The organism is bacterium (genome assembly GCA_024224155.1).
Lineage (GTDB): Bacteria > Acidobacteriota > Thermoanaerobaculia > Multivoradales > JAHEKO01 > CALZIK01.
In genome coordinates this window covers 1-57,098 of record JAAENP010000249.1, presented here as the reverse complement: position 1 = coordinate 57,098, position 57,098 = coordinate 1, and the positions used below count along the sequence as shown (strand labels likewise).

The following is a 57,098-nucleotide window of genomic DNA, read 5'->3' as shown; positions in this document are numbered from 1 at the left end:
GGCCCTGCGTCTGTCCCAGAACGGCCAGCGAGTCACACTCTTCGAGGCGGCCAAGAACCTCGGCGGACTGGCGAGCTGCTGGCCTCTGGGCGATGTGCTGTGGGACCGCCACTACCACGTGACCCTGAAGTCGGACGCCCACTTGCGAGGACTGTTGGGCGAGCTCGGCCTGGAAGAAGAACTCGAGTGGAAGCAAACGCGGACCGCATGCTATGCCGGCGGGCGTCTGTACTCCGTTTCCGACGCGGTCGAGTTTCTGCGGTTCCCGTACCTGGGCCTGGTCGACAAGCTCAGAGTAGCTGCCACCCTGGCCTACGCCTCCACGATCCGGGACGGCCGCCGCCTGGAAAAGGTCAAGGTCGCGGAGTGGCTTGTTCGCTGGTCGGGCCGACGCGCATTCGAGCGCTTTTGGCTGCCTCTGCTCCGATCCAAGCTCGGAGAGAGCTACCGGGAGACCTCGGCCGCATTCATATGGGCTACCATAGCTCGCCTCAATGCGGCCCGGCGAGCTGGACGCAAGCAAGAGGTCTTCGGCTACGTGCCCGGAGGTTATGCTCGGGTTCTCGATCGATTGGCGAGGGCATTGAAGGAAGCCGGCGTGGAGATCCGCAGCGGGCAGCGAGTAGAGAACGTCGACTACGAAGATGGCGGAATCGATTTGAAGCTCGACGACGGCTCGATCCAGAGGTTCGACCGCGTGGTCCTCACCGTTCCACCGCCCCTGGCCGTGTCCATGTGCCCAACGCTCACGCCAAATGAGCGAGCCAAATTGGAGGCTGTGCGCTACCTCGGGATCGTGTGCGCATCCGTGCTGTTGGATCGACCGCTTGCCGGCTACTATGTCACCAACATCCTCGACGATGGAATGCCATTTACCGGAGTAATCGAGATGTCCGCGCTGGTGGACCGCTCGCAGTTCGGCGGGAGGTCCCTCATCTATCTTCCGAGGTACCTCGCATCAGACGATCCGTTCTTTTCGCTCAGCGACGAAGAGGTCGAGGAGTCCTTTTTGTCCGCGCTCACGGGGATGCATCCTGGCTTCGACCGCGGGCAAGTGGCCGCATTTCGAGTTTCCAGGGTGCGTCATGTTCTTGCCCTTTCGACGCTCGACTACTCCGCCACACTGCCGACCATGAAGACATCGATCCCCCACCTCTATCTGGTGAACTCGGCTCAGATCGCCAACGGGACCCTGAACGTGAACGAGACGATCGAACTTGCCGAATCGGGACTCCGAACCCTTCTGGACGACAAGGCATGAGACCGACCGCCAGTCTTTCGCTCGATCTCGACGACCAATGGACCTATCTCCGGATCCACGGCGATCCCGGGTGGCGACAATGGCCCTCCTACCTGGAGTTCTTCGTCGCGCGCCTGCTCGACTTCCTCGCCGAAAGAGACCTGAAGATCACCATCTTCGTCGTCGGCAAGGACGCCGAGCGACCTCAGAATCATCGCTTGCTCTCTGCCCTCGCGGCGGCTGGGCACGAGATCGGCAATCATTCCCATCGCCACGAGCCTTGGCTGCATCTCTACTCGAGAGAAGAGATAGCAACCGAGATCGAACTCGCCCACAAGGCAATCGAGGAAGCCACGGGAGAGCGACCGCGAGGATTCCGTGGGCCCGGTTACAGCCTCTCGTACGAGACTCTCGGAGCATTGACCGCCCTTGGCTATCGTTACGATGCCAGCACCCTTCCGACATTTCTCGGACCACTGTCGCGAGCTTTCTACTTCCGCTCCACCAGGCTCAGCGCTGAGCAGCGGCACCGTCGCGCACGCCTGTTCGGCAAGCTGAACGATGGCCTTCGACCGCTCCGGCCATACCGCTGGCGCCTCGGCGAAGGAGGAGCCCTCATCGAGGTCCCGGTTACGACTATGCCTCTGTTTCGCACGCCGATCCACTTCACCTACCTGCACTATCTTCAAGCCGTCGCACCACGGTTGGGTGTTTACTACTTCGAGCTGGCGCTCTGGCTCTGCAGGTTGAGGGCCGTTCCCCCATCGATCGTCCTACATCCTCTGGACTTCCTCGGCTGCGACGACACCGAAGCTCTCTCGTTCTTCCCGGCGATGCAACGAGAGAGTCGCTGGAAGCTCGATCAGGCGAGCCGATACCTGGCGATTCTCACGGAGAAATTCAACGTGGTTCCGATTGGGCGGCAGCTCGATCTCATGGCTTCTGAGAAGCTCTCCGGGTGCACACGCCGCCCCCTTTGAAGTCTCGACGAGGCCAATCGAAGGCGCCGGAAATCGGTGCGCGCCGAAGCGCCCGCTATGCCTTGATCACTTTCTCGTGGGCCTGCCGATACACACCGCGCGTGTCGACGACGAGCGGGCCGTGCTCGAGCACGAGATCGTAGTCGACCGCGGCGTGGTCGGTCACCAGGACCACCGCGTCCTGAGAAGCCAGGATCTCGGCGGTCAATGGACTCGACTCGAGTGCCGGCAGCTCCGGCCACGAGCGCATCGGCGGCGCCACCGGAATCAACGGGTCGTGATAGCTGTAGTCGGCACCGAGTTCGTGCAGCTGGCTGAGGATCTCGAAAGCGGGGCTTTCGCGAGGGTCGGCCACGTTGGGCTTGTACGCCAGGCCCAGAACCAGGATACGGCTACCGCGCACGGAACGACCACGATCGTTTAGAGCGCGTTGCAGCTTGTCCACGACCCAGCGAGGCATCTCAACGTTGACCGTCCCGGCGAGCTCGATAAACCGCGCCGACAGGCCGTACTCGCGCGCCTTCCAGGCGAGGTAGTAGGGATCCACGGGAATGCAGTGCCCGCCCCAGCCAGGGCCGGGATCAAAGCGCATGAAGCCGAAGGGCTTCGTGGCAGCGGCGTCGAGTACCTCGCGAACATCGATCTCCATGGCCCCGAAGAGCACCTTGAGCTCGTTGACGAGCGCGATGTTGACCGCCCGGAAGATGTTTTCGGTCAGCTTGGTCGCCTCGGCGACCCGGGACGACGACACCACGATGGGCTCGGGCACGATCTTGGCGTAGAGCTTTGCTGCCACCCGACCGGAGCGCTCGCCGACACCTCCCACCACTTTCGGGATCTTCGGCGTGCTGTAGTCCGGGTTGCCGGGGTCCTCGCGCTCGGGCGAGAAGGCCAGCAAGAAATCCTCGTCACAGCGTAGACCGCTTTGCTCCAGAACGCCACGTAACTCGACGTCGGTCGTGCCCGGGTAGGTCGTCGACTCCAGAATCACGATCTGGCCGGGTCGGATCGCCTGGCGGATTGCCTCCGCGGTCTTGAGGACGTAGGAAAGATCGGGAGCCTGGTGCTGAGTCAGTGGCGTCGGGACACAGATGAGCAGGGCATCCGGCTCGGCCAACCGCCCGAAGTCGCTGGTCGCGGCCAGGAGTCCGTCGTCCGAGGCCCCGGCAATTCGCTCCGCGGAGATGTAGTCAATGTAGGTCTGGTGGCTCGCAAGGGCCGCGATCTTGTCCTCGTCGACGTCGAAGCCGAGAACTCGAATCCCTTGCTCGGCGAATGCCAAAGCGAGCGGCAAACCGACGTAGCCGAGACCGATCACGCCGACGAGGCAGGTGCCGGCCTCTATCCTTTGTTCAAGAACCTCTAGCTCGCCCATCTCCAACCTCTTGAATCCGAACGGTTACGCACTGCAACGGATGCTACCGCAGTCCACCAGCTCCGCGGGCGAGTGAAAAAAGGGAGATAATCGATGAGCCTTCTCGATTTGGGGAGAGACAAGGCTTGGAAAAGAAAAAGAAAGGGCGGAGTAAGACAGCACAGTCGCTGGCAGAAAGGCTCCAGGATCTACTCGACCGTGCCCAGCCGAAGATCCGGGACCTGGAGACGGAGCTCGAAGCCATAGAGCGCAGCCACGGTCCTGCCGTCTATTGCGAATGGCTGTACCTTCTCGGGGGCGTTCGGGTCGCTCCGACAAGGGCGAAAGATCGCTGGCGCGCAGTCCTCAGACACTGGACCGCCGTGGAGACGAACCGGATTGCGGCCTTCGATCCACGTGTAGCTCTCGTCAGCTATTCCATCGAAGCACAGCGCAAGCTCGGCAAGCCTATCGACATCGAGATTCATCTAGGCGAGCCAAGGCGTGACCACTCAGACCGGGACGAGTTGACGGGCCTGGCCAACTCCGAGTCCTTCTCAGAAAGCCTGGGAAGAGAACTGCACAGAGGCGAACGCTTCAACCGGCCGGTGTCTCTATTGATGATCGATATCGACAACTTCGAGCATTACAACGAGTGCAACGGGCGCGAGTCGGGCGACAGAGCTCTCGCGACGATCGGCCGTATCCTCGGCGAATCACTCCGGGTCGACGACGGCAAGACCCGGTTGGGTGGTAAGGAGTTCGCTTTGACCTTGCCGGCGACACCGAAGGTGGCTGCCGCGCAAGTCGCCGAACGAATCAGGGAGCAGGTGGAGCTGCAGTACTTCCCTGGGGAAGACCATCAGCCGGGCGGCAAGCTTACGGTTCGCGTAGGGGTTGCGACCTTCCCCGGCGACGCGAGGAACGCAGCTGAGCTGCTTCGCCAGGCACAGCGCGCCGCGTTTTCGGCGAAAGCCGGCGGCCGCAATCAGGTCCACTTGATCGGCGAGGATAGGCGATCCAACCGCCGCTTCGAAGTTGTCCTGGGCGGCAGCTTCAGCACTTGGACAACCTCCGGCCATCGGCTGAAGACGCTCAACCTCAGTCTGGCCGGACTCAAATTCTCGAGCTCTGAGAATCTGCCACCGGGCGCGTTGGTCGACGTTCGTCTGGAGATTCCTGGGTCGGAGCCCAACATAGAGATGGCTGTTCGAGTCGTCAAATCCGACATGGTGCGGCCGCCAAGTATGGGCTGGATTGCGGGCGGCGAGCAAATGGTCGGAGGGAGGTACGAGATCGCGACCCGCACGATCGAGATCTCGTCCGAGCATCTGAGGATCCTCAGACACTACTTGCGAACGCTCGAGAATTCATCCCCGGCTGGCGGCTAGAGAATAGCTGCTTCAGCCCTCCTCCTTGGTGCGCCGACCACGCGCTGGGCACCGCGGCGAATGGTCCGAGCCCGGGCGAGTCCGCAACAATTGCGGTTGCAGCGGTCCTCCTCGCCACGGTGTGAAGTCCTCCACTAACAACCTGTGGACAGCTGCATTCTCGAAGCCGATTATGCAAGCAACTGTGAACCATGCCACAGAGAGCCGACGACGCTCCCGCCAAACGGCGAGCGAAGAAACCGGTGATAAAGCAGCAACCCATAGCCTTCTTGTTTTTGATCCTGTTGAGCTTCGTTCCCGCTAGAAGCTTGGCGGCCACCTTCTCCGTCAACACTACCGACGACCTCGACGACGGAAGTTGTGACGCGATCCACTGTAGCTTCCGTGAAGCGATCATCGCGGCTAACGCGATACAAGATAACGACTTGATCGACTTCGCTTTGCTCGGCTCCGGTGATCAGACCATCACGCCCTCCGCAACCCTGCCAGAACTCTCCACACCGGTAACGATTGATGGAGCGACACATCCCGATGGCGCGATTCATCTCTGCGGCTCCGAGTTCTCGTCCTCGGATGTCCTCGTAATCACGCACGACGCCACGATCTACGCCCTGAGGATCGAATGCTCGGTCGAGGGCCCCCTCTTGACAGTGTCAAAAGTGGGGTCGGGCTCCGGCACGGTGACCAGCGCGCCCGCCGGCATCGACTGCGGCGCCGACTGTGCCGAAGCCTACGATCTCGGCGCGGTCGTCACGCTTACCGCGACTGCCGACACCAGCTCCACCTTCGCCGGCTGGAGCGGCGATGCCGACTGCACTGACGGCACCGTCACCCTCGATGCCGACACCTCCTGTACGGCGAGCTTTGATCCAAACCAGAGGACCCTCACGGTCAACCTGGCCGGCAGCGGGAGCGGCACGGTAACCAGCGCGCCCGCCGGCATCGACTGCGGCGCCGACTGTGCCGCGAGCTACCCTCACAAAGCAGTCATCGACCTGATAGCCACCCCCACCGCCGGCTCCACCTTCGCTGGTTGGAGTGGAGATTCTGACTGTGCGGACGGACGGATGACGCTCAAGAAAGACACGACGTGCACAGCGACCTTCGACAGCGAGGAGCAGCTGACTCTGACCGTTAGCGTTGAAGGCAGCGGCCACGTCGCCTCGAGTCCCGCCGGTATCGACTGCGGCACCGACTGCTCCGAGGCCTATGCCTTTGGCACGGTAGTGGCGCTAACCGCGACCCCCGCCGCTGGCTCGGCTTTCGGCGGCTGGAGCGGAGACGCCGACTGCGCCGACGGCACCGTCACCCTCGATGCCGACATCACCTGCACGGCGAGCTTTGCAGGATCTTCGCCGATCGTCACGATTCTCTCGCCCAACGGCGGCTCGACCTTCGCGGAAGACAGCCAGGTCGCCTTCGCTGCAACAGCCATGGACTCGGCCGGAGGCGACATCACCGCAAGTATCGCCTGGACCTCCAGCAAGGACGGTGCACTGGGGACCGGAGGCGCGATCTCGGCGGTCTTGTCGAAAGGCAACCATGTGATCACCGCCTCGGCGACCGACACAGCGGGCGGCGTAGGGACAGCTTCGGTGAGTGTCAGGGTTCGCCCCAACCACCTGGTTCTCAGCAACGTAAGCGTCGACGGCCAGGAGACTCACGATGCCGGCCTGTCAATTACGGCGGCGGTTCTCACCGTCCTGAGCTCGGGCAATCTGGCCTTGAGCGCCGGCGAAGTGATCTCTCTCGGGGACGGGTTTGTCGTGGCTTCGGACGGCAGCTTCTCTGCCGGCATCGACCCAACCCTGGTTCCCTGAGACAGGCCTTCTCCGAGCGAAGGTCACCCCTCGCTTCGGCCGAAAGCCTGGACTTAGGCGACCGGCGAAAGGCCGATTGCGACTTGGCTCATATTCTTGACAGAAGCGCCGTCACTGCGGAAGCAGCGCGCCGCATATCCTGCACCTTTGTTGACCGACGACCGCCGGGACCCTGCAGTCGGGACACTCGCGTGAGGGTCCCCTCATGCGTCGAGGATTGACACCGCCCGCTGGAGATCCCGACTCGGCTCTCGACCGTGGGCCGACCGACTCGACCGGAGGTAGGAAATCGTCAACGGACCCAGAAAAGGCGATGCCGGCCCGATAGACGGCTTGGGACTCCCCACCGCCGATGTCGATCATGCGCAGGAGCTTGCACCACTTGACTGCCCCGGTAAGCGCCACGGACTCTCGACCATTACGAATCTTGAATGGATAGCTCGCGCCAACCCGTAACGGCCGACGGGTTTCAATCGACATACCCTGAGCGTTCAGATCTCTCAGCACCACATCAACGACAGAGGAGGTGGCATGGAAGTCGACGACCATGAAGCGACTCAGTCGGCGCTTCTCGAGCCGCTCTCTGTTGAATCTCAGCCTTTTCACGCTCCTACAGTATCGCCAATCTCCCTCTTGGCCACGCCACGCAGAGCGCCCGGCGCGTTGCCACCGCCAAGCGGCGGCACACAACTCTGCGTAGCCACGAGCGTCGAGCCTCGCAAAAGCTCTGTATACTAGTGGATCGGCCCAGATGGACGACACCAAGAGAGCTCTCGCCGCCATCGCCAGGCCCACGGTCCTGGCAAGGTTGGAAGCACTGCAGACGCCGGTCGACGTCAAGTTCGAACCGGTAGCGAACGGCCTGGCTTTCCAAGCGTACGCTTGGCGTCGCGCGTTCGATCTCCTGGTCGCTGAACTGCCCTTCTCGGGTCTGGAACCGGCCAATTGCCTGCGGACTCTCCGCAGCAAGGAGTCTGCGTCGGTGAATTCCCCCCTCTTGTTCCTGGTTCAGGAAGGCTACGAACGCAATCTCACGTACATCTCACCGAGCCTTCTCCGGCTCGTCACGATCTGCACGAATCTGTCCCAGGCACTCAGGGTCGTGACCGACACGCTCAAGCTCAGAGATCGGTCGTCCGTCCATTTGTTCGCTGAAGCGGAGATGATCGTCGACTCCGTGCGGTTCCACCGCGTCTGTCAGATTGAAAACGTCTCACAGTCAGGCATGCTGCTGCGTACGAACCGATTTCTGCCCGTGGGCTCCGTCCTACCGTTCACTCTTCGGCTTCCGGACGATGAGACTCCAATCTACGGCAGGGGTGAAGTCGTCCGTCACACCGACGAGGCAACCGAGGCCGTTTCTGGAATGGGCGTGCGGTTTTTCGGTTTGGACGGCGACGGCGGCTCGCGGCTCGACGGTTTTCTCCAGGCGCAGCAGCACTAGGCACGTTGTGAGCCCGTCGGCCTGCCGATAGAGGTTCGAAGAACCTATAGACTGCCGTTTGCACAGACCTTCGGAAAGGCTCTGGGGAGGTACGAGTCCAGTATGAAGTCTACCCTGGCGGGCCGCGTCGTCCTGGCGACACTTCTCATGGTGCCGCGGCCTCTCGCCCCAGCGATCATCATCGTTGACGGCAGCTGCACTCTGGTGGACGCAATCACGGCGGCCAACACCGACGCCGCTACCGGCTCTTGCCCGTCGGGGGATGTCGGGGCGGACATTCTGAGCCTTACGCAGGACGTAACTCTCACTGCCATCGACAACACGACCAGCGGGGCCAACGGTCTGCCGTCGATCGCTTCCGACGTCACGGTTCAGGGAAACGGGCACCTCATCGCGCGGAGTGCAGGAGCACCACCCTTCCGTATCTTCCACCTCACGGCAGGCGGTAGCCTGGCCCTGGATACGACCACTGTGAGCAACGGTGTTGCCGACGGCGTTCTCAAGGGCGGCGGCGTCTACAGCTACGGCGGCACATTGCTGCTGACAAACAGCACCCTATCGGACAACCTCTCGGTACTCGGAGGCGGCATCTACAACTCAGGTGGCGGCACGGTTACCCTGACCGACACTACCCTATCGGGCAACACGGCCGGCTTCGGTGGCGGCGTCTACAACTCGGGCGACGGGACCCTTAACGTGACCAACAGCACGCTCTCGCGGAACGCAGCCGGCTTTGGCGGCGGCGGCTTGTTCAGCTTCGTCGGTACGACTACCACCCTGACAAACAGTACCTTGGCGCGCAACTCGGCTGGCTTCGGTGGCGGCCTCTATGCCGGTTCCGCCGCGACGCTCACCAATAGCCTCATCGGCCAGAGCCTCAGTGGCAGCAACTGCGCCGGTCTGGTGACCGACAACGGCGGCAACTTGGCCGACGATACGACCTGTGGCTCGATCCCAAGCAACCTCACCGGCCTCAACCCGAGTCTCTCCGACAACGGTGGTCCGACGATGACTCATGCGCTGCTCGACGGCAGCAACGCAATCGATGTTGGCTCGGCGCCGGCCTGTCCGCCCAACGATCAACGCGGTGCGGCGAGAGTAAATGCGTGCGATATCGGCTCTTACGAGTTCATCCCCTGTCCCGATCTTGCGCTGAGTGACGATACGGTCATGGGCATCGTGACCGAGGAAAACTGTCAGCGCATCCTGGTCGGTCCCAACTTCGCCGTGGCAGGCGGCGGGAATCTGACCCTCCGCGCCGGCAAGAGAGTCTCACTCGGAAACGGCACGTCGGTCGCAATGGATGGTCAACTGAGAATCGCGATCGATCCCGATCTTCAACTAGTTCCGCCGCCGCCATAGTCCAGCGACACCAGCTTGTCCGTCTGGTTGGTTCGCTTCGGAAACGGCGGTCTCGTCTTGGGCGCTAGAGAGCGAAGCCACTTCCGTCATGCCCTCTCTCGGGGACTCGGTTTGCTCTGCGCCAACCGAGAAACATCCGCCAGAACGAAACGCGGGGTTCCCCGCGCCCCGCCCTCTCTCGGACCGCCTCCCTGACCAGAGAACGATCCACCGTGGTCACCCCTCTTGCGAAGGCAGAGAGCATTGCATTGTGGCAGAGCACGTTGATGGACCGAGGTACGCATCGCGATTTGCGGACGACAAGCGAAAGTGCCGAGCGCGTGAAGACTCTCGAGGACGCGCCAACGGCATCTAGTCGGTGCTGAATGTACTTCCTGGCCTCGGTGGGTCGTAGAGGCCCGAGGTGGCAGCGAAGGGCGATCCGATCGGCGACCTGCCGAAGATTCTGCTCTCTCAACCTGGATCCGAGCTCCGGCTGGCCCACGAGGAAGACTTGCAGGAGCTTCTGGTCGCAGGTTTCAAAATTCAAGAGTTGGCGCAAGCCTTCGAAGGCCTCGGCCGACAAAGCCTGCGACTCGTCGACGACCAGGACGACCGTCTTTCCCACCTGCCTACACCTAAGTAGGTAGTCGTTCAACGCCTCTATGAGGTCCATTCTCTGGTGGCTGGCTGTCTCTACGCCGAAGTCCCTGAGGGCAGCCCGGAGGATCTCGTCGAAAGAAAGGGTGGTGTTCGCCACGTACGCCGTTTCGACGTCCGAGCCAAGTCCACTGAGGAGTGAGTAGAGGAGGGTCGTCTTGCCGGTGCCGACTTCCCCGATCAAGACATTAAGACCGCGCCTCTCGAGGACGCCGACCTGAAGGGCAGCGAGCGCCTCGGTGTGCCCTTTGCTCAAGTACAGGAACGCAGGATCAGGTGTGAGGGAGAAGGGATCCCCAGTGAGACGAAAGTGCTGCAACCAGATCTCCCGGGTCTGGGAGTGAGAGACACCTCCCATAGGAGCTTCTTCGGGTTTCCGATCCGGACGTCGTTCCTGGAGAGACACGCGCAGAAGATCTTCTTCGTTCGTCGGTCGGATGAGGCCGACCGCCCAGAGCAATGAAAGGGCCTTGAGGGTAGTCGGCGGCGGACCACCGGCCCTCTCGAGCACTTCGCGCAGGCGAACAGGCTTCTTGCAAAGATCCATGAGAAGAGCCCGCTCGGGGCCCGATACCGCTGCGCCGACCCGTTTCCGGTCGTCGGGCACCGCACGAACTAACGCCTCCAGTCCTCCCAGCTCCTGCAGAATCAGATCCTCTGGACTGGCAGCCGCGGCCGCCTCGAGCAGGAGACTTGCCGTCGGTAGCGGCCCCACCAAGTCGTCTGCTGCAGCCCCCACCTGTCCAATGAATCGAAAGCAGGTCGCGTTCCAAACCATCCAGTGTTCGGCGATCATCTTGGTGAGCACGTGGAGGCCATCGTCCATACACGCAGTTCTTGCGCCGTTGTCTTCTTCTCGTGAGGCCAGTTCGACGCCCTGCCTGGCGTTGTCGTGGTGCTCGACATAGGCGGCGATCCGTGCCGTTGCCGGTAGCTCGGACCGACGAAGGTGCAACTCGCCTGCGACGAAGTAGAGACGCTTCTTCAGTTTGGGTCCGAAGATTTCGAGAATCCCGGTCTGTCGCCCGAGGTAGATCGACCGGATCGGAGCGATCAACAGCCTGCTGCCGAGACGTGCTTCGAGGTACTTCATTATCGGTAAGCGAATCGATGCTAGCGGGTTCCTGACTCTCCGGGGCCGATACCAAAGACATGCTGCCGGATCTTATCCGAGTCACATTTCGGCGATGACCGGTGGAGGGGTCGAGTGGGCGGCTTGGAGGCCGCTCTTCACTGCCCGGTCCAGCAGATCCAGAACCAGCGCCCATGCGATACCGCGGAGCACGATTCCCAAAGATGACGCGCCACCGCGGGAGAAGCGCATCTGGGATCTTCAACCACGAGGTTCTCGTCTTCCTGGCCAGACCAGTTTGTGCATTAATGCGTATGGGTCGATGCTCTACCTCCTGTGCGAGAAAGCTGCCAAGAGCTCTTTTCAAGCTACCGCTGGAGCGTCAGGGGAATGTCAGGGGCATCAGTGGCGGTAACCCCGTGGCATACTTGAGCGCCCTGCCGCCAACTGCGGTGTCTTGGTTGCCGGAGGTGTTGTTGATACTTCTCCTGGAGGAAACCTATGCAGACCCCAATGTTTCGCGCAATTGTCTTCGTAGCCCTTCTGGTCGCCAGTCCGGCTGCCTTCGCCGTGCCCGACAAGGCGGAACTCCGTGATCAGGTCGAGGCCGCCGAGCGAGCGTTCGCCAAAACGATGGCGGATCGAGACCATGAGGCGTTCACCACGTTCCTGTCGGAGGAGACCATCTTCGTCTCCAGCCCGAAGGCGCTCCGAGGCAAGCAGCAGGTGGCCGATCATTGGAGGGCCTTCTTCATTGGACCGGAAGCTCCGTTCTCCTGGGAGCCGGAGATGGTCGAGGTGCTCGATTCAGGCACGTTGGCGCTCACCACAGGCCCCGTGTATAACCCCGGCGGCATGTTGATTTCGAACTTCACTTCCATCTGGAGACAGGAAGCGCCCGGGGTCTGGAAGATCGTCCTCGACAAGGGAAACCAGATCTGCCCCCCGCGACCCTGCCCCACGGACCGTCTACCGGAGACGGACCCCTAGCGTTCCAAGGATCTGCCAAAACACTAGCATCAGAGCAAGTCAGGCTCGCTCGCCCTGAGCCTACCGGCCTCTCCTTCCAGCCTGAGTGCGCTGGGGTCGCTCCGAACAAAACGGCTACGCCCTCTCAGGGTCTCGAACGGCCGGGGCGGGGCCGGCGCGCCCCACCCGTTTGGGTAGGGTCTCTGTGGTAATCTGTTTTTGACCGCCACAAAAAGCAAACCTGGCTAAAGCCAGGGACGCAACGCCACGGGTCCTCGCCTCCGTCCTGACTGCCCTCTGGGGTCGAGTCGGGGGGCAAGACAGCCGGGCTACCGAGAGCGCGCCGCAGAGCCGGGAACGACCTCGGCTCACTTTCAAGGGGGACAGAGGAATGAGGAAAACTGGAAGAAGTCTCTGGAGAGTAGGCACTCTTGCAGGGGTGCTGCTCCTACTTGCCGGATCGGCGGTTGAAGCCCGAAGAGCCGATCCCGACATCATCGTCATACTGCGTGGAACCGGAACCCCAGTGCCCACACCAAGTTACGTAAGCCCCAACAATGGTGGTTGCTTCAAAACCGACCTCTATGACGCTAGGGCCAACCGGGTGATCGGCACAGGAATCGACTGTCTCAATATTGTCGATTCCTCTCCAGCAGCTGAATTCTCAGTCGATCGAACGACGATCTTCAACTTCCCTCAAGGGAGGTTGGTGGCCAGGGGTTTGACGACCGTCGTGCCGATCTTTGGTGACTCGTCGCCTGTCTACACCCATGTCGTGGGGGATGTCGATGACCAGACCTCTAACATCGAATCGGGAGGAACCCGGAGGTTTCGCCGTGCCACAGGAAACGTCCGTCTCTCCGGCATCGTAGGTATGGGTGACTATCCGAACACCGTAGAGTTCAACTGCATTTTCGTCATCGACCTAGACGACTCGGACGACTCGGACAACTAGGACGATTCGGACCGACGCGAGTCGTTCCACACAGCTCGGGCCGCTCTTTCCCTTCCCTGGGTGAAGAGCGGCCCCGGCTCGCTGCAGGCTGCCCGAGCCGAGCGATAGGTGCAGATCTTCGGATCTGTTTGATTCTGAATGGTGCCCAGGGGCGGAATCGAACCACCGACACCCTGATTTTCAGTCATCCTCAGAAGACACTAACCCCTTCTTATCCAATAACTTAAATTCTGCTAGGTACCAAATAGGTACCAGCGCACCTGACTTGCGTCGAGCTCCAGAGATGTTCCGGAGCCGGCGCGCCAACGCTGAGACCTTGCCTTTGGGCTCGATCTCAGCAAACGGCGTCCAGAGCAGAGCTGCGGTTCATGTGCTTGAAAGCGGTCGGCTCAGTAACAGCATGGAGGCCACTCGCGAGTCGTGATCGGGGATCTTCGACCTTCGGATTTCGGCGCCGCAGGCGCCAGTGTAACCGGGGCTGGCGCTTCGACGTGCTCCCGGTCCAGCCGCGTCCGCGAGTCCCTCGCGATCGAAGCTGAGGAGGCCCAACGGGCAGGTGCCCTCGGCTTTATGGCTCGCGTCCTCGTGCAAACGACGCTCCCCCACTCGCGGCCGACCACCGACACCTTTCTCCGTCAGAACGGTCGCCTCATTCTCTCGGTAACCGCTCACCCTCTTCTTGGACTCCCCTACGGCCGCTATCCACGGCTACTCTCGCCGCCCTGGCGGAGGCCTTCTACTCCACTTCGGCATTTGGGGCGCGATCGACAGGGCCGAGAAGTCCGACGACCAGGTCCGAGAATTCGTCGAGTCTCTGCAAGTGACCACGGAATACGTGACCTGCTTGACACGCTTCGGGCGTGTCTTCTTCGGCTTCGGCCAGATCGCACTGGCTGTCGGGCTGTGGCCTCGGAGGTGGCTTGCCGCCGCGGATCGCCATCACCAGCGCGGTCGTGGGGCTCGCGGCGATCGCCATGACCATGGCCCTACCCGACGACCTCGAGTACTACGCACCGGTGTTTCACCTCAACAGCCTGTGGCTACTTGCGATCGGCTGGGTCGTCCTGCGGAGCGGTGACCTGGCCGGGCAGATCCCGGTTTAAGTTGGTCTTCCCGTTGCCTCATTTCCTCTTGCGAAACGTGAAGATCGTGTCTTCCTTCGGAGGTATCGGAAGCGGAAAGAGCTCCGTCCAGTTGACGAGCCGAAAGACGAAGATCGACCCCTCGACGAGCTGGGTGCTGGCGCGGGAGACCAGAACCAACCCGCTCTCGACACTCACGCCGACCTTCTCTTGCCCCTCGTCCGTGTAGTAAACGGTGGTTCTCGCTCTACCGCCGCCGCCGACGCCATAGAGACCGCGCGGGAAGCTCGGCCTGGGCTCACCCGAAGGAGCGAGCGGGATGATCAACTCGATCCGGCCCGGCTTTGTCTTTCCCTCAGTGCCAAACTGCCCCTTGGCTTCCATCTGGAAGACCCACATGCCGTCGTCTTCGCGCTTACCAATCGTCCCCCCGACGTTCGAGGTGTATGCGTTGACCTGCTGCCCGTTCTTGAGTGAAAAGAAGCCGTTCCCAGGCGCGCGAACCTTGAGATCGCCGACGCAGTGGTCGTACTCGAGGTCGCCGATGAGTCCCACCGAGTGAAGGAACCCGACCTTGGCGTAGATGAGGGCCAGCTCCTTCGGGACGCCAGGACCTTGAGCGGCCCTCATCCGCTCGCAGATGAGGTCTTCCGCCGGCGTGGGAATCGTTGCTCCGTAATTGGACCACGCCCGTACCGCCATGATTCCCGACGACATCTCGGCGATGTCCTCGGCCGCATCGTCGCCCCCGTAAGGCGATGCTACTCCCATCTTGATGATCTGATCCGGGGTCATTTTCGGATCTCCGCTACCGTGGTAATCGTTGTTCTCACCGAGGTCGACGGCACGCTGGTGCAGGTCCTGCCATTCGGGCAGCAACCCTCTGTCGAGGACATTCTTCTCGACGAGATCTTCGGCGTACGCAAGTGCCTCAGGAGACCAATCCTGTCTCATAAGCGCTCTTTCCCCGAGTTTCCACTCGGCTCGCGGAGCAACGAATTTCAGTAGATGGTGTGCGGCGTGTGACGCCTCGTGGGTGATCGAACTGACGGCGCCCGCGCGGTACGCTGGTCCCTCTCTTCTCAAGCTAAGGTTCTTCTCACTCGCCTTGGAGCTGGTTGCCACGATGTTGAGCAGGTCTGGCTTGGCCGATCCCACCCAGGCCATCGTCTGTCCCTCCGAACCATCTAGGTCCTGAAACGCGATCCGAGTCACCGCATGACAATGGAGCGGCGCGAAATAGCCCATGGCGTCGGCGACGATCTTCTGCTGGTTCGGCCCCGGGTCGACCAGATCGAAGATCTTCAATAGATCGAGCTCCACACGGTCCATACCGCCTTTCAAGAGTCGGATACTGCTGCAAGAGGCTTCGCTGTAGGAAGGTGCGGCAAGAGCCGTCACTACGATCAAGCTGAAGAGCACTCGAGAATTCATGTTTCCTCCACTGGTTCGCTTTCCCGGTCACTGAGCCGGCATCACCGTCACCGTCTTCTCCGCCTCGACCCGGACGTCGTCGACGACCCGCGCCGGGCTGGTCAGGACCTTCACTCGATAGAGCCCCATCGGAACTTCGACCGGATCGCCGCCGGCGGTACCCTCGGCGACGATCTCGCCGGCCGAATCCAGAACCTGGAACTTCGGCTTCATCGCAGCGTCCAGAGCTTCGCGTAGCTCGTTCTCGTCCGCGGTGTCGAAGTAAAGACCACCGCCCACGCGGGCCCAGGACTCGAACTCGGCTTTTAGTGCCGCGTCGTCGATAGCGAATCCGACGACACTGAGACGAGCTTCGATGCCGGCCTGCTTTAGCTCTCTGATGGCTCCTGCCGGATCCCCGCCGCAGGTCTCTTCCCCATCGGTGATCAAGATGACGAGCTTCGGGCCGTCGGCGCCGGCGAGGTCTTGGGCGACCAACGCTAGCGATGCACCGATCGGTGTCTTGGCGAGGTTCTTGGCCTCGGTGCGCCGGACGATGCCGACGATTCGATCGCGCTCGAGCGGCGCCAAGGGTGCCACCAATTCGGTATCGCAGGCTTCCGGTTTCCGGTGCCCGAAGACGCGGAGTGCGAGAGGTGTTCCCTCGGGAATCGTCTCGTTGACGAGGGAGGTCAAGACGTCTCGGGCAATCGCGATGCGGGTCTTGCCGGCGATCCGCTTTAGCATGCTGCCCGAGGCGTCCAGGACCAGCTCGACCGCGTGGTCGGCCCGCGCTTGAGGCGCCTCGACGGCCACGAACCCAGGTCCGGGGGGCTCTTCGAAGCGGGTGCGGGCAGTGATCTGATAGCGGGCCGGCCGCCGAAGGTGACAGGCGGCGCGCTGGAAACCGGCGTCGAGTTCGCCCTGCGTTCGGAAGTATTCGTAGCGCCCGCCATTGGCAACCGCCCAGTCCTGCATGCGGTCCTGGTTATAGGGGGCGTCGCTGCCGGCCGTGTGAAGATGCAGCGTGAAGACGTGGGGCTTTGACCGCTCCAGGCTCGACCACAGCTCGGCATTGACTACGCTGGTCGGAGACACGGCATCGGTCAGAAAGACGACGGCCCGCGTCCCCTGGCGCTCCGCGAGCTCGTCCGACACGAGAGCCAGTGCCGGTTCGGCCGAGCTCGAGCTGTCGCGCCGATCGTAGTTTTGAGCCGCGTACTGGAGCTCGTCCGATCGGTCGCTCCAGTCGTCGAGGAGCAGAGTTCCGCCGAAGGGGTGGAGATTGGCGAACTCGAGCCGCGGCTTCACTTGACTCGAAAACCGCGCCATCGCCTGGTAGATGGTGTTGCGGTAGGGGCCGACGCTGCCACTGTTGTCCCAGGCAAAGGCAATCGACCGGGGTGGCTCGAAGACGCGGGCGTAGATCGTCCGGTCGGGACCGAGGATCGCCGACATCCGCGCCGAATCGGCGAGCACTGTCTCTTCGTCCCAACTCAGCGAATTGCCGCCTTCGTCGGTGAACTCGACTACGGCCTTGAGGCGCGGGTCACCCGCGATCTCGAGGTCGAGGGTGTTGGCATCTCGAGAAATCTCGATGCGATACCAATCCTCATCCTCACCGAGGGTCACGACACCGCCGACGGTTTGATCGATCGGCAGCCGGTCGGCCGATTCGCGCGTGTCGTTGTCGTCGTCGCCGACGACGACTGGAGAGGGCCTCTCGAGCGTCGTCTCGTAGAAAGCGCTGGCCGAGTAGTGGCCCCATTCGGTGAGAATCGACCGGTAGTCGGCGCTGCTCGGGCGCTCCCAGATGCGAATGCTCTCGGGCAGATCCCAGGTCTCGGCCTTCTGCGCGTCGGGGCTCGAAAACTTGACGAACCGCGCCCAGACCGGCTGGTCGAGTTCCCAGGCTCGTGGCGTCGCCCGATCGTCCGTGAGGTCCCAGCTGCCGATCGCCTGCCAGGGTCCCAGTGGACTCTCGGTGCTCACCGCGACCAGCACGCGGTCGAAGGCCCGATACAGAGGCGTCTTCTTCTCGACCCATTCGAGCCGCTCGATTTGAGCTGCCCGGTTGTGATGGAAACCGACGACCCACTCGGTCGGAAGGTCCGGATCCACCCGAACTTTGTTGGCGTCGGGTTCTTCGGTCAGCATCCCGCTGACATAGTTGTAGTGGACGAGCCAGTTCCAACGCACGATGTGGCCGCCGAGCTCCGGGTCGGAGAGATTCAAGGCGGCTCCGTCCGCTGGGTCCCACTCGGGTGCGGCGACGATCTTGAGCTCGCCGAGAGTGGCCCGGGTGGCCTTGCCGTGGGTCGAACGCACGCGCAGCTGAGCGAAGCGGGCCGGTACTGGAGAGGTGAGCGGGAAGGCTTGCTCGATGGGCAAGCGAGCCAACGTCCCCGACACCGCCTCGGTGAAGAGCACACCGTCTTCGGACAGGAGAAGGTCGAAGTCTCGGATCCACTCGAAACCTTGACGCTTGCTCAGAGGGTTCAAAAGAACACCGGCGACCGGCACCGGCTCCGAGCCGGCAAGCTCGACAATCAACGTTCCGATTCCATCCTTGATCGGAAAGAACGGACCCCCGTCGATGTAGGTAAAGCCGTCGTTGATGGCGGCGACCTGACGTCGAGCGCGCTCATCTTCGACCAGAACGCGTCCGCCGAAGGTCTGGACCGCCGCGTTGAAGCCGCCGGCGAGAGCGGGCGGCAGGAGGCCCTTGTCGGAAGAGCCGACAGGTGGCGCACCGCACTCCGCAAAGACGCGCACAGAGTGGCGGCCGAGAGATTCGTCGCCGATCTCCGCCTCGAGGCTCAATCTGGCAGGCTGCGTCGACCAGGCGTCGGGCGCGACTTCGAGCGTGCCCTCGACGACCCGGGTCTCGCCCGGTGCAAGACTGAGGCTCGTGGCATCCAGGTCAGGGACCCAGGCGTAGTGATCGGAGGTAACTGCCAACTCAACGTCGATCCGCCGTTCGCCGCGATTGGCCAGAGCCGCCTGCAATTGAGTCTTCTGAAAGCGGTCGATGAACGCGGCAAACCGGCGATTCGCGGCGGAGAGCCGGATGTCGACCGAGGAGACTTCGGCGGCTTTCAGACCCTCGAGCGGCGGATCGAAATCGAGCTCTAGGTGGTAGGCGCCACTCCCTCGTAGCTGCAGGATCGGGACGGAGCTCGCCGGGAGGTCGACCTCGAGACGGCCGGTTTCCGCGCTCAGCTTAGGCCTCACGTTCTGCTTTTCGCCCGCCTGCGGATAGAGCCGGATGTCTTTCGGGACTCTTCTCGAGGGTGGGTCGGGCTTGGCGTCATCGGCGGTAGGAGCGATTGGGGCAGTCGGTGAGTCTTCAACCGGGCCCGAGATGACGAGCTTCGTGTCAACGGCTACTCGGGGCAGGTGGTAATAGTCATCGCTTCCGGCCAATGTCCCGACCAGGACTCGGTCGTTGGGCAACCGACCGGCGCCATGGACATCGTCATTGGGTTCGAGGTCCACGATTCGACGCGCCGTCTCGGTCTGGTCGAGCACTTCATAACGAACCGAGTAGGGTGACCGGCTCGATACGCCCGACCCCCGGAGAGCAAGGAGATAATCACCGGGCAAGAGCAAGCGGGTATCTTCGAAGTCCTGGCCCGGCTCAGTGGCATACCACCTGACCAACCGAGTCGAGCCGGTGCCGTAGGCGTCGGAAAGATCGAGGGATATCTTGAGGTCGGGCGGCGTCTGAACGTGGATCCGAACCGTCGTCTCGGCGAAGGTCGAGAAGCGGTAGAAGTCGATGTCGCCGGTGGGATAGAGGATGCCCGAGGCAGAAGTTTCCGCTCGAAGCGGCGCCGCGCGGGTTGCATCGTTGTTTGGCTCACGATCATCGCTTTCGGCGGCGCTGCCGATCTCGAAAAGGCGAATCGTGTAGTCGCCGCCTTCGCCGCCATAGACGTACAGGTAATGCGCGCCGGGCTGGAGCACCAAGTTCGCCGTGACCTGGACTCCCTCTTCCCCCTTGACCGTGCCGAGGCGGTGCTTGTTGCCGCCCGAGTCACTGTACTCGGCGCGACTAACGCTTGGGCCACGAACTTCGATCAACCAGCGCTGCGCCGTACCCTCGACCTCGAACTGAAAGTAGTCGTAGTTCTTCTCGGTAGTTCCTCGGGCCAGCCGGGCGGTTCCCATCGGGGTGGCGTCTTTCTTACTATCGTTCGGCTCGACCTCTACGATGGCGCCCGAGAGATCCTCGATCGGCGGTGGGATCTCGAGCGGCGGTTCATCAGTGCCGATCGATTGGAAGAGCTCGAGAGCCCGCTCGGCGTCGAGATCCGGCGACTGTAGCGCGGGAAGAGCGGAGATGGTGGGCGGTTGGCTGGATCCAGCTGCCCGGGGGGCTTCGGAGCCGGAGCGCTCGGAAGCCTGCTGCTCTTTGCCGCAGGTGCAGCCGGCGAGTGCCAGGTAAGCCCCACAGAGGGCGAACGTCGTGAGGTGCGGGAACTTCATCGTCTTCGAGAGCGCATGGTACATGCACAGAAGCCTGAGTCATCCGCGGGAGAGCAGATCACGCTCCCGGACCAAGAGCCCAAGCCCCTGCACCGCGACGCTCGGCCTGACGGTCATGACGCCGGGGATTCAGAGCTCCCGCTAGAGGCCCGCGCCCCGGAGGCCGTCCGGCCGGTAACGGCGATCGGGGTTGCCGACCCGTAGCCGGCGTGGCGGAGTGTTAGCCTCGGACCCAACGGGATCGACCAGGGAGGGGCCATTCCTACGCCCGTCTAAATCTTCTAGGATCGGAGGCGACGGATGTTCGGATTCTGGTGTCGGACCGGTCTCGATCGTGGTGCCGGCCTACAACGAAGCCGAGAACCTTCCGATTCTCGTTTCCGAGATACGCAAGGCGCTCTCACCGGCATCTTTGACCTACGAGATTCTGCTCGTCGACGACGCCTCGACGGACGCCTCACCAGGCGTCATGGACCGGCTCGCCGCCGCCAACGACTACGTCCGGGTCATCCGACACGAGCGGAATCTGGGACAATCCGCTGCGCTTGCCACGGCTTTTGAGCGAATCCGCGCGCCGGTCGTGATCACACTCGACGCCAACCTTCAAAACGACCCCGACGATATTCCGCGCCTCCTCGACCAACTGGAGGACTGCGACGTCGTATGCGGTATTCGAGCGAAGCGACAGGACAAGCGGAGTAGGAATTCGGTTTTCTGGGGTGGAGGCCGCTGGCGGCGAAGCGGGCTGCGTTGGGCGCGTGGTAGCTCTCTAGTGAGGTATTAGGGGTCCACGCGGTCGCCTGCGCAGGGAACCGGCGGTGTTCAATCAGGCTTGGGTCGAACGATCAACGGCCGCCATCATGGGACTCATCGCTTCTGGAGAGATCGAAGTCATTCCCACTCCCGCGAAAGCCGGTGAACACGCTGTAGTACTGGTTACCCTGGCCACGCGAGACTACGGCATCAAGTTTCGGGTCAAGGACGCGATACACCTGTTTACTGCCACCTCGTGGGCCGACAATCAAGGTTCAACGGTGAGGCTAGCCAACGCCGACGGAGACTTCCGGCGCTTCTTGAGCCGATACAGCTGGCCGCTGATGCGGTACTTCAAGGTCTGATCGTCCATCAACTCCATGACGATGAACGGGCGGCCTTCGTCTTCCCCCAGCTCGTGGATCGTGCAGATGTGGGGATGGTTCAAGGCCGAGGCCGCCCGCGCCTCGCGCCGGAATCGCGCCAGGGCCTCCGGGTCTTCGGCCAGCGCGTCCGGCAGGAACTTCAGCGCCACGTGCCGACCCAGGATCAGATCCTCGGCCCGGCAGACGACGCCCATGCCACCACCCCCGAGCTTCTCGAGGATCTTGTAGTGGGAGACAGTGGTACCGATCATCGGAAGGCACGCTTTCGCAGGTGACGCTGCATCTTACCGACTAGGATCGTTGAAGCTGCTGACCAGCTGCAGACGGCCCTCGGGAGCGGAGGGCCTCAGCGGTGCGTGGCTCGGGTCGCTGACTCGCGTGGCCGCAGGGCGTTCGGCCCCGCTCCTCTTCCGATGCTGGTCGCTTTCGAGCGAGCGATCTACGACATGCTGCGACGGACCACAACACAGAGTGTTTGCTCATTGTTTGCTCACCCTCTTTCGAGGATGAACAAGGTCTGCTCGGTGCGAGCTGCAAACTGTTGAGAGTAAGAGACTCAACTGGTGCCCAGGGGCGGAATCGAACCACCGACACCCTGATTTTCAGTCAGGTGCTCTACCGACTGAGCTACCTGGGCACGGGGCCCGGAAAAAGCCCCAGCGCTTTATAGCCTCAGGGCGGCGGTGAGTCAAGCCGAGGCGCGGTGCGGTTCGCCGGGCTCGGGTCTTGCAGCTACCCGATTCGACTAGAATCCGGAGCAAGAGCCACTGCCCATGAGTCCCACCCGCATGATTCCGTCGGCTCTCACGATCCTGCTGGGCTTCGTGACCCTGGCACCCGCAAGCGCCTGGACTCCGGAGATGCATGCCGAGATCGCGCGGCAGGCGGCGACGATTGCGCCACCGGACCTGTTTCGGCAGATCAAGCGCCACGAAAAGGCCTTCGCGGCAGGTCTGTCGGCCTCGATCGGCGGCCGCGGTCACTCCGACAGCGGCGCGGCTCTGCTGTCGCGACTGGAGAGCGGTTCCGAGGCGATCATCGGCGCCATCGAAGCCCACCGGCCCTTCCGAGAGATCGTCCACGAGCTCGGCCGGCTGACGGTCTACGCCGCCGAGGCCAACAATCCGCTCAAGCACTCCTCCGACGATCCACAGGAGGAGCGGTATCGGATGGACTACGAGACCTATGCGGCGAGCGCGTTCCCGCGCTTCGCGGTGATCTTCTACGGCCAGGGCCGCGACGTCAGAACCGAGACGGCACTCGACCACCTGCTCTCGGAGACCGGCCGTCGGGGCTCGGAGCTCTACCCTCTGATCGGCCTTGAGTATCGAAGAATCGGCGCGATCGACGGCATCGGCCAGTTCGACGACAAGTCGACGGCCTTCGGCGTCGGATCGATCGCCTTCAGTCATGCGGTGAGCGATCTCGCGGCAATCTACCGCTACGTCTGGCTGAGCGCCGGCGGCGCGGATCGACGCGAGCTGCCGATCACCCTGCCGACCGCCCTGTCGGAGACGGCCGAAGCGCCGCCCCCCCGGACCGGAGCGCGGGGACGATGACGATGCTCAAAGCGCGCCGAGCGCTGATCTCGGTCTACGACAAGCGCGACGTCGTCGAGTTCGCCAAGGGCTTGAGCCACCTCGGTATCGAGATCCTCTCGACCGGCGGCACCCACCAGAGCCTGAGCGGCGCCGGCCTGGAGCTGATCCGGGTGTCGGACGTAACCGGCTTTCCGGAGATTCTCGACGGCCGCGTCAAGACGCTGCACCCCCAGATCCACGGCGGCATCCTGGCCGACCGTGAACGGGCGTCCCACCTGACTCAGCTCGGCGAGCACGGCATCACGGCGATCGATCTGGTCGTGGTCAATCTCTATCCGTTTCAAAAGGTGGCCGCGTCCGGAGCGCCGTTCGAGGAGATCATCGAGATGGTCGACATCGGCGGGCCGGCGATGATCCGGGGCGCGGCCAAGAACCATCGCGGCGTGATCGCCGTGGTCGACCCCGACGACTACCCTCAGGTTCTGGCGGCGCTCGAGGAGGGAGGCGGCACCGTCCCCGACTCTCTGCGCAGGAACCTGGCGATCAAGGCTTTCCGCCACACTCAGTCCTACGATGCAGCCATCGCCCATTGGCTCGAGGGACTGGGCTCGGAGGGCTCGGCGAAGCTGCCCCATCACCTGCTGCTCGACCTCAAGCGGGAGAGCCGTCTGCGCTACGGGGAAAACCCGCATCAGAAGGCCGCGCTCTATCGCGTCCACGGCGAGTCCGGGGTCTTCGGCGGTTTCGAGAAGCTCCAGGGAAAGGAGCTCTCGTTCAACAACCTCCTCGACGCCGACGCCGCCCGCCGAATGGTCAGCGCTCTCGACGAGCCCGCCGCCGTGGTGGTCAAGCACAACAACCCCTCGGGAGCCGCCCGCGGCGAAGATTGCGCCCAAGCCTACGAACGCGCTCTGGCCTGTGATCCCATGTCTGCTTTCGGCTCGGTGGTCGCGGTCAACCGCGCCGCGGACCTGAAGCTCGCCGAGGCCCTCGCGCCCCAGTTCGTCGAGGTCGTGCTGGCGCCGGCCTTCACCGACGAAGCCCTGACCCGGCTCTCACCCAAGTCGAATCTTCGACTGATCCGGTGTCCGCTGATCGAACCCTCGGATCGCCGCGAGTATCGAGGTATCGACGGCGGTTTCCTGATTCAGGACGCCGACCTCTGGTCCGATTACCCCGGCACCTGGAGCTGTCCCACACGGCGCCAACCGACCCCCGAAGAGCTCGACGGGCTCGACTTCGCCTGGCGCATTGTTCGCCACGTGCGCTCGAACGCCATCGTGGTGACCAATCGGGTCCAGACCGTCGGCATCGGAGCCGGCCAGATGAGCCGGGTCGACTCCTGCCGGCTCGCAATCGGCAAGGCGGAGTTGCCCCTCGGAGGTTGCGTAGCCGCCTCCGACGCGTTCTTTCCCTTCAGGGACGGTCTCGACTTCCTGGCCGAGGCCGGCATCAAGGCCATCGTTCAGCCCGGAGGAAGCAAGCGCGACGAGGAGGTCATTGCGGCGGCCGACGAGCACGGCGTCGCGATGCTCATGACCCAGACGAGGCATTTCCGGCATTGAGGGTGTTCCTGCTGTTGCTGTCTTGGGGGCTCGCCGCCGCGGCCGGCCTCGCCACCGGCGCCGGTGCACTCAGCGCTGATTCCTCAACCGGCACCGATCCTTGGCAGGTCCTCGCGGGAGTCCGCGACCAGCTGCGCGATGCCTCGCCGCTCGAGACCCGTTTCATCCAGACCTTCGTGCCCGGCGGGTTCTCCACCGGCGACACCGAGTCGGGGGCTCTCTATGTCGACCTGCCGCGGTGCCTGCGCTTCGAGTACCTCGAGCCCTTCCCCAAGGATTTCCTTCTCTGCGGTGACTGGGTCTACACCTGGAATCCCGGCGAGTCGAGCGGCCGCCGCTTTCTGGTCAACGACAGTGAAGCCGAAGGCCTCGATCTTCTCCGGCTCGAGGTCGACGCGCTACGCGCCCGATACCGAGCCGAGCTCGGCGCCCCCGAAAACGACCGAACCATCATCCGGCTGATCCCGAAGAACGAAACCTCGGACCTTCGCGAGGCCACGATCGAGGTCGGCCACGGCGAGGCGGGCGACCCGTCTGCCGATCATTCCGGGGCCGCCCGCCTCCTCGCCCTCGCCTATGACGACGCCAGCGGCAACCAGACTCGATTCGAGATGACCAACTACGAGGAACTCGAGGACAAGACGGATTTCGCGCCTCCGGCGATCGATTGGCTGGAAGACTGATCCGAGACCCGACCGGAGCCTTCCGTATAATGAGGTCGCAGTTCGCGCTCCGGCGGATCTGATTCCACATGACACGCAGTTCCCTTCTCCCTCTCGGAGCGACCGTACTCCTGGCCCTGGCGGCCGGCAGCTTCTATTCGGCCGCGGCGGCGAGAGGTCGCGGCTACGACCGGGGCGAGCTGGTTACCATTACCGGCACCGTCACCGACTTCGACAACCAGCCTATAGCCGATCTCGAGGTGGTTCTCGAAGCAGCCCGTCACTCGTACGACTACCTGCGTTTTCGCCGACGCAAGCCGGTCGTTCGTGAGACCTCGACGAAAACCTCGGCCGACGGAGCCTTCGAGATCCAGTGGCCCTGGGACAAGGGCTTCAATCGCTTCACCCTGGCGTTCGGGGTCACCGTGGCCGAGCCCGGCGGCGAGGGTTTTCATGCCCTCCACAGGGAAGATCTCAGTTCCAGAATCGGGCACGGCAGCCCGGTCGTTGCCACGGTCCAGATCGAGGACACTTGGTTTCTCGAATCGTTCCTGGAGTTTCGCGCCGGCGTCGAGACCGAGGCCCAGGAGCAGGTCTACCGCGAGGCCGGAAAACCGGATAAGGTCCGCCAAAGAGTCTCGGCGAGCGGCACCTTTGTCGATTGGTGGTATTTCGAGATGGGCAAGGTCTACCGGTTTCGGGACGGAGAATTAGAAGAAGTAGAGGACTTCGAGCCCGTAAAACCATTCGATTCCTGAGACCAGGTCGCTCCCGTTGCCCCGTAACCCGTCACTCGCAGTAGCTCCCGAGGTGGTCACCGCCGCCCGGGGGGCTCACTTCCTCGCTCTGGTCGCGGAGGGGCTCGCGGCCGCTGAAGCGCTGATGAGGGAGCAGACCACTTGCGAGATCTCCTTCATCGAAGAGGCCAGCGAGCACATCTTCAACGGCGGCGGCAAGCGCGTGCGCCCGGCGCTCCTGCTGCTGTCCTCGCGCATGCTCGGCAGCGAAAGCGCCGAAGACATCACCTATGCGGCGGTCGTCGAGTTGATTCACACGGCGACGCTCGTGCACGACGACATCATCGACGACTCCAAGCTCCGCCGGGGTCGAACCACGGTTCACAACATCTGGGACAACAGCCAGGCGGTGCTGCTCGGCGACTGGCTCTACACCACCTCGATGAAGATGGCCCTGAGCCACGATCGGCTCGACGTGGTCCGCAAGCTCTGCGACGCCACGCTACGCATGACCGAGGGCGAGCTTCTAGTGCTTCAACGCCTTGGGGCCAGCGACATTTCCCGCAACGAGTACTTCGACATCATCGACCGCAAGACGGCGTATCTGTTTGCGTCCGCGTGCTCGATTCCGGCCATCGCCGCCGGCGACGAAGCCGACCTGAACGCCCTGGAGCAGTACGGACGCTCCCTCGGACTGTGCTTCCAGCTCGTCGACGATCTTCTGGACTTCACCGAGACCGAAGCCGCGCTCGGCAAACCGGTGCTGTCCGACCTCAAAGGCGGCAAGCTCACGCTGCCTTTGGTCCTACTCATGCCTCGGCTGAGCGCCAGGCACCGGCGATGGATCGAAAAAGTGCTCGAAGACCGGGAGTTTCTGCGCGTCGAGCCCGAACAGATCCTCGAGCTGGTGTCCAGTGCCGGCGTTGTCGAAGAGGTTCGGGAGATGGCGAAGTCCTACGCCCTAGCCGCCCAGAGTGCTCTCGAAGGCTTCCCGGCCAGTGAGGCCCGTGACGCGCTTGAGTTCGCGCCAGAATTCGTGCTCAACCGTCGCAGCTGACGGCGGCGGCTGGAACCCGAAGGCCCGGCGCCGCCTGATCTCGCCGGCGCCCCGTTCGGCGACCCACTCGGGCGCGGTCTCAAAGACCCTCAGGCCAGCGATCTCGGCGAGGGCGACGACCGTGACAAAGCGAAACTCGCGCGGCTGCGGATCGGTCCAGGAGCCGCGCCCGACCGGCGACAGAAAGCGCGTCGCGGGATCGGCGGTGTCCGGTCCGGTGGGACGATCCAGACTCGTGTAGACGAGACCCTGGGCACCGCCGTGCGCGGCGAAGACCACGTTCATGTAGCCGTGAACCACTCGCCCCAGGTCAAAGATGACCCAACGCCCAAGAGGCAGGCGGCTTTCCGGAGGCGGGAAGCGCCTGACCCATTCGCTCTGACCCAGGGCGCGAAACCGAAAGATGTCGGTGGTCTGGCTCGAGAGCAGTTGATCTCCGAGCGCGGGCAGACGAACGACCTCGGGCAGCACCGGCCAACTACCGACCGGGGGAACCCCCCAGACCTTGACGGTGCCGATGTCCTCGGGCACGAATCCGCTGCCGAGCAGCGCGCTCTCATAGCGCCGGCACATGCGCCAGCCGCCGTCGGTCACCACCGACCCCGCCTCCCCCAGATCCAGTCTCGCCAGGAGCCCACCCACTCCGCGCCGGCTGCGCAGCTGGACTACGAGCCGGTTCGCTCCGGGACGAAGAAACTCCGCGACGTCGTACGAGTCCACCGGCGCGCCGTCTCGAAATCCGCCGGAGCCGGCCGCCTGCCGGTTGACGAACGCCCAGTAGCCTTCGTCCGCCTGGATCGTTAGCTCGGCACGATCCGGCACGCCGCTCTCGAGCACGAAGTCCCGGTAGACGAAGAAGTTGACCCAACCGTCCTCGGCGTCCAGGTCCGAAGCCCAGATCCACTGCGCCTCTCGGGTCGGTAGCTCTCGCGCCAGGGCGGCTGAGCGAATCCGGCTCTCGTAGACGCCCAGCCCACCGAGCAGGACAACCAGGCTCACGACCACGACGGTCCAACTGATATTGGGTTTCAAAGGATTCACCTCGTCCAATCGCGCGCTCAGGCTAGCACTCGTCCGGGCGGCGCCCAAGATCTGGTTGCTTCTCGTTGACTGGACGTGATCGGGGTCGATAGATTAGGTCGTGCACCACGTCATTGCCGCGATTCCGGCGCGTTACGCCTCGACTCGCCTGCCCGGAAAGCCACTTCTCGAAATCGCGGGCAAAACCCTGATTGAGCGGGTCTACCGTCAAGTCGAGGGCGCTCGCGGCATCACGGAGGCGATCGTCCTGACCGACGACGCTCGCATCGCCGAGGCCGTGCTCGGATTCGGCGGGCGGGCGATGATGACTCCCGAAGATCTCGCCAGCGGATCGGACCGCGTCGCCTGGGCCGCGCGCGATTGGAAGACGGACGTCATCGTCAACGTTCAGGGGGATGAGCCCCTGATCTCTCCCGAGGCGCTCACCCTGCTCAGCGAGCACCTGGTCGGGAATCCCGAAGACGCCGTCGCGACCCTGGCGGCTCCGGCAGAGCCGGGCGATCTCGACGACCCGGACGTGGTCAAGGTCGTCTGCGATGCGAGCGGCAAGGCTCTCTACTTCAGTCGCGCCGGCATTCCGTACCCCCACGGACGCCAGGTCGGATCGCCTCAGCGACACATCGGCGTCTATGGCTACCGGCGCAAGGCCCTCCTCGAGATCGCCGCGACGCCCCAAACGCCGCTCGAGCTGGCCGAATCGCTCGAGCAGTTGCGCATGCTCGAGAGCGGGTTCTCGATTCGCGTACTCTCCGTGCCGAAGGCCTGGCCCGGAGTCGATACAATCAACGACTTGAGACAGGTCGAAGCGTATCTGGCGGAGCATGGCGACCCGCTGGCCGATCGGCAAGAGACCGGGAGTTCTCGAGGGGTTTCATAAGAAGGAGCGCACGGCATGGCGGCCAAGTTCATTTTCATCACCGGCGGCGTCGTCTCGTCGCTCGGCAAAGGGGTCACGGCGGCATCGGTGGGCGCGATTCTCGAGGCGCGGGGATTCTCGGTCACGATCATGAAGTTCGATCCCTACGTGAATGTCGATCCGGGCACGATGTCGCCCTACCAGCACGGCGAGGTCTTCGTCACCGACGACGGCGCCGAGACCGATCTCGATCTCGGTCATTACGAGCGCTTCACCCAATCGAAGAGCAGCAAGCACCACAACTACACGACCGGGAAGATCTACGAGGCGGTCATCAACAAGGAGCGCCGGGGCGACTATCTCGGCAAAACGGTTCAGGTCGTGCCGCACGTCACCGACGAGATCAAGGACGCGATGAGGCGGCTCGAAGACCAGGCCGACGTCGTCATCATCGAGATCGGCGGAACCATCGGCGACATCGAATCGCTGCCCTTTCTCGAGGCAATCCGGCAGCTGCGGCTAGAGCTCGGCAAACACAACGCGGCCAACATCCATCTGACCCTGGTGCCCTACATCAAGGCCGCCGATGAGCTCAAGACCAAGCCGACCCAGCACTCGGTGCGGGAGCTGCGAGCCATCGGAATCGCGGCCGACGTTCTCGTCTGCCGTTGCGATCGGCCTCTGCCCAAGGACGTCAAGAAGAAGATCGCCCTGTTCTGTAACGTCGCGCCGGAGCACGTCATCGCCGCTCGAGACGTCGACACCATCTACGAGGTGCCGCTGACGTTCTGCCGCGAAGGGCTCGACGAGATTCTCCTCGAGGTCCTCAACCTCCCCGCCTATCCGCGGGACGTGTCGCCCTGGGAGGATCTGGTCGGCCGGATCAAGAGCCCGAAGCATCACGCGCGGATCGGCATCGTCGGCAAGTACGTCGAGCTTCCGGACGCCTACAAGAGCCTCAACGAGGCGCTGATGCATGGCGGCATTGCCAACAATGCGCAAGTCGAGCTGGTCTTCATCGACGCCGAGGAGATTCAAGGCGGAACCTGGCCGCGAGAGGTCTTCGAGGTCGACGGCCTGCTCGTGCCGATCGGCTTCGGGTCACGCGGGACCGAGGGCAAGATCAGCGCGATTCGCTACGCGCGCGAGCACGAAGTTCCGTTTTTCGGCATTTGCCTCGGCATGCAGTGCATGGTGATCGAGTTCGCGCGCAATGTTTGCGGCATCTCCGACGCGACCTCTTCCGAGTTCGACGCCGAGGCCGTGAACCCGCTGATCTACAAGCTGCGGGATCTTCTCGGAGTCGAGGAGATGGGCGGCACGATGAGGCTGGGTGCCTATCCGTGCGTTCTGGCCGAGGGCAGCCTGGCGCGCGAGGTCTACGGCACCGAGGAGATTAGCGAACGCCACCGCCACCGCTATGAGGTCAATCAGAAATACCTCGAAGCGCTCATCGAGAACGGTCTCGCCGTCGCGGGCATGAGTCCGGACGGCAAGTTCGTCGAGATGGTCGAGCTCCCGGGACATCCCTGGTTTGTGGGCTGCCAGTTCCACCCCGAATACAAGTCGAAGCCGACGGCGCCGCATCCGCTATTCGTGTCCTACATCCGGGCCGCGCTCGAGGAACAGGCTCGGCGCAAGGACCCGGAGAGAACTCGCGAGCGCGAATCGATCCAGCCGGCCTGGAGCACCGCCTGAGGTCGCTCGGGGGCAGGTGAGACATGCAGGCTAAGCCGCTCGACTTCGCGCCCGGTATCTCGGTGGGCGGCGCCACCCTGGCGACAGTCGCCGGACCCTGCGTGATTGAGAGCGAAGCGCAGCTCACCCGCTCGGCCCAGGCGGTCGCCGAGCTCTCGCGCGCTCTCGATCTGCCGCTGGTCTTCAAGGCCTCCTTCGACAAGGCCAACCGAAGCTCGGGGCGGAGCTTCCGCGGTCCCGGCCTGACCGAGGGGCTGCGCCTGCTCGCCGAGGTCCGCGAGGCCACCGGACTGCCGGTGCTCACCGACGTCCACGAGCCGGATCAATGCGCGCCGGTGGCCGAGGTCTGTCACGTTCTGCAGATCCCGGCGTTCCTGTGCCGACAGACCGACTTGATCGCCGCCGCCGCGGCGACCGGGCGCGCGGTCAACATCAAGAAGGGACAGTTCATGGCGCCGGAGGACATGGTGCTCGCGGTCGAAAAGGCGCGTGACGCCGGCTGCGAGTCGGTGACCGTGACCGAGCGCGGAGCCTCTTTCGGGTACCACAACCTGATCGTCGACATGCGTTCGTTCGCGATCCTGCACGCGCACGACATCCCGGTGCTCTTCGACGTTACCCACTCCCTCCAGTTGCCCAGCGCGGCGGGCACCGAGACCGGGGGCCAGCGCGAGTTCGCCGAACCGCTGGCTCGGGCCGCAGTCGCGGCCGGCGCCGACGGCGTCTACATGGAAGTCCACCCCAACCCGGATGAAGCGCGATCGGACCGGGCCACCCAGCTCGATCCGGACCGCGCCGAACGCCTGCTCGCCCAACTCATCGCGGTGCGCAAGGCCACTCTCGAGGCGCTGTCGGCATGAGCAAATTCGCTTCACCGAGCCCGCGGGACGTCGCCCGAGAGGTTCTCGAGATCGAGGCGGCGGCGGTCCACAGTCTCCTCGACCAGCTCGACGAGAGCTTCGACCGCGCGATCGTCTTGCTCGCCGAGTGCAAGGGCCGGATCGTCTGCACCGGTATGGGCAAGAGCGGCCTGGTGATGAAGAAGATCGCGGCCACCCTGTCGTCCACCGGAACGCCCTCGCTGTTTCTGCACCCGGCCGAAGCGATTCACGGCGACCTGGGCATGATCACTGACGATGACCTGATCCTCGCGGCCTCGTACTCGGGGACGACCCAGGAGCTTCAGCGACTCGTCGAATTGGTGCGCCGGCTCGGAATCGGCTTGATAGTCATGACCGGCAATGTGAACAGCCCGCTGGCTCGCAACGCCACGGTCCATCTGCCGGTGGAGATCGATCAGGAGGCCTGCCCGCTCAATCTGGCGCCCACGGCCTCCTCGACCGCGACCCTGGCGATGGGTGACGCACTCGCGATGGCGCTGCTTCAAGCCAAGGGCTTCACCAGCGACGACTTCGCCCGACTTCACCCCGGGGGCAGCCTCGGCAAGGGCCTGGTCAAGCTGCGCGAGCTCATGCACACCGGAGCCGAGGTGCCACGCATCGACAAGAACGCGACGGTCCGAGACGCGGTCCGGGAGATGTCCGCCAAGGGGATGGGCATTACCGCGGTCACCGAACCGGACGGCACACTTCTGGGCTGCATCACCGACGGCGACCTGCGCCGCCTCCTGGAGAACGGAAGCGACCTGCTGTCCGGCAGCGCCGGTGACTGCATGAAGGCGAATCCGCGCACCATCGCCGCCGACGAGCTGGCCTCGGCGGCCCTGAAGCTGATGGAAGACAATCGGATTACGGCGCTCTTCATCTGTGAGGACGACAAGCTCGAGGGCATCGTTCACCTTCACGACCTCTGGCGGCTACAGCTGTTTTGATCCACTCGAAAACGGGACTCTCGAAAGAAGAGTTCGCGCGCCGCGCACGCGAGATCGAGTGGATTCTCCTCGACGCCGACGGCGTTTTGACGGACGGCGGCCTCTACTACGATCGCAGGGGTCACGTGCTGATGAAGTTCGACGTTCGCGACGGACTCGCGATCAAGCTGGCGCAGGGCGCGGGAATTAAGATCGGCGTTCTCACCGGTCGCAGCTCGCGGGCGCTCAAGCGGCGAGCGGCCGAGCTCGGATTCGACGCCGTCATCGTCGGCTCCCGGGACAAGGCCGAGGACTTCGAGCGATTCCTGGAACAGCAGGCAACCGAGCCCAAGCGGGTCGCTTACGCCGGCGACGATCTTCCCGATTTGCAAGTACTCGGTCGATGCGGCCTGTCCTTTGCTCCGGTGGACGGGGTCGCCGAAGTGCGCGACGTCGTCCACAACGTGCTCACCCGCCGCGGAGGGTCGGGAGCGGTCCGCGAGTTGATCGAGGCGATCCTGCAAGCTCGCGGAGACTGGGAGCAGGCGGTGGAGCCGTTCACTTTCGAAAGTAGATGAAAGCCGCAACCCGGCGCCGGCTGCGAAGCCGGATCGCGCGTCCACTCACGTTCGTCTTCAAGCTCGTTGCCGGCACCCTCTCCTGGCGCTCCGCTCAGCGCCTCGGAGCCCGGCTCGGTGGCCTGATCTGGAGAGTCGGTGAGCGGGATCGCCAACGGACTCTGGCTCACCTCGAGGTCGCCTTCCCCGAGCTTTCAGAGAGTGAGCGATTCGAGCTCGGCCGACGCGCGACGACCGCCATCGGTATCAACTTCGCCGAGTACTTCCACCTCGCCCATCGCGGCCCCGGTGCCGCGGTTCCCCATCTCGACGTTCTGGGCTGGGAGCACGTCGAGGCCGCTCGGGCTCAGGCGCAAGTCGTGATGATCGCTACCGGACACTGTGGCAATTGGGAGCTCATGGGCCCGGTCTTCCGAAGCAAGAATGAGCTGCTCACCGGGCTGGTTCGCTCCATGGAGAACGAGTGGATGGAAGCGGCGATGAACCGCTTCCGCAGGCGGCTCGGCAGCGAGGTTATCGCGCGCGGAGAACCCGGTTCCGCGAGCCGGCTGCTGTCCTTGCGCAAGCGCGGTGGCTACCTCCTGGCGCTCATCGATCAGGACATTCGCGCGCAGAGCGTGTACGTGCCGTTCTTCGGCCGTCCTGCGCACACGCCGGTGGGCCCGGCGCAGATGGCGCTGCGCTGGTCGATGCCGGTCGTGCCCGGCTTTTGCGAGCGACTCGAGGACGGCTCGCATCGAGTCGAGTTCGGGCCCCGGCTGCCCCGCTACGACCGTGCCGAGGAGCTGACCGCTGCGATCACTCGCGCGATCGAGGAACAGGTGCGCAGGCGACCGGACCAGTGGGTCTGGATGCATCGCCGGTGGCGCCGCCAGCTCCCGGACGATACCGAGTTTCTGGCGCGCGACCCGGAGGGCAGCCGCAGCGGCTGAGACCGTCGCGGTCGAGCTCCGTCTCGCAGTCGGAAGGGGACACGCAGAAATCCCTGTCCTCGAGGCGCAGGTCGACTGCTGCAATGACCCCGGCAAACCGCGGCTGAGGGCCGGCCGCGTGCGCCTCGGAGCGAGCCTTTCTTCGCTCGCGGAGAGGCGACACCGGCGGCCTCTATCGGTAGTGTGGATCTGAAAACCGTCGGTGATGATAAGACGGTCGAGACAGGGCTCGACCACTACAAGGGAGCAGCTTGCCTCGGCCGGCTAGGCCGCTTTGGACTTCATTCGGCCGACCAGCGCCGCCGCACCGACGCCGAGCAGGTAGAGGCCGATCGTCGGAAGCGCGAACAGGCACAAGTTGACCACGTCCGGCGTGGGCGTGATCAGTGCCGCGGCGACAAAGATCAGCAGCACCGCCCAGCGGAAGTGGCGCATCAAGAAACGAGGCGTCACCACACCGATCTGGGCCAGAAAGAAGATCACCAGGGGCAGCTCGAACATCAGCCCCAGCCCCAGGACCACGACCATCAGGAATCGAAAGTAGCGGTCGACGGTGATCACCGGCTCGAAGGCGGCGCCCATCTTGACCAGAAAGTCGACGGCAAACGGAAACGCCACGTAGTAGGCAAACGCGCCCCCGCCGGCGAAGAACAGGGTTCCGAAGACGACAAAGGGAATCGCATACAGCCGCTCGCGCCGGTAGAGGCCGGGCGCCACGAATCTGAAGAACTGATAGAGCACGATCGGACTGGAGAGAAAGAGGGCCGCCAGAGCGGCGATCTTCACGTAGAGGATGAACGGATCGGTGACGCCCAGAAAGGCCAGCTTCTTGTCGGGCACCGCCGCGTATATCGGCTGGGCCAAGAACTCGGCCAGGTACTCGACGAAGATCCAGCAGACGGCGAAGGTCACCACCACCGCGATCAGCGACTTGACGATGCGACCCCGAAGCTCCTCGAGGTGCTCCATGAGAGTCATCCGGGTGAGCTCGGGCTCCTTCCCGGGAGCCGACTCATTCATGACTCTTCGCGGTCCCCTGAATCGTCCTCGGCCTCGGGGCCGGCGTCGCTCTCGCCGCTGTCATCGGGCTGCGGCTGCTGCGTCGAAACGTCCGGGCGAGGTACGGCAGCCGGCGGGTCCGGCTTGGCGGCCTGTTCGAACGAGCTGGGCTCCTGGTCGAATGAGCGCTGCAGATCCCCGGTGGCACGGCGAAACTCGCCCAGCGCCCGTCCCACGGTTCGGCCGATCTCGGGCAGCCTGCGTGGCCCGAACACGAGCAGCGCCAGGACGAGTATGAAGAGAATTTCGGGGAAACCAAGAGATCCGAACATGTCGCTCCGAGAACCGTAACAGATACTCGGGCCCGGTTCCCCGAAAGTCAAGTATTGAGCGGGCCTTTGATACAGTCACCGCCATGAGATCGGGCTGGAAGAAACTCTCCGTTGCGGTTCTGGCGGTCGCCATTCTGGCCGGCGGGGCCTTCGGGAACCGCGTCTTGGCGCTCTCCGACGACGCCCGCCGTGTCCTGCGCGCCTACACCGAGGTCTTACAGGTCGCGCACGACAGCTACGGCGGCGAGGTCAGCTACAAGGAGCTCGTCGAATCCTCCATCTCGGGAATGATCCGAACCCTCGATCCGCATTCCAATTTCCTGTCCGGCGAAGCCTATTCGTCGATGCGTGAGCGCCAGCAGAAGAGCTTCTACGGATTGGGAATCCTGGTCGGCATGCGCAACGGCCAGCTGACGGTCATCACGCCGATCGAGGGCACGCCGGCTTCTCGCATGGGCCTGCGCGCGGGGGACGTGATTGCCGCCATCGAGGGAGATTCCACCGAGACCATGAGCCTGGATGACGCGGTCGGCTTGCTCAAGGGACCCAAGGGCACTCAGGTGACGATTCAGATCGTCCGCGCCGGCCTCGAGCAGCTGCTGGAGATCACCATCACCCGGGACGAGATCCCGCAAAACACCGTGCGCTACGCCTACATGATCACTCCGGAGACCGCCTATTTGCAGCTCTCCGATTTCAACCGGGGTACCGGAGGAGAAGTCGCGGAGAATCTCGAACGGCTCCGGGGCGAAGGCATGGAAAGCCTGATTCTCGACCTCCGAGGAAACGGCGGCGGTCTTCTCGACCAGGCGATCGCCGTCTCCGATCAGTTTCTGGACGAAGGCGCGCAGATCGTCGAGACCCGGGGCCGAACCCGCAACTCGCACCAGAAGTTCTTCGCCACCGGTCAACCGGCCGCGCTCGACATACCGATCGTGGTTCTGGTCGGAAACGGGACCGCTTCCGCGGCCGAGATCGTATCCGGCGCGATTCAGGACCACGACATGGGCCTGATCGTCGGCACTCCGACCTGGGGCAAGGGCCTGGTGCAGACCGTGTACTCGCTGCCCTACGAAGCGGGACTCGCTCTCACCACGGCCAAGTACTACACCCCTTCCGGACGTCTCATCCAGCGCGACTATTCGAGCTACTTCGACTACCAGACGGTCGCGAACATCGGTGGCGACGAGCCGCCCCCGTCCGAGGCAACCGAGGCTACCGAAGCCACCGATACCGAGGAGCGCCAAGTGTTCCGCACCGACCTGGGCCGGGAAGTCTACGGCGGCGGCGGTATCACTCCCGACGTAACCGTCGAGCCGCTCTTTCTGAGCCCGGAAATCCAGTACCTGCTGAGCCAGAACACCTTCTTCAACTATGCGGTCGAGTACACCGCCGCGAAGCCGATCGAGGATCGCCAGTGGGTACCCGAGCCCGAGCTACTCGACGAGTTCGCCGCCTGGCTTCTAGCCAAGGAGCTGACGAGCGAAGAAGAAACCGCCAAGATGCTCGGCGACCCCGAGACCAGCGCGACCATCACGCGCTACCTGCACGCGGAGATATTCAACTCCGCCTTCGGCATCGAGGCCCGCTTCGAAGTCCTGGCCACTGGCGATCCGCAGATCGGCCGAGCCCTGGAGCTGCTCGGCGAGGCAACCGACCTGCTGGCGCGGCGACGAGGGATCGAGAACCTCGAAGAGCCCGAGGTCGCTCCGGCGGCGCTATCGGCCAGCCGAATCGATCAGCCGCTTTCTCCGGGCCCTCGCAAGTAGGTCCGAACCAGACGCGACAGAGCGGCGAGGTCGTAGCCGCCCTCGAGAACACTCAAGAGGCGGCCGGCGCAGAGGCGATCGGCCAACTCGCGCACCATGGCACCGATCTCGGAGTAGGCCGCCTCGCTCAGGCGCATGCCTCCGATCGGATCGTTTCGCCAGGCGTCGAAACCGGCCGAGACCAGGACCGCGTCAGGCCGGTGCGCCTCCAGGGCGGGCACGATCGAACCATGAATCGCGGCGAGAAACTCGCGGTCGCCGGTGCCCGCGGGCAAAGGCACGTTGACGGTCTTGCCAGCGCCCGCCCCGGCCCCGGTTTCGGAGCTCGAGCCGGTGCCCGGATAGAAGGGCCACTGATGTGTGCTCGCGAAGAGCACGTCCTCGCGCTCGTAGAAGATCTCCTGGGTGCCGTTACCGTGATGGACGTCGAAGTCGTAGATCGCGATGCGCTCGAGACCGTGATTCGAGATCAGGTGCTCGACGGCGGCCGCGACGTTGTTGAAGAAGCAGAACCCCATCGCGAGTCTGGACTCGGCGTGATGACCGGGTGGCCGGATCGCCGCAAAGGCCTCGCCGTTGTCTCCGGCGATCCAGTCGGCCGCCGACAGCGCCGCCGATGCCGCCGACGAGGCCGCGACCCAGGTTTCAGGGGTGAGCGGATTGTCACTCGAGCCCAGCAGGCCATCGCCACGCTCGACCGCTCTTCGAAGAACCTCCAGATACCCCGGCTCGTGAACGGTCTCGAGTACGGCCGTCAGTTCCGCATGCTCGGACACCTCGCGCACGTCCCACGACGCATCGAAGCCGGCGAGAATGCGTTCGAGGCGCGCCGGAGATTCCGGAAACCCGTACCCGGCGTCGTGCTTGAGGCAGTCGGCGCCGGTGAAGATGTGTGCCACGGGCGAAGTCTAGCCGACGCCGGTCTGGACCGCGCCGTCACTCAGCCTGTCGGATCGCATGAGCCGAAAGGTTCAAGCGCCGGCAAGACCGATACCGGCTCGACAGCGCAGCCTACGCCATGGCCCGGCGCTCCCCGAGGCGCACACCCTGCTTGAGCAGCCGCCGCCGCGCCCGGTACACCACCGAGTCGATACAGGTGAGACTCAGCTGCCCGGCAAAGCGAGACGAGATCTCACGGCTCGAAAGCCCCTCGAAAAAGGCCATCACCAGCACCCTGTAGTTGCGCTCGCTCTTCCGGCTGCCGGCCGCGCTCCTGCAGGTCGCCAGCAGCCGTGACTGAGCCTCTTTCATCAACGCCCGATCTTCGGGAGAGGGCTCGGTCCTGGCAACAGCGAGATCCTCGATGCTGTCGCCCAGCTCGACGATGCCGGCCCGGCTACCCCGCTTCAGCGCCCAACGAGCGCGAAGGCCGTCGCGCGCGCATCGCTCCCCGAGCCGCGCGAAAAAGGCATTCAGGGCGTTCTCGTCTCGTTCCCGACACATCCGCAAGACCCTGCGCTCACGAGCCAGGATCTTGCAGTAGCATTCCTGCAACAAGTCGGCGGCCAGGTCGTAGCGGTCGCCGTTGAAGCCGAGTCCGCGCAGCGCCCGGTGAATTCCCCAGCGCAAGGGCGGCTCGAATCGCTGCATCAAGGCCTTCCAAGCCGCTTCATCGGCCTGGTCCAGGCACCTCTCCAAAATCTGCCAACCACTGTGGTCGTCCATGCTCCACTCCTTTTTGGTAGGGAGTGGAGGCGCGATCTGTCAAAAAAGAAAAGGCCCAGCTATCGCTGGACCCACGGCAGGCAAGGCGACGGTATCACGCCGCCGCCGGGTTGACCAACTGGCGGCGCGAACGCGCTGCTACCTGAGCTTCTCTTCGACGAACTCCACGTGCTTGCGCACCTTGGGATCGTACTTCTTGAGCTTGAGCTTCTCGGTCGAGGTTCTCTTGTTCTTGTCCGTGGTGTAGAAGTAGCCGGTTCCGGCACTCGACACGAGTTTGATCTTGTCGCGCATCTGGTTCTCCGTGATCTCGTTCGATTCCTAGTGAATGGCGGGGTCGACGGGACTCGAACCCGCGACCTCCGGCGTGACAGGCCGGCGTTCTAACCAAACTGAACTACGACCCCCGCAGTCGCTACCTCCGATTCGGGTTGGTGGGAGGTGAGGGATTTGAACCCCCGACCCTCTGCGTGTAAAGCAGACGCTCTCCCACTGAGCTAACCTCCCCTCGCCGGAGGCGGTTAATGCTAATAGCCGCCAAGAGGGAAGTCAACGGTCGGCTGGCGAGGGCGGAATGTTCCATGAAACAATCGCCCCTCGACCGACCTTCGGCACCGGCGCAAGCTGGATCCGGTGCCGAAATCAGTGCCTGAGAAGGAGACCCTATGCACGAAATCCCGCAGCTCGGCTATAGCTACGACGCCCTGGAGCCGCACATCGACGCGCGCACCATGGAGATTCACCACACCAAGCATCACGCGGCCTATGTCACCAACCTGAACAAGGCCCTCGAGGGCCACGACGACCTGGCCGCGAAATCGGTCGAGGACCTCATCAGCGACATGGCCTCGGTTCCCGAAGGGATCCGCGGCGCGGTTCGTAACCACGGCGGCGGACACGCCAATCACTCGCTGTTCTGGGACGTCATGAGCCCCTCGGGGGGCGGTCAGCCGTCCGGAGGCCTCGCCGACGCCATCAACCGCGACTTCGGAGGTTTCGACTCCTTCCAGGCCAAGATGACCTCGGCGGCGGCAACCCTGTTCGGCTCGGGCTGGGCCTGGCTGGTAGTCAACGGTGACAAGCTCGAGGTCGTTCAGCGCGCCAACCAGGACAGCCCGCTCATGGACGGCCTGAAGCCCATTCTCGGAGTCGACGTCTGGGAGCACGCCTATTACCTGAACTATCAGAACCGACGACCTGACTACTTGGTGGCATGGTGGAACGTGGTCAACTGGGAAGCCGTCGGCAAGCGCCTCGGCGGCTAGATACACCAGTTTTTCGGCCTTTAGGTCGCTTTTTTGCACTATGGCGCCTCCTCGGAGGCGCCATTTTCTTGCTCAGATCTTTCGAACGGTCTCGTCGACCGCCGGTTCGAATCGCGTAAGTCGTTGAATCTTCGCTAGATGCAGATATCTATATAGGCCATTCGGCGCTCAGACCGGTTTTGGCACATCCGTTGCCCTTCTCCGAGGGCATGAACCATCGACTCTCTTCCTCCAACCGGCTCCTATCCGCCGTCCCCATGACCCCGTCCGCCGAAGTGGCTCTGACCACCGGCGGCCGTGAGCTCGACAAGTTCTTCAAGGCTCTCTCCGATCAGACCCGGCGCAGCATCCTGCGGTTGCTGCAGCGGCGCGAGCTTTCGGTAGGCGAGATCGTGGGCAACTTCAGCCTGTCGCAGCCGACCATCTCGCGGCATCTCTCGGTTCTGAAGGAAGCCCGGCTGGTCACGGATCGTCGTAGCGGACAGCACGTGATCTACCGCCTTTCGGCCGAGGCTCTGGCTCGCAGCGCCGCCAAGTTCTTCGTGCACTTCGACGAGTGCCAGGACCTGCTGACCCGCGACTAGCAGCTCGGGTATACTTCGCTGCGCTCGTGATGGGCGAACGGCGGTGTAGCTCAGGTGGTTAGAGCGAGCGGCTCATAACCGCTAGGTCGGGGGTTCAAGTCCCTTCACCGCCACCACACTTTCTTTCCGGCCGGTTCACGCAACGACCTTGTTAGGGTCTACTATGTGAGCCTTGACGGAGTTCTAGCGACCTTCTTTCGGGATCGGGCCCCTCTCGCCAGCGGCGACGTCGTCCTGGTGGCTTTCTCGGGCGGCGCCGACTCGACGGCGTTGCTCACGGCCATCTGCGACTATGCCGGCCCGCGAGGAATCCGGGTCATGGCGGCCCACGTCGACCACGGGCTCGACCCCGGGTCGCGAGAGCGGGCGGAGGCCGCGAAGAAGACGGCGACAGCGCTGGGGATCCACTTGGTCATCAGCCGCCAGGACGTCGCGCCCCAGAAGAGACGCGGCGAGAGTCTGGAGATGGCCGCGCGCAGGATTCGCTATCGAGAGCTCGAGCGGATCGCTACCGAGGTCGGCGCGCGCTACATCGCGACCGCTCTCCGCCGCGATGACCAGGCCGAAACGGTGCTGCTCCGGCTGGCCGCCGGCCACGGCTTGAGCGGTCTCGGCGCGATCCCGGCCCTTCGCGGCGCCATCGTCAGACCGCTGCTCGGGCAGAGCCGCATCGACTTGCTCGACCTGGTCCGCCGGCGCGGCCTGAGCTGGGTCGAAGACCCCACGAATCGAGACCTCTCCGCACCGAGAAACCGCTTGCGACACCATCTGCTCCCGGCGCTTGAAGCCGAGACTCCGGGGATCTCGGACGGTCTCGCTCGGCTGGCTCGGGCGGCGCGCGGCGCCAACCGCCGGCTGTCGCGCGCGCTCGACCGGCGGCTGGGCCCAGACCGTGAGGGCTCGGTCATCACCGTGTCGCGACGAGCTCTCGAGACGCTGCCCCCGGTCCTGCTCCCCCACGCGATCGTGTACCTGCTCAGATGCGCCGGCAGCCACCGCAGGCCCTCCCACCGAGCTCTCGCGTACCTCGAGTCGCTTCTGACCGCGGGGGCGCCGGTCGGGGTCGACCTCGGAGGTGGATGGCGCCTTGAAGAGGCGCGGGCCGAGAAGATGGCTCTGCTTCGAACTCCCGAGCGCACTCCGCCCTTCGCTTATAATCTGGAAGTGCCCGGGGAAGTTCACATCGGTGAGCTTTCCTCTTCGCTCCGGCTCAGAACAGGACGCGCGGAGCCCTGGATGTTCCGGGGTGACCGCCGTCGAGCCGGCCTCTCTCTACCACCTGAAACCCGGGAGCAGCTGACCGTCAGGAACCGACGCCCCGGAGATCGCGTCCAACCATTGGGCAGTTCCTCGCCGCGTAAGCTCAAAGACCTCCTGATCGACCATGGAATTCCCAAGAATGAGCGCGATCGCCTGCCCCTCCTGTGCCATAGTGATCGCATTCTGTGGGTCCCCGGCGTTACTATCGACCACGAGGCGAGAATTCGAAATGGATCAGAGATATGGGTAGCGGAGATCATCCCGGATGAGTGAAGGGCGACTACAGGTCCTGTACGACGAAGGAACCATCGCCACCAACGTGCGCGACCTGGGGCGCAGGCTGGAAGCCGATCACGCCGGCTCGACCCCGGTCCTGATCTCGATCGTCGGCGGGTCAGTGGTTTTTCTGGCCGATCTCCTGCGAGCGATCGAGCAACCGGTCCGCTACGAAGCCGTGCAGGTTCGCTACAAGATGTCGGCCGGCCAAGACGAGGTGGTCGACATCGACTTCCCCCTCAGCCTCGACGTCACCGGCCAGTCGCTGGTCGTTCTGAAGGATGTAGTGGCGACCGGCGTTATCGAGAACTACTTGATGAGTCAGTTCGTGGGCCTCGGAGCCAGGCAGGTGCGTTTCGTGGCCTTGATCGATCTGCCCGAGGAGCGCAAGTCTGATTTTCACGTCGACTACCGGGTCTTTACGCCGAGGCGCCCAGGCATTTTCGTCGGCTACGGGCTCAAGCGCGACGGGATGTTCGGCAATCTGCCGTATCTCGCGCGGCTTACCCTGGGCGAGGGTGAATAGTGGAATTTACGCTGTGCGCCGCCCGTTTCAGTAAGGCAGGAGTAATAGTCCGGTGAATCCCGCAGTCCGCACCCTGATCCTCTGGATCGCGATCTTCGTCGTGGTCATCGTCCTCTGGAATACCTTCCAGGCGGGACGCGCCAGCCACCACGAGCTGAGCTTCACCGAGTTCATGGAGCAGGTGGAGCAGGATCGCGTGGCCGAGGTCACCATCCGCGGCCAGGAGATCACCGGCACTTTCAAGCCCGGCGGGCAGTACACCGAAGAAGACCAGTTCATGGTCTTCGCGCCCGACTATCCCGACCTGGTCAGCGAGCTCCGGGAGTCCGGCATCGTGATCTCGGCCAAAGAAGCTCGCGAGAACTCGCTCATTCAGTACGTGCTCGGGTGGGCACCGTTCCTGCTCATCATCGGGCTGTGGATCTTCTTCATGCGTCAGATGCAGTCCGGCGGCAACAAGGCCCTCTCGTTCGGCAAGAGCAGGGCCAAGCTCCTCAGCGCCACCGGCAAGAAGGTGACCTTCGAGGACGTAGCCGGGGTCGAAGAGGCCAAGGAAGAGCTCTCCGAGATCGTCGAGTTTCTGAGCGAACCCCAGAAGTTCCAGAAGCTCGGGGGCAAGATCCCGAAGGGCGTCCTGTTGATGGGATCTCCGGGCACCGGCAAGACGCTGCTCGCGCGGGCCATCGCCGGTGAGGCCAGCGTTCCGTTCTTCTCGATCTCCGGCTCGGACTTTGTCGAGATGTTCGTCGGCGTCGGCGCCAGCCGCGTCCGCGATCTGTTCGAGCAGGGCAAGAAGAACGCGCCGTGCCTGATTTTCATCGACGAGATCGACGCGGTCGGACGCCACCGTGGCGCCGGCCTCGGCGGCGGTCACGACGAGCGGGAACAGACCCTGAACCAACTGTTGGTCGAGATGGACGGCTTCGAGTCCAACGAGGGCGTCATTCTGATCGCGGCGACCAACCGGCCCGACGTTCTGGACCCCGCCCTCCTGCGCCCCGGGCGATTCGATCGCCGGGTGGTGGTGGATCGGCCCGACATCAACGGCAGAACCGGAATCCTGGAAGTCCACACTCGCGAGATCCCACTGGACAAGGATGTCGAGCTCAGCGTAATCGCCCGCGGCACGCCCGGCTTCTCCGGCGCCGACCTGGCAAACCTGGTGAACGAAGCGGCCCTTGTCGCCGCCCGTCGGAACCGCACCCAGGTGGCCATGGAGGACTTCGAGTTCGCCAAGGACAAGGTCCTGATGGGCGTCGAGCGCAAGACCATGATCCTCTCCGAGGACGAGAAGACCGTCACGGCGTTTCACGAGGCCGGACATGCGCTGGTAGCCGCCTTCTGCGAGGGTGCCGACCCGCTGCACAAGGTGACCATCATTCCGCGCGGTCGGGCCCTGGGCGTGACGATGCAACTGCCGACCGAGGACAAGCACAGCTACTCGAGGGGCTACATCGAGAACCAGATCGCGATTCTGATGGGTGGGCGCATCGCCGAAGAGTTGACCCAAAAGGACATCACCACCGGCGCCGGCAACGACATCGATCGTGCCACCGACATCGCCCACAAGATGGTCTGCGAATGGGGCATGTCCGAGTTGGGTCCGCTGTCCTTCGGCAGCAAGGACGAACCGGTATTCTTGGGGCGAGACTACGCCCAGCGCAACGAGTACAGCGAGGACACCGCGATCCGAATCGATCACGAGGTCGAGCGCATCGTCAAGGACGGCATCGAACGAGCCCGCAACATCCTGATCGAAAGGCGCGACGTGCTCGACGCGCTCGCCGAGCGGCTGCTGGAGTTCGAGACCATCGACGGACGAGAAGTGTATTCGCTGATCAACGAGATGACCGGCCTCGACCTCGCGCCCAGTCTGCCGGACGAGCCGTCCGCGCCCCAGGACGAGAGCGCAGGCGACGAAGGCTCGGAAATCGAGACTCCCGACAGCGAGCGCGAGCCCGGCGGTCTGGGCCTGCCGGTACCGCCAACTCCCGATCCGGTCTCTTGAACGGCAGCGATGGACTGCCGCGGGCTGCTAGACTAACGAGCCAACGGGCGGGCTTGCGGTGTTGATGACGGCGTTGAGAGTCGACAAGAAGAATCTGCATCTGCCCTGTTTGTTCTGCGCCGTCCGCAGAAAGCCCGCGAGCCGGCACCGGGCGGCGCCGGTCCCGGAGGTCGCACTCTGATGGACCCGACTTCACTGCTAGAGATCGTAACCTGGCGAGATCTCATCGATATCGCTCTCGTCGCCGTTGTCTTCTACAACCTTCTCCTCTTGATTCGCGGCACGCGCGCGGTACAGGTGCTACTGGGAATGGTCTTTTTCGCCGGCGTCTACTGGGCCTCCAGGCTGGCCAAGCTGGCGACTCTCGAGACCATCCTGAGCGGTCTCTTGATCGTCCTGCCCTTCGCCGTCATCGTCCTGTTTCAGCATGAGATCCGACGGGGCCTGGCAACGTTCGGACGCAATCCGCTCCTGGCCTTCGGCTCGCATCAACTGACCGAGACGACCATCCACGAGGTGGTGCTCGCGGCCTCGGCCCTGGCCACCAAGAAGACCGGAGCACTGATCGTTCTGCAGCGACTCGAGGGTCTGCGCAATTACGTGGAGAACGGGATCCGTATCGATTCCCGAGTCTCGTACGACCTGCTCGTCAACATCTTCACACCCGGGACCCCCCTGCACGACGGCGCGGTTATCGTCTACGACAATCGCATCGCGGCCGCCTCTTGCTTTCTCCCGGTCAAGCTCGACTCCGAGATCTCGACCGAGTTCGGCACGCGCCACCGGGCGGCTCTCGGCATCTCGAGCGAGACCGACGCCCTCGCCGTCGTGGTTTCCGAGGAGACCGGCGGCATCTCGCTCGGAGTCGCCGGCGAGCTGATCCGAAATCTCGACTCCAAGGCGCTCAGAAACCACCTCTACCGCTACCTGATCACCGAGCTCGGAGCCGCCGAAAGCAGCGCATGACGAAGAAGCAGACACTCTGGGCTCTGCGCGCCTTGGCGCTGGGACTCGCCGTCGGAACCTGGGCCTTCGTGACCTCGTCGCGAGCCGATCAGACCGAGACCGCGGAAACCACCATCGAGCCTTCGGTGCAGTACAACAACCCCGGCTCCAGCGATCTCATCGTGCTCGACCCGGTCCTCCGGGTTCAGGTGAGGCTGCGAGGTCAGACCAATCTGATCAGCGCTCTCAACCCCGCTCAGGTCAGCGTCGTGGTCGATCTTCGCAATGCCGAGCAAGGACCGATCGAGGTGCCGTTGGCGCCGGACAATGTCGTTCGTCCGCAGGGTCTGGAGGTTCTCTCGATCCAGCCGAATCTGCTCAGCCTGGAGGTCGACCGGGTGATCAGCGAATTCCGGCCGGTGTCGGTGCGGCTGGCGGGCGAGCCGGCCGCCGGCGCCGTGGCCGGTGTTCCCGACGTGGTCCCGCCGCGGGTGCTGGTCCAGGGGCCGGAGTCGATCCTGGCGACCGTCGACAGCCTGGTCACCCGTCCGGTACTGCTGGACGGTCACGCCCTCGACTTCGAGGAGCAGGCTCTGGTCGTGTCGCCCAGCCCGCTGGTCCAGGTGATGCAGCCCACCGTCGTCACTGTCCGAGTGCCCCTGGCGCTACCGAACTCCGGCCAGGAAGATGACTCGTAGGGACCGTTGTTGAGGGCTCCAACTCGGCTCTTCGGCACCGACGGAATCCGCGGCCCGGCCGGCACCGCGCCCCTGGACCGAGCTTCGCTGCTCCGCTTGGGCCGGGCCCTGGGCAGTCTGCTCTCCGCCGAGACGTCCTCGCCCAGCGCGATCATTGCCGGCGATACCCGCAGCTCGACGCCGACAATCAGCTACTGGCTGTCACGCGGCCTCGAGGAGCGCGGCTGTCGCACGCTTTACGGCGGCGTCCTGCCGACGCCGGCGGTCTCGCGCTTGGCGAAAGCGCGAGCTGCCGACGTGGGCATCGCGGTTTCGGCGAGCCACAATCCCTTCCCCGACAACGGCGTCAAGTTCCTGGACGGCCAGGGCTTCAAATGGTCACGCGAACGCGAGACCGAGCTCGAACGCCGCTTCGCCCTCGAGCCCGAGAGCAGTGAGTCGGAGGGGTCCGAGACCCTCGGGCCCGCGGCTGACCTCGAGCCCTCGAGCGCCCTGGCGCAACAGTACATCTCGGAGCTCACCGCGCTGTTTCCTCCCGGTGCGCTCGCTGGCTTGTCGATCGTGCTCGACACCGCCCACGGCGCGGCCACGGGCCTGGCAACCGACTTCTTCGAGAGACTCGGCGCCACGGTCGTAGCGCTCGGCAACCGACCGGACGGTTCCAATATCAACCAGGCCTGCGGCTCCACGGATCCCGAGTCGGCCGCGCGCGCGACCGCAAACCACCGTGCGAACATCGGCTTCGCCTTCGATGGTGACGCCGACCGCGCGGTGGCCATCGACGAGACCGGCACCTTGCACGACGGCGACGCCATGCTCTATGTCCTCGCCACCTGGCTCTTGCACGAAGGCAGGCTCGAGCCGCCACGACTGGTGGCGACGAGCATGAGCAATCTCGGACTCGAAACCGCGCTCGGGCGAGAGGGCATCAGCCTCCTGCGCTGTGACGTCGGGGACCGGGCAGTAGTCGAGACACTCCGCTCGGAGGGTCTGGTTCTGGGCGGCGAGCAGGCCGGGCACATCGTCCATCTCGGCCTTTCATCGACCGGGGACGGTCTGCTGGTGGCCGCCCTGCTCGCCCAGGCCGTGAGCTCATCTGGGAAATCGCTGTCGAGCCTGACCGCCGGCTTCCGCCGCTTCCCGCAGATCCTGCGCAACATCCGAGTGACCAGCAAGCCGGAGCTCGGATCACTGCCGCGGGTGATGAGCGAGGCTCGGCGGGTGGAAGAGCTACTCGGCAACCAGGGCAGGCTCGTGCTGCGTTACAGCGGTACGGAGCCGCTGGCGCGAGTGATGATCGAAGGCCCGGACCAAGAGCAAATCGAAGGGCTCGCCGAGAAGCTCGCGGCTACGATCTCCCACGAGATCGACGGAATCGAAGAGAGCCCATGACCAGACTCTCCGTGAACGTCGACCACGTCGCCACCCTGCGCCAGGCTCGGGGTGCCGACTATCCGAGTCCTCTCGAGGCCGCCGCCCTCGCGGAAGCCGCGGGAGCGCACGGAATCACCGTCCACCTGCGCTACGACCGGAGGCACATTCAGGACGCCGACGTCGGCGCGCTCCGAAACTCGGTGCGGGGCAAGCTCAACCTGGAAATGTCGGTCGAGCCCGAGATGGTGGTTTTCGCCGTGGCGACCCGGCCCGACCAGGTCACGCTGGTTCCCGAGCGCCCCGAAGAAGTCACCACGGAAGGAGGACTCGACCTCGTGCTCAGAGCCGCCGAGGTCGAACGTGCCGCCCGGACCTTGACCGAAGCCGGGATCTCCGTCTCCCTCTTCCTGGATCCCGATCCCGAACAAGTCCGAGCCGCCGCGCGCCTCCTCGAAGTGGTCGACGGCTTCGAGATCAATACCGACCGCTACAGCAAGTGCGCCCCCGGCGAAGCGGACGAGGAGCTGGAGCGAATCGCCCAATGCGCCCGTCTGGGCGCGCAGACCGGGCTGGCTGTTTACGCCGGGCACGGGCTCACATCCGGGAACGTCGGCCCCATCGCGGCGATCGAAGAGATCGAGGAGCTCAACATCGGCCACGCCCTGGTGTCGAGGGCGGTCTTCGTCGGCCTGCGAGAGGCGATCGGGGAAATGCTGGCGTCGATGAGCCGTGGCTAGCAGCCGCTAACGCTCGACCTCGATGCGCTCGGCGGCGGGCACCTCGGCCTCCTGACCGATAATCACCGTGTTGGCGATCGGCAGCAGCACGCGATGGGTGTTCTCACCGAACTTCAAGTTGACTTCGTAATAACCGTGCGGACTGATATTGAGCAGATCGCCCCGGGAGCCCTTGATCCCCAGAATCTCGTTGTGGATGAGGACGCCAAAAGGTAATTCCATGCGTGGGTCTCCTAAACTCCTAGATCTCCGAAGTTCCCGCCTCGCGGTACTCCTTGAGCTTTCGTTGCAGCGTCCTGAGCCCGATGTCCAGGATCGCGGCCGCCTCGGCGCGCTTGCCTCCGGTCAACTCGAGGGTCTCGAGAATCGCCCGGCGCTCGATCTCGGCCATCTTCAGCGGCGCGCCGACCAGGCTTTGGATGGTTCCGCTCGACCTCGCACCCTGCTGCCCCCGACGGACGTTGACGGGCAGGTCCTCGCTCCCCACCTCCTCGCCCTGATGGAAGATCACGAGCGACTCGAGCACATTGCGTAGCTCACGAACGTTGCCGGGCCAGGCGTACCCGGCCATCGTCTCCAGAGCGCCCTGGGACAATCGCTTGGGCGATCGACCGTGCTCGGCGCACAGGCGCTCGAGAAAAGTTTCCGCAAGCAGCGCCAGGTCTCCGAGCCGAGACCGCAACGGCGGCACCGCTATCGTTACCACCTTCAGCCGGTAGTACAGATCTTCGCGGAACTTGCCCTCGGCCACCACCCGCTCGAGATCCCGATTGGTCGCCGCGATCAACCGAAAATCGACGTCGAGAACCTCTCCGCTGCCCACTCTCATGATGGCGCGCTCTTCGAGAACTCGCAGCAGTTTGACCTGGAGCTCGGGATAGAGCTCGCTGATCTCATCCAAAAACAAAGTGCCTTTGTGGGCCATCTCGAACTTGCCGATCTTCCTCGACACCGCTCCGGTGAAAGAGCCCTTCTCGTGGCCGAACAGCTCGCTCTCGAGAATGTCGGGCGGGATCGCACCGCAGTTGATCGCGAGAAAACGCTCATCTCGCCTTGGACTGGCCTGGTGGAGGGCGTTGGCGACGAGCTCCTTGCCGGTGCCGCTCTCGCCGATGATCAAGACACTCGACCGGGTCGGGGCCACCAGTCGCATCTGCTCGAACATCCGCTCCATGGGCTCGGCCTTGCCGATGATGCTCTCGAAGCCGAAGCGTTTGTCGAGACGTTGGCGCAGGGTCGAGACCTCCTCCCTGAGCTCGCGGTTCTCGAGCAGATTGGTAACCCTCTGGCGCAGCTCATAAAGGTCCACGGGCTTTGTCAGGTAGTCGTCGGCTCCGACGCGCATGGCCTCGACGGCCGACTCGATCGAGCCATACCCGGTCACCAGAATGACGCGCAGATCCAGCTCCCGCTCGGCCGCCGCTTCGAGGAATCCGAGACCGTCCATTCCGGGCATGCGCAAGTCGCAAATCGCCAAGGTAACGCTGGGAGTCTCCTCGATGAAGGCCAGCGCCTTGGCGGCGTCGTCGAAGGTGCTGACCGACCAGCCCGCCTTCTCGAGCGCGATCGCCATCGACTCGCGCGAGCCCGTTTCATCGTCGATCACGACGACGGTGGGAGTCTTCGCCATAGCGCCAAATTGTCGCACAGAGCCCGGACACCGTCGACTCCCCGGTCCGGCCGGTACCATACTCGATTCGCATACACTTCTATCTCCGCTCAGCCCATGCCTCTCCCACCGACGAAACCGCAAGCGCTCGCGAGTCTGACCGGCATCGTCGCTCGAATCGTTTTCCGCAATCCCGACAGCGGCTGGACCGTTCTCAAGCTCGAGACCGAGGACGGCCGCACGGTTGGAGCGGTCGGTCGCATGCCCGGAGTCCAGGTTGGTGAAGCCCTGCGGCTCGATGGCCGTTGGCAGCGGGATCCGAAGTACGGCCGCCAGTTCCGGATCGATTCCTACTCGAGCCTGGAGCCGACCTCCCTGGAAGGGCTCGAACGCTTCCTCGGCAGCGGCAGCCTTCCCGGCGTGGGCCCGGCGACCGCCAAGAGAATCGTACGCCGGTTCGGAGAGTCGACTCTCGAGCTTCTCGACAACGAACCCGAGCGCCTGGTGGAAATCAACGGCATCGGCAAGATCAAGGTCGCTCGCATCGCCAAGGCCTGGAAGGAACAGCGTCTCGCACGCGATGCTCTGATCTTTCTCCAGCAGCACGACGTCTCCGCTGCGCTGGCGGTTCGGATCGTCCGCCACTACGGCAACGCCTCGATCAGCGTCGCCAAGAGCAACCCCTACCGGCTGGCGGAAGACGTCTCGGGAGTCGGCTTCAACCTGGCCGACCGCCTGGCTCAGAAACTGGGGCTGGGTCACGATACGGTCGAGCGCGCGGCCGCCGGCCTGCTGTTCGCTCTGCGCCGGGCCTCGGCCGACGGCCACACCTATCTCGGGCGTGACGACCTGCTCGAGCGAGCGGCGGCGATGCTCGAACTGGACGTGCAACGACTGCGGCAAGGCCTCGGCTCTCTGGCCGAGCGGGGAGCCGTGATTCAAAAGACCGCCCGCAGCCGGGAGACGGTGGCTCTGGCCGAGCTCTCGCGGGCGGAGACCGCCATCGCCAAACGGCTCCTACGAATTCATGGCACTGTCTCCCCGGCGGTGGTCTCGAGTCTCGATGGCGCCCTCGAGTGGTGGCGGAAGCGACAGGGGCTCGACCTGGCTCCGGCCCAGGAGTCGGCTCTGCGCCAGGCGCTGAGCCAGAAGGTCATGGTCTTGACCGGCGGCCCCGGCACGGGCAAGACGACCCTGCTCAAGGGCATTCTGGATATCTTCGAGCGCAAACAACAGCGCGTCCTCCTGGCGGCTCCGACCGGACGAGCGGCCAACCGGCTCAGCGAGGCGACCGGCAGCACCGTCAAGACCGTTCATCGGCTGCTCGAGTTCGACCCGCATACGATGCGTTTCCGCCGGGATCGCCAACTTCCACTCAAGGCGGACCTGGTGGTCGTGGACGAGGCGTCGATGCTCGACGTTCCCCTCACCTACGCTCTGTTGCAGGCGGTGCCGGATCGAGCGCGACTTCTTCTGGTGGGCGATGTCGATCAGCTGCCCTCGGTCGGACCCGGCAAGGTCCTGCAGGACATCATCGCAAGTGAAAAGCTCCCCGTGGCCAGGCTCGAGGAGATCTTCCGCCAGGCCGAGGCCAGCAGGATCGTGGTCAACGCGCATCGCATTCGGCGCGGGCTGGCTCCGATCGACGAGCGTGTCGGCGCCGACTCCGACTTCTTCTTTATCCAGCGCGACGAACCCGAAGAGGTGCTGCGTACGCTGAAGAAGCTCGTCTCGGAGCGAATCCCGCGACAGTTCGGTCTCGACCCCAAGCGAGCGATCCAGGTCCTGACGCCGATGCGGCGCGGCCTCCTCGGAACCGACAACCTCAACCGGGAGCTGCAAGCCCTGCTCAACCCCGCTCAGAGCCCGGCCCGAGACGCTGTCGGGCCACGGTTCCGCCCGGCGGATCGGGTCATGCAGATACGCAACAACTATGACCTGGACGTCTTCAACGGCGATATCGGCACGGTCCTGACGACGCCGACGAACGGCTCACGGATCACGGTTGCGTACGACGGCCGTCGGGTCGACTACGAGGGGCCGGCTCTGGAGGAGTTGGTGCTGGCCTATGCCTGCACGGTTCACAAATCGCAAGGAAGCGAGTATCCCTGCGTGGTCATACCGGTCCATACCCAGCACTTCGTGATGCTCCAGAGAAACCTGATCTACACCGCGGTCACGCGAGCGCGCAAGCTGGTGGTACTGGTGGGTCAGATGCGAGCGCTGAGGATCGCGGTCTCGACGCGGAAGGAAGAACAGCGTCAGACGTCGCTGGCGGCCGAGATCGCCTCCTCGAGCCCGTTCATCAGCTCCTCATAGCAGGACGGCCCGCGGTCAAAGGTGCTCGGACTGCTCGTCGGAGCCCGGCGGCTCGTACGTCTCGGCGGCCCCGCCAGCACTATCGCCTGCCGCGCCCGCCGCGCCCGCCGCGTCTGCGGATAGCGCCGAAGGCTCATCCCAGTCCGGGGCCGGCGGTAGCGGCTCGTTGGAAGGGGCCGGCGCAGCCGGACCGCCCTGGTCTCCCCAGGTCCCAAATCGCGTCAGCACCGCGCCGCCCAGGCCCACGGTCCAGGCCACGTAGATCACCAGGCAGCCGAAGATCACGAACATGGCGGCGAAGAACTTGATCGGACCGGGGCCCAAGGCCAGGAATTCGCCCACCAGCGCCAGGATCTCGATCAGGCCCACACCCAGCAGCAGCGAGAAGTAGGGACTTCCGAAATCCCAGCCGAAGCGCTTCTCCGACCAGCTGCCGAGCCAGTAGGCCACCGCCGTGTAGCCGAGAAACGCGACCAGGATGAAGCCCAGAATGGCGAACGGCACCAGCAGCAGCAACGGGATCCCGATAATCGAGATCAACAGCACGAGACACACCAGGACCAGCACTGGCACGCAGAGAATCTGGGTCAGCAGTCCGACCAGACCCGATTTCCACGGCTCGTCGGCGACCTTCGTGGCGATCCTCTCGACCGGATTGCGAGCTATGAGATAGACCAGGCAGGCCAGGAGCGCGCAGAACAGGACCCCGATCAACTCCCAGCCGGCCTCGAAAAAGCCGAACCAGCGAGCGCGGTGCCCCCATCTGTGGGCCCTGTCCGTCAGGCCCCAATCCCGGCCCCAGTCGCCCCAGTCGCCCCAGTCGCCCTTGAAGTCCCCGAAGTTGAAGCCCGGGCCGAACGGCACCTCGATCACCTGCCCGGCAACCTCGACGCTCTCGTCCTGTTCGACCGAGCCGCCCACGCTCACCACGTCGCCCATGACGCGGGCGCCCTCCTCGAGCTCGATCGAGCCACCCACAACCGCCAGGTCGCCGGTGATCTCGCCACTGACCGTGGCCGAGCCACCAATGGCTACCGCGTCTCCGATGACCTGCCCATCGATGGTCAGGCTCCCACCGAAGACCACGATGTCCCGATAAACGTCATCCTCTTCTACGGTCAGGCTGTTACCGACGACCACCTGAGAGTCCGACCGATCCCGGTGGCCACGGTCCCGCCGGCGCTCGCTGCGCTCGGCCCTCTCCTGTTCACGCTCTCGCTCGGACTCCTCGCGGGCGACGGACATCTCGTCGTCCTCGACCGATCTGGCCGCCTCGCCGAGCTCGAGGACGGTTTCGGCCAGGTCTCCGAGCCGGGCTTCCAGCTCGTCTTCCGAGATCCGCTGCCCGTCAATCGCGAGGCTGTCGCCCTTGACCTCGATGGTGCTGACACCCAATGTCTCGTCGACCGGCTGGAGCAGCCAACCGTCTTCGACGGGAAGAACTTGAAAATCCGCTTCGAGCGCCGCAAGCGCCGCTTCGACCTCTTCCGACGCGGCGGCCGCGGTCGTAGCCAGGGCGAGGGTGGCCATGACGGCCAGCACCAACGCGGCCAGCACCGCGGCGATCTTCCTGTTCTTGTTTGCCTCACGCATGATACGAACTCCTCTCAACGGCAACCAGACCGGCCAAGACCCGGAATGTCGCCAATCCAAACAGCACAGTCGCGAACATGAAACCCAAAACCTGTGGTGTCGCCACGACCTCGGCGGCGGTGGCTCCGGCCCGTCCGATGACGTCCCAGAGCGTGTATCCGGCGGCAAGGCGGCGGGACACGGCGGCCAGGAACCCGGCCCCCACATCGACGATCCAATTGGCGCTGCCCTTCAGGCTCAAGGAGGACAGCAACGCCGGCGCGTAGAGCACCGTCGCCAATCCCGACAGCGCCAGAGCGGTCGCGACCGCCCATCGATACGCCCAGTGGGGCTTGTGCCCCGATTGCGAGGCCGGTCTCGCGGTCAGCGGGGCGAGACCCAGCTGCGCCAGCGTCCTGCGGGCGAGCTCCGGACTCGGAGCCGGCACGGGAAGAGCACGAAAGACTCGCAAAAGGGCCCGTTCGGCGGACGCATCGCTGCCTCGTCGCTCGATGTCGAGCCAGCTCTCGGTTGCTTTTTTCAGCTTACGACTCATTTCGACTCCCGGCGTCGGCCGCCTTCCTTGGACCTTACGACCCTTCGATGGACTGTGTTTCGCAACTTTGACCTTAATCTACCGTCGACTCTTGGCGTGAACGCCAGGGTCCCAGCCGCGGCTCTCGAGCGCTTCCGCCAGGGCCTTGCGAGCACGGTAGAGATGTGTCTTGACCGTGCCCAGGGCCAGACCCGTGATCTCGGAGATCTCTTCGTAGGACAGGTTCTGTTGAAAGCGAAGAACCAGGACCTCCGCGTACTCGGACCTCATGCCGGATAGAGCGAGCTCCATGTCGTGCGCCAACTCGCGATGCGTCATCGCTTCTTCGGGCGAAGCATCCGTGGCCACCGCCAGGAAGGCGAGACCGCCGCCTTCCTCGTTCTCGCCGCCCGCCTCCAAGGAGACCGTCGGCAGCTGCTTGCGCCGAACGTGATCAATGGTCGTGTTGTGGGCGATGGTGAACAACCAGCTCGAGAATTTGCGGCTCCGATCAAAGGTCGCCAAAGCCCGGAACGCCTTGACGAAGGTCTCCTGGGTCAGATCCTCGGCCAGGGCCGGGTCCCTCACCATGCGGACAACGATCGAGAAAACCGGCCGCTGGTACAGCTCGAGCAGATGGGTAAACGCCTCTTGCGATCCCGCGAGCGCTCGCTCAACCCAGTGCTTGTCATGGTTTGCCATCCTCGGTCGAAGCGCTGAAGAACGACGTCCGCCTCACCGCCAGACTGAGACCAGAATCACGAGACCCAGAACGACTCTGTAGGCCACGAAGAGCGAGTAGTCCTGCTGTTTCACCCAGCTGATCAAAAAGTCGATTGCCAAATAGGCCGCTACGCCCGAGACGACGAAACCCATCAGGAACGCCATCGCGCTCATTTCCAAGGTCGCGCCACTGCCGACGTCCAGCAGCTGTTTCGCAGCCACCAGAACGCTGACGGGTATCGCAAGCAGAAATGAGAACCTCGCGGCAGCGGCTCTCTCGTAACCGAGAGCCAACGCCACCGTCATCGTGATGCCCGCGCGAGAGGTTCCGGGAATCAAAGCCAGGGCCTGCCCCAGCCCGATCAACAGCCCGTCGCGCCAAGTGATCGTCTCGAGCTCGCGCTCATGGCCGCTCTTGCGGTCTGCGACCAGCAAGACGATCCCGAAGACGATCGAGGTCATCGCGATCAGGACCGGTGCGCGCCCGGTCGTGGCAACGAAGCCACTCAGCAGAGCCCCCGCCAGCGCCACCGGTACCGTACCGATCGCGAGAGCCTGGACCAGCGTCATCTGGGTGCGCCTTTCGGTTCTGGGCGTATCTCGGGAAACCACCGCTCGAACCATCGAGGAGATGTCTTTCCTGAGGTAGAGGAACACCGCCAGCATCGACCCGAGGTGCACCGCGATGTCGAAGTACAAACCCTGGTCTTCCCAACCCAGGAAGTACGAAGTCAGGATCAAGTGGGCCGAGGAGCTGATCGGAAGAAACTCCGTGACGCCTTGAACCAATCCCAGGAGGAGAGCATGAGGACCGGTCATCGGAAGTGTCTCCTCAACTCGATTCCTCGCGCACAGGTCATTCTAATCGGAGTACCAGTGTCGTCGTGCGCAAGGCTCGCCGACTCGGGACGCTATACTCACGCCGCCCGCGAAACGTCATGCGACCCGGCCTTCAGTTCTCGAGTACCGACAGGAAGGATCTCGAGCGCCGCGGCATCACGCTGCGCGAGGCCGAGCAACAGCTGGCCCTGCTCGAGAGCCCACCGCCGCCGATCCCGCTACGGCGGGCCTGCCGACCCGGCGACGGCATTGCGATTCTGGCTCCGGAGCAGGCGGTCGAGCGCGAGCGCGCCTGGGACCTGGCCGTTGAGAACCTTCGAGTCGTCAAGTTCGTCCCGGCTTCCGGTGCTGCGACCCGGATGTTCTCGCTCCTCGAGAAAGCCTCCGAATCTCTGGCCGATCCCAGCCGGCGGGAGCTCGCCCGAGCAGCCGGCCGAGGCGATGCCGCGGCCGGCCAGGTTCTCGAGCTCGCCGAGCGGATCGAGGAGATGCCGTTCGCCTCGGCGCTGGAGCGCCTGGCCATCGAGCGCTCGACGACACTGGCCGACCTCAAGGAGTGGCCTCTTCGTCTCGCGGCGCTGGTCGCCGGTGCCGAGGGTCTGGGCCTGGCGTCGTTGCCCAAGGGGCTGGTCCCCTTTCATAGTTACGACTCGCGGGCCCGAAGCGCCTTTGAAGAACACCTCTACGAGGCCACCGGCTACGCCCAGGGACGCGACCAACTCCTGGCCCTCCATTTCACGGTCAACCGCGAGCACCTGGGCGCGTTCCAAGAAGCCACCGAACGTGCGGAGCCCACCGCCCGGCGGACAGCGGGAGCCCGATTCGAGATCGAGTTCTCGATTCAGGACCCCTCCACGGACACGCTCGCGCTCGCGGCGAACGGCGTGCCGTATCGATCGAGTGCAGGCCATCTGGTGTTTCGCCCCGCCGGTCACGGCGCACTGATCACCAATCTGGGCCGCATCGACGCCGATGTGATCTTCATCAAGAACATCGACAACATCGCTCCGGCCTGGCGTCATCAGCATTCGGCCGTCTGGAAAAAGCGCCTTGGAGGACATCTCCTCCGTTTGAGAACCGCTATTTCCGAGCTACTCGACAGGCTCGAGCGGGGCGACGCGGGCGCCGCCGAAGATGCTCTCTCGTTCTGCCAAGACCACCTGACTCTCGGACTCTCCAGCCAGATCACAACCGAACCGCCGGCTACGCTTCGCGCTTTCCTCATCGAGCGGCT

The 57,098-nt window shown here is 64.1% G+C and carries 51 protein-coding genes, 4 tRNA genes and 1 riboswitch (1 of these 56 running past the window's edge); of the genes, 34 read left to right on the top strand and 21 right to left on the bottom strand.

Annotated elements, in window-relative coordinates; translation table 11 throughout:
• A protein-coding gene (locus tag GY769_13150; protein ID MCP4202864.1) for an NAD(P)/FAD-dependent oxidoreductase crosses the window boundary here: on the top strand, window positions 1-1,261 show its 3' portion. It extends 62 nt beyond the left edge of the window; only the last 1,261 of its 1,323 coding nucleotides appear in the window; the start codon falls outside the window, past its left edge; its stop codon occupies window positions 1,259-1,261.
• A complete protein-coding gene (locus GY769_13145; protein ID MCP4202863.1) occupies window positions 1,258-2,220 on the top strand; it encodes a polysaccharide deacetylase family protein in 963 nt (320 codons plus the stop codon). The genes GY769_13150 and GY769_13145 overlap by 4 nt, the downstream gene beginning before the upstream one ends.
• A 55-nt stretch (window positions 2,221-2,275) precedes the next feature.
• On the opposite strand, the gene GY769_13140 is transcribed toward GY769_13145, so the two are convergent.
• Window positions 2,276-3,595, bottom strand: coding sequence for a nucleotide sugar dehydrogenase (locus tag GY769_13140; protein MCP4202862.1), 1,320 nt, complete (start codon window positions 3,593-3,595; stop codon window positions 2,276-2,278).
• Window positions 3,596-3,720: 125 nt separating this feature from the next.
• On the opposite strand from GY769_13140, the gene GY769_13135 reads away from it, so the two are divergent.
• The 4 genes from GY769_13135 to GY769_13120 all read left to right on the top strand — a co-directional run bounded on the left by GY769_13135 (window position 3,721) and on the right by GY769_13120 (window position 9,591).
• Entirely contained in the window at window positions 3,721-4,965 is a 1,245-nt protein-coding gene (locus GY769_13135; protein ID MCP4202861.1) for a diguanylate cyclase, read from the top strand.
• A 191-nt stretch (window positions 4,966-5,156) separates the two neighbouring features.
• The gene (locus GY769_13130; protein ID MCP4202860.1) at window positions 5,157-6,785 is read left to right on the top strand and encodes a CSLREA domain-containing protein; all 1,629 of its coding nucleotides are present in this window, start codon (window positions 5,157-5,159) and stop codon (window positions 6,783-6,785) included.
• A 751-nt stretch (window positions 6,786-7,536) separates the two neighbouring features.
• Window positions 7,537-8,229, top strand: a complete 693-nt coding sequence (locus GY769_13125; GenBank protein ID MCP4202859.1) for a hypothetical protein — start codon at window positions 7,537-7,539, stop codon at window positions 8,227-8,229.
• 102 nt (window positions 8,230-8,331) lie between these two features.
• Window positions 8,332-9,591 (top strand): hypothetical protein, encoded by a 1,260-nt coding sequence (locus tag GY769_13120; GenBank protein MCP4202858.1) that lies wholly within the window; start codon window positions 8,332-8,334, stop codon window positions 9,589-9,591.
• A gap of 64 nt (window positions 9,592-9,655) precedes the next feature.
• Here the strand turns inward: GY769_13120 and GY769_13115 are convergent, their stop codons facing one another.
• Together GY769_13115 and GY769_13110 are read right to left on the bottom strand one after the other, a co-directional pair.
• The gene (locus tag GY769_13115) at window positions 9,656-11,323 is read right to left on the bottom strand and encodes an AAA family ATPase (protein MCP4202857.1); all 1,668 of its coding nucleotides are present in this window, start codon (window positions 11,321-11,323) and stop codon (window positions 9,656-9,658) included.
• 81 nt (window positions 11,324-11,404) lie between these two features.
• Window positions 11,405-11,554, bottom strand: coding sequence for a hypothetical protein (locus tag GY769_13110; GenBank protein MCP4202856.1), 150 nt, complete (start codon window positions 11,552-11,554; stop codon window positions 11,405-11,407).
• 261 nt (window positions 11,555-11,815) lie between these two features.
• Between GY769_13110 and GY769_13105 the strand changes: the two genes are divergently transcribed.
• The 3 genes from GY769_13105 (at window position 11,816) to GY769_13095 (ending at window position 14,329) form a co-directional block, all read left to right on the top strand.
• Window positions 11,816-12,292 carry a nuclear transport factor 2 family protein gene (locus tag GY769_13105; GenBank protein ID MCP4202855.1) on the top strand — a complete coding sequence of 159 codons (477 nt, stop codon included), beginning with the start codon at window positions 11,816-11,818 and terminating at the stop codon, window positions 12,290-12,292.
• 203 nt (window positions 12,293-12,495) lie between these two features.
• Window positions 12,496-12,608: riboswitch (cyclic di-GMP riboswitch) on the top strand.
• A gap of 54 nt (window positions 12,609-12,662) precedes the next feature.
• Window positions 12,663-13,226 carry a hypothetical protein gene (locus GY769_13100; GenBank protein MCP4202854.1) on the top strand — a complete coding sequence of 188 codons (564 nt, stop codon included), beginning with the start codon at window positions 12,663-12,665 and terminating at the stop codon, window positions 13,224-13,226.
• A gap of 920 nt (window positions 13,227-14,146) precedes the next feature.
• Window positions 14,147-14,329, top strand: coding sequence for a hypothetical protein (locus GY769_13095; GenBank protein ID MCP4202853.1), 183 nt, complete (start codon window positions 14,147-14,149; stop codon window positions 14,327-14,329).
• Window positions 14,330-14,347: 18 nt separating this feature from the next.
• Here GY769_13095 and GY769_13090 read toward each other — a convergent pair whose 3' ends face one another.
• Together GY769_13090 and GY769_13085 are read right to left on the bottom strand one after the other, a co-directional pair.
• Window positions 14,348-15,742: a hypothetical protein gene (locus tag GY769_13090; GenBank protein ID MCP4202852.1), complete on the bottom strand. Its 1,395-nt coding sequence runs from the start codon at window positions 15,740-15,742 to the stop codon at window positions 14,348-14,350.
• Window positions 15,743-15,769: 27 nt separating this feature from the next.
• Window positions 15,770-20,236 (bottom strand): VWA domain-containing protein, encoded by a 4,467-nt coding sequence (locus GY769_13085; GenBank protein MCP4202851.1) that lies wholly within the window; start codon window positions 20,234-20,236, stop codon window positions 15,770-15,772.
• A gap of 310 nt (window positions 20,237-20,546) precedes the next feature.
• Between GY769_13085 and GY769_13080 the strand changes: the two genes are divergently transcribed.
• Entirely contained in the window at window positions 20,547-20,996 is a 450-nt protein-coding gene (locus GY769_13080) for a glycosyltransferase (protein ID MCP4202850.1), read from the top strand.
• Between the two features lie 237 nt (window positions 20,997-21,233).
• Here the strand turns inward: GY769_13080 and GY769_13075 are convergent, their stop codons facing one another.
• Both GY769_13075 and GY769_13070 read right to left on the bottom strand, forming a co-directional pair.
• Window positions 21,234-21,602, bottom strand: a complete 369-nt coding sequence (locus GY769_13075; protein ID MCP4202849.1) for a protein kinase — start codon at window positions 21,600-21,602, stop codon at window positions 21,234-21,236.
• A 310-nt stretch (window positions 21,603-21,912) separates the two neighbouring features.
• A tRNA-Phe gene (locus GY769_13070) sits at window positions 21,913-21,988 on the bottom strand.
• Between the two features lie 136 nt (window positions 21,989-22,124).
• Here GY769_13070 and GY769_13065 point away from each other — a divergent pair.
• The 5 genes from GY769_13065 to GY769_13045 all read left to right on the top strand — a co-directional run bounded on the left by GY769_13065 (window position 22,125) and on the right by GY769_13045 (window position 26,913).
• Window positions 22,125-22,910 (top strand): hypothetical protein, encoded by a 786-nt coding sequence (locus GY769_13065; GenBank protein MCP4202848.1) that lies wholly within the window; start codon window positions 22,125-22,127, stop codon window positions 22,908-22,910.
• A gap of 2 nt (window positions 22,911-22,912) precedes the next feature.
• On the top strand, window positions 22,913-24,457 hold the full coding sequence (gene purH, locus GY769_13060; protein MCP4202847.1) for a bifunctional phosphoribosylaminoimidazolecarboxamide formyltransferase/IMP cyclohydrolase: 1,545 nt from the start codon (window positions 22,913-22,915) through the stop codon (window positions 24,455-24,457).
• On the top strand, window positions 24,454-25,140 hold the full coding sequence (locus GY769_13055) for an outer membrane lipoprotein carrier protein LolA (GenBank protein ID MCP4202846.1): 687 nt from the start codon (window positions 24,454-24,456) through the stop codon (window positions 25,138-25,140). Before purH ends, GY769_13055 begins: the two co-directional genes overlap by 4 nt.
• 68 nt (window positions 25,141-25,208) lie before the next feature.
• On the top strand, window positions 25,209-25,877 hold the full coding sequence (locus GY769_13050; protein MCP4202845.1) for a hypothetical protein: 669 nt from the start codon (window positions 25,209-25,211) through the stop codon (window positions 25,875-25,877).
• A 16-nt stretch (window positions 25,878-25,893) separates the two neighbouring features.
• Window positions 25,894-26,913, top strand: coding sequence for a polyprenyl synthetase family protein (locus tag GY769_13045; GenBank protein ID MCP4202844.1), 1,020 nt, complete (start codon window positions 25,894-25,896; stop codon window positions 26,911-26,913).
• On the opposite strand, the gene GY769_13040 is transcribed toward GY769_13045, so the two are convergent.
• On the bottom strand, window positions 26,818-27,945 hold the full coding sequence (locus GY769_13040; GenBank protein ID MCP4202843.1) for a hypothetical protein: 1,128 nt from the start codon (window positions 27,943-27,945) through the stop codon (window positions 26,818-26,820). The genes GY769_13045 and GY769_13040 overlap by 96 nt on opposite strands.
• Before the next feature lie 109 nt (window positions 27,946-28,054).
• Here GY769_13040 and kdsB point away from each other — a divergent pair, with 109 nt between their 5' ends.
• The 6 genes from kdsB to GY769_13010 are packed head-to-tail and all read left to right on the top strand — an operon-like array spanning window position 28,055 to window position 33,828.
• Window positions 28,055-28,831, top strand: a complete 777-nt coding sequence (gene kdsB, locus GY769_13035; protein MCP4202842.1) for a 3-deoxy-manno-octulosonate cytidylyltransferase — start codon at window positions 28,055-28,057, stop codon at window positions 28,829-28,831.
• A gap of 15 nt (window positions 28,832-28,846) precedes the next feature.
• A complete protein-coding gene (locus GY769_13030) occupies window positions 28,847-30,508 on the top strand; it encodes a CTP synthase (protein MCP4202841.1) in 1,662 nt (553 codons plus the stop codon).
• 23 nt (window positions 30,509-30,531) lie between these two features.
• On the top strand, window positions 30,532-31,368 hold the full coding sequence (gene kdsA / locus GY769_13025) for a 3-deoxy-8-phosphooctulonate synthase (protein ID MCP4202840.1): 837 nt from the start codon (window positions 30,532-30,534) through the stop codon (window positions 31,366-31,368).
• Window positions 31,365-32,339: a KpsF/GutQ family sugar-phosphate isomerase gene (locus tag GY769_13020; protein MCP4202839.1), complete on the top strand. Its 975-nt coding sequence runs from the start codon at window positions 31,365-31,367 to the stop codon at window positions 32,337-32,339. The genes kdsA and GY769_13020 overlap by 4 nt, the downstream gene beginning before the upstream one ends.
• Entirely contained in the window at window positions 32,336-32,896 is a 561-nt protein-coding gene (locus tag GY769_13015; protein MCP4202838.1) for an HAD-IIIA family hydrolase, read from the top strand. Before GY769_13020 ends, GY769_13015 begins: the two co-directional genes overlap by 4 nt.
• Entirely contained in the window at window positions 32,893-33,828 is a 936-nt protein-coding gene (locus tag GY769_13010; GenBank protein MCP4202837.1) for a lysophospholipid acyltransferase family protein, read from the top strand. Before GY769_13015 ends, GY769_13010 begins: the two co-directional genes overlap by 4 nt.
• Before the next feature lie 264 nt (window positions 33,829-34,092).
• Here the strand turns inward: GY769_13010 and tatC are convergent, their stop codons facing one another.
• Together tatC and tatA are read right to left on the bottom strand one after the other, a co-directional pair.
• Window positions 34,093-34,848, bottom strand: coding sequence for a twin-arginine translocase subunit TatC (gene tatC, locus GY769_13005; GenBank protein MCP4202836.1), 756 nt, complete (start codon window positions 34,846-34,848; stop codon window positions 34,093-34,095).
• A complete protein-coding gene (tatA, locus tag GY769_13000) occupies window positions 34,845-35,159 on the bottom strand; it encodes a twin-arginine translocase TatA/TatE family subunit (GenBank protein ID MCP4202835.1) in 315 nt (104 codons plus the stop codon). The genes tatC and tatA overlap by 4 nt, the downstream gene beginning before the upstream one ends.
• An 83-nt stretch (window positions 35,160-35,242) precedes the next feature.
• Here tatA and GY769_12995 point away from each other — a divergent pair, with 83 nt between their 5' ends.
• A complete protein-coding gene (locus tag GY769_12995; protein MCP4202834.1) occupies window positions 35,243-36,928 on the top strand; it encodes a PDZ domain-containing protein in 1,686 nt (561 codons plus the stop codon).
• Here the strand turns inward: GY769_12995 and GY769_12990 are convergent.
• The 5 genes from GY769_12990 to GY769_12970 form a co-directional block, all read right to left on the bottom strand.
• Window positions 36,898-37,827: a histone deacetylase gene (locus GY769_12990; GenBank protein MCP4202833.1), complete on the bottom strand. Its 930-nt coding sequence runs from the start codon at window positions 37,825-37,827 to the stop codon at window positions 36,898-36,900. The genes GY769_12995 and GY769_12990 overlap by 31 nt on opposite strands.
• Window positions 37,828-37,939: 112 nt before the next feature.
• Entirely contained in the window at window positions 37,940-38,593 is a 654-nt protein-coding gene (locus GY769_12985; GenBank protein ID MCP4202832.1) for a hypothetical protein, read from the bottom strand.
• 138 nt (window positions 38,594-38,731) lie between these two features.
• A complete protein-coding gene (gene rpmG, locus GY769_12980; protein MCP4202831.1) occupies window positions 38,732-38,887 on the bottom strand; it encodes a 50S ribosomal protein L33 in 156 nt (51 codons plus the stop codon).
• A gap of 35 nt (window positions 38,888-38,922) precedes the next feature.
• Window positions 38,923-39,000 (bottom strand) — tRNA-Asp (locus GY769_12975).
• 25 nt (window positions 39,001-39,025) lie between these two features.
• Window positions 39,026-39,100: transfer RNA gene (locus tag GY769_12970), tRNA-Val, on the bottom strand.
• Between the two features lie 158 nt (window positions 39,101-39,258).
• Between GY769_12970 and GY769_12965 the strand changes: the two genes are divergently transcribed.
• The 10 genes from GY769_12965 (at window position 39,259) to GY769_12920 (ending at window position 48,266) form a co-directional block, all read left to right on the top strand.
• A complete protein-coding gene (locus tag GY769_12965; protein ID MCP4202830.1) occupies window positions 39,259-39,858 on the top strand; it encodes a superoxide dismutase in 600 nt (199 codons plus the stop codon).
• Between the two features lie 257 nt (window positions 39,859-40,115).
• On the top strand, window positions 40,116-40,442 hold the full coding sequence (locus tag GY769_12960) for a winged helix-turn-helix transcriptional regulator (GenBank protein ID MCP4202829.1): 327 nt from the start codon (window positions 40,116-40,118) through the stop codon (window positions 40,440-40,442).
• 39 nt (window positions 40,443-40,481) lie between these two features.
• A tRNA-Met gene (locus tag GY769_12955) sits at window positions 40,482-40,558 on the top strand.
• 49 nt (window positions 40,559-40,607) lie between these two features.
• Window positions 40,608-41,975, top strand: coding sequence for a tRNA lysidine(34) synthetase TilS (tilS, locus tag GY769_12950; GenBank protein ID MCP4202828.1), 1,368 nt, complete (start codon window positions 40,608-40,610; stop codon window positions 41,973-41,975).
• A complete protein-coding gene (locus tag GY769_12945; protein ID MCP4202827.1) occupies window positions 41,968-42,504 on the top strand; it encodes a hypothetical protein in 537 nt (178 codons plus the stop codon). Before tilS ends, GY769_12945 begins: the two co-directional genes overlap by 8 nt.
• 52 nt (window positions 42,505-42,556) lie before the next feature.
• The gene (locus GY769_12940) at window positions 42,557-44,512 is read left to right on the top strand and encodes an ATP-dependent metallopeptidase FtsH/Yme1/Tma family protein (GenBank protein ID MCP4202826.1); all 1,956 of its coding nucleotides are present in this window, start codon (window positions 42,557-42,559) and stop codon (window positions 44,510-44,512) included.
• Window positions 44,513-44,692: 180 nt separating this feature from the next.
• On the top strand, window positions 44,693-45,478 hold the full coding sequence (locus GY769_12935; protein ID MCP4202825.1) for a TIGR00159 family protein: 786 nt from the start codon (window positions 44,693-44,695) through the stop codon (window positions 45,476-45,478).
• Window positions 45,475-46,155: a hypothetical protein gene (locus GY769_12930; GenBank protein ID MCP4202824.1), complete on the top strand. Its 681-nt coding sequence runs from the start codon at window positions 45,475-45,477 to the stop codon at window positions 46,153-46,155. The genes GY769_12935 and GY769_12930 overlap by 4 nt, the downstream gene beginning before the upstream one ends.
• A 9-nt stretch (window positions 46,156-46,164) precedes the next feature.
• Window positions 46,165-47,547, top strand: coding sequence for a phosphoglucosamine mutase (glmM, locus tag GY769_12925; protein MCP4202823.1), 1,383 nt, complete (start codon window positions 46,165-46,167; stop codon window positions 47,545-47,547).
• Window positions 47,544-48,266 (top strand): pyridoxine 5'-phosphate synthase, encoded by a 723-nt coding sequence (locus GY769_12920; GenBank protein MCP4202822.1) that lies wholly within the window; start codon window positions 47,544-47,546, stop codon window positions 48,264-48,266. Before glmM ends, GY769_12920 begins: the two co-directional genes overlap by 4 nt.
• Window positions 48,267-48,272: 6 nt before the next feature.
• Here the strand turns inward: GY769_12920 and GY769_12915 are convergent, their stop codons facing one another.
• Together GY769_12915 and GY769_12910 are read right to left on the bottom strand one after the other, a co-directional pair.
• On the bottom strand, window positions 48,273-48,488 hold the full coding sequence (locus GY769_12915) for a hypothetical protein (protein MCP4202821.1): 216 nt from the start codon (window positions 48,486-48,488) through the stop codon (window positions 48,273-48,275).
• Between the two features lie 19 nt (window positions 48,489-48,507).
• Window positions 48,508-49,896 carry a sigma-54-dependent Fis family transcriptional regulator gene (locus GY769_12910; GenBank protein ID MCP4202820.1) on the bottom strand — a complete coding sequence of 463 codons (1,389 nt, stop codon included), beginning with the start codon at window positions 49,894-49,896 and terminating at the stop codon, window positions 48,508-48,510.
• 96 nt (window positions 49,897-49,992) lie between these two features.
• On the opposite strand from GY769_12910, the gene GY769_12905 reads away from it, so the two are divergent.
• Window positions 49,993-52,194 (top strand): ATP-dependent RecD-like DNA helicase, encoded by a 2,202-nt coding sequence (locus GY769_12905; protein MCP4202819.1) that lies wholly within the window; start codon window positions 49,993-49,995, stop codon window positions 52,192-52,194.
• A gap of 15 nt (window positions 52,195-52,209) precedes the next feature.
• Here GY769_12905 and GY769_12900 read toward each other — a convergent pair whose 3' ends face one another.
• From GY769_12900 to GY769_12885, 4 genes are all read right to left on the bottom strand, one after another.
• Window positions 52,210-53,787, bottom strand: a complete 1,578-nt coding sequence (locus tag GY769_12900) for a polymer-forming cytoskeletal protein (protein MCP4202818.1) — start codon at window positions 53,785-53,787, stop codon at window positions 52,210-52,212.
• Window positions 53,780-54,322, bottom strand: a complete 543-nt coding sequence (locus GY769_12895; GenBank protein MCP4202817.1) for a hypothetical protein — start codon at window positions 54,320-54,322, stop codon at window positions 53,780-53,782. Before GY769_12895 ends, GY769_12900 begins: the two co-directional genes overlap by 8 nt.
• Window positions 54,323-54,400: 78 nt before the next feature.
• Window positions 54,401-55,003 carry a sigma-70 family RNA polymerase sigma factor gene (locus tag GY769_12890; protein ID MCP4202816.1) on the bottom strand — a complete coding sequence of 201 codons (603 nt, stop codon included), beginning with the start codon at window positions 55,001-55,003 and terminating at the stop codon, window positions 54,401-54,403.
• A 33-nt stretch (window positions 55,004-55,036) separates the two neighbouring features.
• Window positions 55,037-55,843, bottom strand: coding sequence for an undecaprenyl-diphosphate phosphatase (locus GY769_12885; GenBank protein MCP4202815.1), 807 nt, complete (start codon window positions 55,841-55,843; stop codon window positions 55,037-55,039).
• A 119-nt stretch (window positions 55,844-55,962) separates the two neighbouring features.
• Here GY769_12885 and GY769_12880 point away from each other — a divergent pair.
• On the top strand, window positions 55,963-57,098 hold a 1,136-nt coding region (locus GY769_12880), incomplete at its 3' end, for a DUF4301 family protein (GenBank protein ID MCP4202814.1).

What these genes read in the sequence shown, in the direction of transcription:
- GY769_12910 (MCP4202820.1), bottom strand. Translation starts at nt 49,896, where the DNA reads ATGGCGAAGACTCCCACCGTCGTCGTGATCGACGATGAAACGGGCTCG.
- GY769_13075 (MCP4202849.1), bottom strand. Translation starts at nt 21,602, where the DNA reads ATGATCGGTACCACTGTCTCCCACTACAAGATCCTCGAGAAGCTCGGG.
- GY769_13140 (MCP4202862.1), bottom strand. Translation starts at nt 3,595, where the DNA reads ATGGGCGAGCTAGAGGTTCTTGAACAAAGGATAGAGGCCGGCACCTGC.
- GY769_12915 (MCP4202821.1), bottom strand. Translation starts at nt 48,488, where the DNA reads ATGGAATTACCTTTTGGCGTCCTCATCCACAACGAGATTCTGGGGATC.
- GY769_13100 (MCP4202854.1), top strand. Translation starts at nt 12,663, where the DNA reads ATGAGGAAAACTGGAAGAAGTCTCTGGAGAGTAGGCACTCTTGCAGGG.
- GY769_13120 (MCP4202858.1), top strand. Translation starts at nt 8,332, where the DNA reads ATGAAGTCTACCCTGGCGGGCCGCGTCGTCCTGGCGACACTTCTCATG.
- GY769_12920 (MCP4202822.1), top strand. Translation starts at nt 47,544, where the DNA reads ATGACCAGACTCTCCGTGAACGTCGACCACGTCGCCACCCTGCGCCAG.
- GY769_12935 (MCP4202825.1), top strand. Translation starts at nt 44,693, where the DNA reads ATGGACCCGACTTCACTGCTAGAGATCGTAACCTGGCGAGATCTCATC.
- GY769_13090 (MCP4202852.1), bottom strand. Translation starts at nt 15,742, where the DNA reads ATGAATTCTCGAGTGCTCTTCAGCTTGATCGTAGTGACGGCTCTTGCC.
- tatC (MCP4202836.1), bottom strand. Translation starts at nt 34,848, where the DNA reads ATGAATGAGTCGGCTCCCGGGAAGGAGCCCGAGCTCACCCGGATGACT.
- GY769_13110 (MCP4202856.1), bottom strand. Translation starts at nt 11,554, where the DNA reads ATGCGCTTCTCCCGCGGTGGCGCGTCATCTTTGGGAATCGTGCTCCGC.
- GY769_12995 (MCP4202834.1), top strand. Translation starts at nt 35,243, where the DNA reads ATGAGATCGGGCTGGAAGAAACTCTCCGTTGCGGTTCTGGCGGTCGCC.
- GY769_12965 (MCP4202830.1), top strand. Translation starts at nt 39,259, where the DNA reads ATGCACGAAATCCCGCAGCTCGGCTATAGCTACGACGCCCTGGAGCCG.
- GY769_13065 (MCP4202848.1), top strand. Translation starts at nt 22,125, where the DNA reads ATGAGTCCCACCCGCATGATTCCGTCGGCTCTCACGATCCTGCTGGGC.
- GY769_12905 (MCP4202819.1), top strand. Translation starts at nt 49,993, where the DNA reads ATGCCTCTCCCACCGACGAAACCGCAAGCGCTCGCGAGTCTGACCGGC.
- GY769_13145 (MCP4202863.1), top strand. Translation starts at nt 1,258, where the DNA reads ATGAGACCGACCGCCAGTCTTTCGCTCGATCTCGACGACCAATGGACC.
- tatA (MCP4202835.1), bottom strand. Translation starts at nt 35,159, where the DNA reads ATGTTCGGATCTCTTGGTTTCCCCGAAATTCTCTTCATACTCGTCCTG.
- GY769_13105 (MCP4202855.1), top strand. Translation starts at nt 11,816, where the DNA reads ATGTTTCGCGCAATTGTCTTCGTAGCCCTTCTGGTCGCCAGTCCGGCT.
- GY769_13050 (MCP4202845.1), top strand. Translation starts at nt 25,209, where the DNA reads ATGACACGCAGTTCCCTTCTCCCTCTCGGAGCGACCGTACTCCTGGCC.
- GY769_12930 (MCP4202824.1), top strand. Translation starts at nt 45,475, where the DNA reads ATGACGAAGAAGCAGACACTCTGGGCTCTGCGCGCCTTGGCGCTGGGA.
- GY769_12900 (MCP4202818.1), bottom strand. Translation starts at nt 53,787, where the DNA reads ATGCGTGAGGCAAACAAGAACAGGAAGATCGCCGCGGTGCTGGCCGCG.
- GY769_13020 (MCP4202839.1), top strand. Translation starts at nt 31,365, where the DNA reads ATGAGCAAATTCGCTTCACCGAGCCCGCGGGACGTCGCCCGAGAGGTT.
- GY769_12885 (MCP4202815.1), bottom strand. Translation starts at nt 55,843, where the DNA reads ATGACCGGTCCTCATGCTCTCCTCCTGGGATTGGTTCAAGGCGTCACG.
- GY769_12895 (MCP4202817.1), bottom strand. Translation starts at nt 54,322, where the DNA reads ATGAGTCGTAAGCTGAAAAAAGCAACCGAGAGCTGGCTCGACATCGAG.
- rpmG (MCP4202831.1), bottom strand. Translation starts at nt 38,887, where the DNA reads ATGCGCGACAAGATCAAACTCGTGTCGAGTGCCGGAACCGGCTACTTC.
- GY769_13115 (MCP4202857.1), bottom strand. Translation starts at nt 11,323, where the DNA reads ATGAAGTACCTCGAAGCACGTCTCGGCAGCAGGCTGTTGATCGCTCCG.
- GY769_12890 (MCP4202816.1), bottom strand. Translation starts at nt 55,003, where the DNA reads ATGGCAAACCATGACAAGCACTGGGTTGAGCGAGCGCTCGCGGGATCG.
- GY769_13130 (MCP4202860.1), top strand. Translation starts at nt 5,157, where the DNA reads ATGCCACAGAGAGCCGACGACGCTCCCGCCAAACGGCGAGCGAAGAAA.
- kdsA (MCP4202840.1), top strand. Translation starts at nt 30,532, where the DNA reads ATGCAGGCTAAGCCGCTCGACTTCGCGCCCGGTATCTCGGTGGGCGGC.
- GY769_12985 (MCP4202832.1), bottom strand. Translation starts at nt 38,593, where the DNA reads ATGGACGACCACAGTGGTTGGCAGATTTTGGAGAGGTGCCTGGACCAG.
- GY769_12945 (MCP4202827.1), top strand. Translation starts at nt 41,968, where the DNA reads ATGAGTGAAGGGCGACTACAGGTCCTGTACGACGAAGGAACCATCGCC.
- GY769_13030 (MCP4202841.1), top strand. Translation starts at nt 28,847, where the DNA reads ATGGCGGCCAAGTTCATTTTCATCACCGGCGGCGTCGTCTCGTCGCTC.
- GY769_13125 (MCP4202859.1), top strand. Translation starts at nt 7,537, where the DNA reads ATGGACGACACCAAGAGAGCTCTCGCCGCCATCGCCAGGCCCACGGTC.
- purH (MCP4202847.1), top strand. Translation starts at nt 22,913, where the DNA reads ATGCTCAAAGCGCGCCGAGCGCTGATCTCGGTCTACGACAAGCGCGAC.
- GY769_13010 (MCP4202837.1), top strand. Translation starts at nt 32,893, where the DNA reads ATGAAAGCCGCAACCCGGCGCCGGCTGCGAAGCCGGATCGCGCGTCCA.
- GY769_12960 (MCP4202829.1), top strand. Translation starts at nt 40,116, where the DNA reads ATGACCCCGTCCGCCGAAGTGGCTCTGACCACCGGCGGCCGTGAGCTC.
- GY769_13085 (MCP4202851.1), bottom strand. Translation starts at nt 20,236, where the DNA reads ATGTACCATGCGCTCTCGAAGACGATGAAGTTCCCGCACCTCACGACG.